35 protein-coding genes and 1 pseudogene are annotated in these 50,639 nt (G+C 63.1%); 22 read left to right on the forward strand and 14 right to left on the reverse strand.

All coding sequences use genetic code 11. The annotated features are described in order from the left end of the window. Nucleotides 1–99: 99 nt before the first annotated feature. A pseudogene (locus tag B1818_RS22680) lies at nt 100–351 on the reverse strand (nuclear transport factor 2 family protein); the annotation flags it as partial. Nucleotides 352–749: 398 nt separating this feature from the next. Between B1818_RS22680 and B1818_RS22685 the strand changes: the two are divergent. From B1818_RS22685 to B1818_RS22700, 4 genes are all read left to right on the forward strand, one after another. Then, nucleotides 750–2,021, forward strand: a complete 1,272-nt coding sequence (locus B1818_RS22685) for a VWA domain-containing protein (protein WP_078114089.1) — start codon at nt 750–752, stop codon at nt 2,019–2,021. A 94-nt stretch (nt 2,022–2,115) separates the two neighbouring features. Then, complete coding sequence (locus tag B1818_RS22690) at nt 2,116–3,591, forward strand: ADP-ribosylglycohydrolase family protein (protein ID WP_078114090.1); 1,476 nt, start codon at nt 2,116–2,118, stop codon at nt 3,589–3,591. 58 nt (nt 3,592–3,649) lie between these two features. After that, nucleotides 3,650–4,378, forward strand: a complete 729-nt coding sequence (locus B1818_RS22695; RefSeq protein WP_078114091.1) for a hypothetical protein — start codon at nt 3,650–3,652, stop codon at nt 4,376–4,378. A 111-nt stretch (nt 4,379–4,489) separates the two neighbouring features. Beyond that, nucleotides 4,490–4,867, forward strand: a complete 378-nt coding sequence (locus B1818_RS22700; RefSeq protein WP_078114092.1) for a hypothetical protein — start codon at nt 4,490–4,492, stop codon at nt 4,865–4,867. A 578-nt stretch (nt 4,868–5,445) separates the two neighbouring features. Here the strand turns inward: B1818_RS22700 and B1818_RS22710 are convergent. Beyond that, nucleotides 5,446–7,896 carry an AAA family ATPase gene (locus B1818_RS22710; protein ID WP_078114112.1) on the reverse strand — a complete coding sequence of 817 codons (2,451 nt, stop codon included), beginning with the start codon at nt 7,894–7,896 and terminating at the stop codon, nt 5,446–5,448. Nucleotides 7,897–7,989: 93 nt separating this feature from the next. Between B1818_RS22710 and B1818_RS22715 the strand changes: the two genes are divergently transcribed. Together B1818_RS22715 and B1818_RS24070 are read left to right on the forward strand one after the other, a co-directional pair. Further along, nucleotides 7,990–11,067 (forward strand): DUF3427 domain-containing protein, encoded by a 3,078-nt coding sequence (locus B1818_RS22715; RefSeq protein WP_176455981.1) that lies wholly within the window; start codon nt 7,990–7,992, stop codon nt 11,065–11,067. Nucleotides 11,068–11,108: 41 nt separating this feature from the next. Next, entirely contained in the window at nt 11,109–11,906 is a 798-nt protein-coding gene (locus B1818_RS24070) for a hypothetical protein (RefSeq protein ID WP_139363084.1), read from the forward strand. Between the two features lie 560 nt (nt 11,907–12,466). Here the strand turns inward: B1818_RS24070 and B1818_RS22730 are convergent. The 8 genes from B1818_RS22730 to B1818_RS22760 form a co-directional block, all read right to left on the reverse strand. Further along, complete coding sequence (locus tag B1818_RS22730) at nt 12,467–14,329, reverse strand: DUF2075 domain-containing protein (protein ID WP_254859857.1); 1,863 nt, start codon at nt 14,327–14,329, stop codon at nt 12,467–12,469. Between the two features lie 1,419 nt (nt 14,330–15,748). Then, a complete protein-coding gene (locus tag B1818_RS24800; protein WP_078114097.1) occupies nt 15,749–17,011 on the reverse strand; it encodes a DEAD/DEAH box helicase family protein in 1,263 nt (420 codons plus the stop codon). A gap of 2 nt (nt 17,012–17,013) precedes the next feature. Beyond that, nucleotides 17,014–19,095 (reverse strand): DNA sulfur modification protein DndB, encoded by a 2,082-nt coding sequence (locus B1818_RS22740; protein ID WP_078114098.1) that lies wholly within the window; start codon nt 19,093–19,095, stop codon nt 17,014–17,016. Between the two features lie 9 nt (nt 19,096–19,104). Beyond that, entirely contained in the window at nt 19,105–19,710 is a 606-nt protein-coding gene (locus B1818_RS24075; RefSeq protein WP_139363085.1) for a hypothetical protein, read from the reverse strand. Between the two features lie 18 nt (nt 19,711–19,728). After that, nucleotides 19,729–20,580: a phosphoadenosine phosphosulfate reductase family protein gene (locus B1818_RS22745; protein WP_078114099.1), complete on the reverse strand. Its 852-nt coding sequence runs from the start codon at nt 20,578–20,580 to the stop codon at nt 19,729–19,731. Next, nucleotides 20,573–23,926 (reverse strand): hypothetical protein, encoded by a 3,354-nt coding sequence (locus tag B1818_RS22750; RefSeq protein WP_254859859.1) that lies wholly within the window; start codon nt 23,924–23,926, stop codon nt 20,573–20,575. Before B1818_RS22750 ends, B1818_RS22745 begins: the two co-directional genes overlap by 8 nt. A gap of 80 nt (nt 23,927–24,006) precedes the next feature. Further along, a complete protein-coding gene (locus tag B1818_RS22755) occupies nt 24,007–25,044 on the reverse strand; it encodes a DUF4007 family protein (protein WP_078114101.1) in 1,038 nt (345 codons plus the stop codon). A 13-nt stretch (nt 25,045–25,057) separates the two neighbouring features. After that, entirely contained in the window at nt 25,058–26,203 is a 1,146-nt protein-coding gene (locus B1818_RS22760) for a cysteine desulfurase family protein (RefSeq protein ID WP_078114102.1), read from the reverse strand. A gap of 258 nt (nt 26,204–26,461) precedes the next feature. Here B1818_RS22760 and B1818_RS22765 point away from each other — a divergent pair, with 258 nt between their 5' ends. Both B1818_RS22765 and B1818_RS22770 read left to right on the forward strand, forming a co-directional pair. After that, complete coding sequence (locus tag B1818_RS22765) at nt 26,462–27,928, forward strand: DNA phosphorothioation-associated putative methyltransferase (RefSeq protein ID WP_303048507.1); 1,467 nt, start codon at nt 26,462–26,464, stop codon at nt 27,926–27,928. 164 nt (nt 27,929–28,092) lie between these two features. Then, nucleotides 28,093–30,180, forward strand: coding sequence for a DUF262 domain-containing protein (locus B1818_RS22770; RefSeq protein WP_176455982.1), 2,088 nt, complete (start codon nt 28,093–28,095; stop codon nt 30,178–30,180). Nucleotides 30,181–30,248: 68 nt separating this feature from the next. On the opposite strand, the gene B1818_RS22775 is transcribed toward B1818_RS22770, so the two are convergent. The 3 genes from B1818_RS22775 to B1818_RS22785 are packed head-to-tail and all read right to left on the reverse strand — an operon-like array spanning nt 30,249 to nt 36,075. Further along, nucleotides 30,249–33,593, reverse strand: coding sequence for an ATP-binding protein (locus B1818_RS22775; RefSeq protein ID WP_078114104.1), 3,345 nt, complete (start codon nt 33,591–33,593; stop codon nt 30,249–30,251). Next, nucleotides 33,590–34,564 carry a DUF4194 domain-containing protein gene (locus B1818_RS22780; RefSeq protein WP_078114105.1) on the reverse strand — a complete coding sequence of 325 codons (975 nt, stop codon included), beginning with the start codon at nt 34,562–34,564 and terminating at the stop codon, nt 33,590–33,592. Before B1818_RS22780 ends, B1818_RS22775 begins: the two co-directional genes overlap by 4 nt. Then, nucleotides 34,561–36,075: a DUF3375 domain-containing protein gene (locus B1818_RS22785; RefSeq protein ID WP_078114106.1), complete on the reverse strand. Its 1,515-nt coding sequence runs from the start codon at nt 36,073–36,075 to the stop codon at nt 34,561–34,563. The genes B1818_RS22780 and B1818_RS22785 overlap by 4 nt, the downstream gene beginning before the upstream one ends. Before the next feature lie 124 nt (nt 36,076–36,199). Between B1818_RS22785 and B1818_RS22790 the strand changes: the two genes are divergently transcribed. Beyond that, nucleotides 36,200–37,315, forward strand: a complete 1,116-nt coding sequence (locus tag B1818_RS22790; RefSeq protein ID WP_078114107.1) for an alpha/beta hydrolase — start codon at nt 36,200–36,202, stop codon at nt 37,313–37,315. 142 nt (nt 37,316–37,457) lie between these two features. On the opposite strand, the gene B1818_RS22795 is transcribed toward B1818_RS22790, so the two are convergent. Continuing rightward, complete coding sequence (locus B1818_RS22795) at nt 37,458–38,144, reverse strand: ZIP family metal transporter (RefSeq protein WP_078114108.1); 687 nt, start codon at nt 38,142–38,144, stop codon at nt 37,458–37,460. Nucleotides 38,145–38,694: 550 nt separating this feature from the next. Between B1818_RS22795 and B1818_RS22800 the strand changes: the two genes are divergently transcribed. The 13 genes from B1818_RS22800 to B1818_RS22860 all read left to right on the forward strand — a co-directional run bounded on the left by B1818_RS22800 (nt 38,695) and on the right by B1818_RS22860 (nt 50,085). Continuing rightward, complete coding sequence (locus B1818_RS22800; protein ID WP_004019804.1) at nt 38,695–39,219, forward strand: MSMEG_0572/Sll0783 family nitrogen starvation response protein; 525 nt, start codon at nt 38,695–38,697, stop codon at nt 39,217–39,219. Nucleotides 39,220–39,257: 38 nt separating this feature from the next. Continuing rightward, nucleotides 39,258–40,169 (forward strand): carbon-nitrogen hydrolase family protein, encoded by a 912-nt coding sequence (locus B1818_RS22805; RefSeq protein WP_078114109.1) that lies wholly within the window; start codon nt 39,258–39,260, stop codon nt 40,167–40,169. 1 nt (nt 40,170) lies between these two features. Then, nucleotides 40,171–40,605, forward strand: a complete 435-nt coding sequence (locus B1818_RS22810; protein WP_254859860.1) for an MSMEG_0570 family nitrogen starvation response protein — start codon at nt 40,171–40,173, stop codon at nt 40,603–40,605. Beyond that, nucleotides 40,602–41,873 (forward strand): MSMEG_0569 family flavin-dependent oxidoreductase, encoded by a 1,272-nt coding sequence (locus B1818_RS22815; protein WP_078114111.1) that lies wholly within the window; start codon nt 40,602–40,604, stop codon nt 41,871–41,873. Before B1818_RS22810 ends, B1818_RS22815 begins: the two co-directional genes overlap by 4 nt. Nucleotides 41,874–42,047: 174 nt before the next feature. Next, nucleotides 42,048–43,103: an MSMEG_0568 family radical SAM protein gene (locus B1818_RS22820; protein WP_058250472.1), complete on the forward strand. Its 1,056-nt coding sequence runs from the start codon at nt 42,048–42,050 to the stop codon at nt 43,101–43,103. A 1-nt stretch (nt 43,104) separates the two neighbouring features. Then, nucleotides 43,105–44,535, forward strand: a complete 1,431-nt coding sequence (locus B1818_RS22825) for an MSMEG_0567/sll0787 family protein (protein WP_175404273.1) — start codon at nt 43,105–43,107, stop codon at nt 44,533–44,535. Nucleotides 44,536–44,584: 49 nt separating this feature from the next. Next, nucleotides 44,585–45,433, forward strand: coding sequence for a carbon-nitrogen hydrolase family protein (locus B1818_RS22830; RefSeq protein ID WP_058250470.1), 849 nt, complete (start codon nt 44,585–44,587; stop codon nt 45,431–45,433). Beyond that, a complete protein-coding gene (locus B1818_RS22835; protein WP_058250469.1) occupies nt 45,430–46,566 on the forward strand; it encodes an MSMEG_0565 family glycosyltransferase in 1,137 nt (378 codons plus the stop codon). The genes B1818_RS22830 and B1818_RS22835 overlap by 4 nt, the downstream gene beginning before the upstream one ends. Beyond that, on the forward strand, nt 46,563–47,564 hold the full coding sequence (locus B1818_RS22840) for a DMT family transporter (protein ID WP_058250468.1): 1,002 nt from the start codon (nt 46,563–46,565) through the stop codon (nt 47,562–47,564). The genes B1818_RS22835 and B1818_RS22840 overlap by 4 nt, the downstream gene beginning before the upstream one ends. Continuing rightward, nucleotides 47,530–47,952, forward strand: a complete 423-nt coding sequence (locus tag B1818_RS22845) for a nuclear transport factor 2 family protein (protein ID WP_058250467.1) — start codon at nt 47,530–47,532, stop codon at nt 47,950–47,952. Before B1818_RS22840 ends, B1818_RS22845 begins: the two co-directional genes overlap by 35 nt. Beyond that, nucleotides 47,949–48,983 (forward strand): LLM class F420-dependent oxidoreductase, encoded by a 1,035-nt coding sequence (locus B1818_RS22850; protein WP_058250466.1) that lies wholly within the window; start codon nt 47,949–47,951, stop codon nt 48,981–48,983. Before B1818_RS22845 ends, B1818_RS22850 begins: the two co-directional genes overlap by 4 nt. Next, the gene (locus tag B1818_RS22855; protein ID WP_058250465.1) at nt 48,983–49,447 is read left to right on the forward strand and encodes an SRPBCC family protein; all 465 of its coding nucleotides are present in this window, start codon (nt 48,983–48,985) and stop codon (nt 49,445–49,447) included. Before B1818_RS22850 ends, B1818_RS22855 begins: the two co-directional genes overlap by 1 nt. A gap of 29 nt (nt 49,448–49,476) precedes the next feature. Continuing rightward, nucleotides 49,477–50,085: an FKBP-type peptidyl-prolyl cis-trans isomerase gene (locus B1818_RS22860; RefSeq protein ID WP_058250464.1), complete on the forward strand. Its 609-nt coding sequence runs from the start codon at nt 49,477–49,479 to the stop codon at nt 50,083–50,085. Nucleotides 50,086–50,639 lie beyond the last annotated feature (554 nt).

Below are 50,639 nucleotides of genomic sequence, written 5' to 3' on the forward strand. Positions count from 1 at the left end.
CACCCACCAGCACCACCCTGTGGGCTGCGAGATCGACTGACCGACAGCTAGAAGAAACTGGCTCTAGAACTGCCTGGACCGGCTATCGGGGACCTGCCACGGATGCATGCCGTGGTGCATGTCGAGGATGGCGAACCGGCCATCAACCTTGTGCAGCGCGACCCTCCGAAAGATGTCCGTCAGGGCGTCGGCATCGTCGAAGGTGCCCATCGATCCGTAGTCGATCCGCGCGCCGTCGCGGGCGAAGCAGCCGCGAAATGCGTCCGCGTCTTTGGCATCTGACGCTCGCCAGTAGCGGTACTTGAGTCGCTCGATCGCAGCGACGTGATCATGCTCCGAATCAGTCGTCATCGTCATCCGTTCTCAGCTGCGCAGGCCCCGCCCGCGGTCCGCTCGGGCGTCAGGGGCAGCCTATGTCCGATCGCACCAACCTCACGCGGATTCGCGGACACCGACCGGGCTGGTCTCCGGAAGGCAGCGCTCGCCCCGAGGATTCGGGACGCTACCGCGAGCTGGGACACGTTGGCCCCGCGGACGCCAGAACAGTGCGGCGTCATCCCGCATCCCCAAGGCCGACCAAAATTGTCAGTGGTCGATGCGATCATCAGTGAGTCATGAGGGGTTCTCGCCCCAGATCTGCGTTCGCTGTCAAATGCCTTACCGCCGTCGCTCTCTCGCACCACGAGCAGCGTCGTCGCCTACGGCTTCGGTGACAACACGATCGAGGCGGGTTGGAGGAAGGAAGACGGATGAAACTCTCTGCTGCGCTCGATGTCGAGGTCGTCGCCCACGAAGCCGCCGACGAGGTGACCGTGCTGCTCGAACTGCAGGCACCGGCCGGTCCCGTCACGGACCGGACACCCACAGCGTTCCAGGTCGTGCTCGACCGGAGCGGGTCGATGTCCGGCGCCCCACTCGCCGGCGCACAGAAAGCGCTCGCGAGCGTGGTCGCCCAACTCGACCCGACCGATGTGTTCGGGCTGGTCACCTTCGACGACGCGGCCGACGTCGTGGTCCCCGCCGGTCCACTCACAGACAAGCAGCGCGCGACCGATGCCATTGCTCGCATCGACGCCGGGGGCCTCACCGACATGTCATCCGGTTACCTACGCGCTCTGCAAGAGCTGCGACGCGGAACTACCACGGCAGGTATTCGAGGCGGGACCGTGCTCATCGTCAGCGATGGTCACGTGAATCAGGGGATCCAGGATGTCGACGCCCTCGCCGGCGTCACCGCGAAAGCCGCCGCGGACGGCATCGTCACCTCGACGCTCGGATACGGCCGCGGGTACGACGAGACGCTGCTGTCCGCGATGGCGAAGGCAGGCAATGGAAATCACATCTTCGCCGACGACCCGGATGCCGCTGGGGCGGCAATCGCTGGTGAGGTGGACGGGTTGCTGGCCAAATCGGTTCAGGCCGTCACCCTGACCGTGCGTTTCGTGCCGCAGGTGCAAAAGCTGGCCCTGTATAACGACCTCCCAGTCCACGAGACCGCTGAGCGCGAGTTGATGATCGAGCTCGGTGACCTGCATGCGCTGGAGCAGCGAAAGCTGCTGCTGCAGATAAAGGTCGACGGGCTCGCCGCGCTCGGGGTCACACAGGTCGCCGACTTAGAGTTGCGCTACGTGGAGACGGCCACGCTGACCGAGCACACGGTCACGCTGCCTATCTCGGTCAACGTGGTGCCGGGCGATGAGCTGGGTCATCGGATACCCGATCCAAAGGTGCAGTCCGAGAAGCTCTACCAGGAAGGCCAGGCCGAGAAGCTCCGGGCGTCGCAAGCCTTCGAGCGTGGTGACATCGAGGGTGGCGAGTCGGCGCTCGGTGTAGCTCGGGCGCGCCTGACGGAGGCCGCCTCATTCTGCCCGCCCGAGGACCGCGAGGCCATCGATGGGGAGGTTGGTGCGCTTGACGTGCTTGCTGCCGATGTCCGTACGACAGGTGCCGGTTACGTGTCCAAGGCGACCCGCGACTCGTATCATCTCGCCAACCGGAAGCGTGGTCGGCGCCGGGACTGAGCTCGTTCTCGACGATCCTGTTCCCAGGTTCTGCCCTCAACGCCGACGACCCACCGCGTCGAGCGCGACCGAACTTTTCACCAGGAGGAACGATATGCACCTCACCACCGCCCAACTCGACCGCGCCGCAGGTGTTCTCCTCGGGACAGCCGCTGGTGATGCGCTCGGCGTTCCGTACGAGTTCGAGTCCCGCGTCCTGCGCAGCGACGAGGCGCCCCAGATGCTCGGCGGAGGTCTGGGCGACTTCGCTCCCGGCGAATGGAGTGACGATACGTCCATGGCGATGGCGATCGCCGACGTGGCGGCGACCGGTGCCGACCTCACCACGGACGAGGCGCTCGACGCCATCGCCGACAACTTCCTGCGCTGGTTCGACGGCGGACCCGCCGACATCGGCATCCAGACCCGGGCTGTTCTCAGCGCGACGAGGCGGCGGCTCAGCCGCGGTGGAGTCGGCGCGGGCGCGATCATGCGCGACGAGGCGAACGCCTACGCCGAGCAGCATCCGCACTCGGCGGGCAACGGTGCGTTGATGAGGACCGCACCCGTCGCGCTCGCGCACCTCGACGATCGGGGCGGCCTCGCCGACGCCGCTCGGCTCGTGGCCGGACTCACCCACGCCGATCCCCTCGCCGGCGATTCGTGTGTCTTGTGGTGCGAGGCGATCCGGGTGGCGGTCTCGGACGGACAGTTCGACGTCCGCGCCGGACTGGATCTGCTACCCGACGAGCGAGTCGACCGGTGGTCGGCATGGCTCGACGCTGCAGAGTCAGAGCCGCCGAAGTCGTTCTCGCCGAATGGGTTCACCGTTACCGCACTTCAAGCGGCGGCCGCGGCCATCACGCAGACCCCGATCCCCGACGCGATGCCGTGCCGTCACCTGCAGAGTGCGCTCGACACCGCAATCCGCGTCGGCAACGACACCGACACGGTGGCCGCGATCGCCGGCGGCCTGCTCGGTGCTCGATGGGGTGCAAGTGCGGTCCCGTGGTTCTGGCGTCATGCCGTGCACGGTTGGCCGGAACGCGACGGACGACCCAGCGATTCGCACGACCTGGTCTCGCGAGCAACCCTTGCGGTGCGCAACGGCGAACCCGACGGCAAGGGCTGGCCGCTGGTCGACGACGTCCAGTACTCCGAGCACGCATTCACAAACGCGGTCCCCCACCCGTTCGACGACGGTGTGCTGCTCGGCACGCATGCCACCATCGACCACAGTGCGGACGCCGTGGTGTCGATGTGCCGGGTCGGACGGCGCCAGGCATGCTTCGGCAAGGCAACCGAGTTTGTCGCGTCCCGGCTCATGGACTCAGGAGATCCTGCCGAGAACCCGAACCTCGAGTTCGTTCTTGCGGACACAGCCGACGCCGTCCGCGGCCTGCGTGCAGAGGGCAAGACGGTGTTGCTCCATTGCGTCGCCGGACATCAGCGGACGCCGAGCGTCGCGGTCGAGTATGGCGTGATGCTCGGACACTCGGTCGAGAAGGTGCGTGCCGCTGTGCTTGAGGCTATGCCTGGTGCACGCGGACGTGGGGTTGTCTGGGCGGCAGCGGGTGAGCCTCGGCCATAAGGACGGATACGTGGGCACCACTGGTGCCTGTGCAGATACACGAGAGGGAAGGTCTGTGATGTCCGGAGGAACATTGTCCGCGGCTGATCTGCGGATCTGGATAAGTGCAGCGCTCGAGCCGGTGGTCGGTCACGAAGCTGTTACTGACGATGACGGTGACTTCCCGATCCGGTTCGAGGCGGGTCTGGTCTTTATCAGCGCAGTGGAGAAGGAGCGGTCGATCCATTTGTTTTCGACCCTGGTGGAGGACGTGGTCAAGACCGACTACGCGGCGTTTGTGGTCCAGACCCTCAACCGAAATAATCTGCAGCTCAAATTTCTTCTGGTTGGAGATACGATTCGTGTCCGAGCAGTCTTGTATGCGGACCCGCCAGTCGAGTCGCATCTTGTGCGATGCCTTGCCGAGTTCGAAGCAGTGATGGCCGACGGCGCCGATATCGCGCACGACGTAGGCGGTCGTTTCGCCTGGGATGCTGATTCGCCGAACTCCGTTGATGACGACGAGTTGCCCACACCCGTCAAGATCTTGATCCAGCTCGACAGTAACGGCAACGAAACCTTGTCACCCGAGGACGTCGCACGGATCTGTCATCACGATACCGACGAGATCCTCGAGTACATCCGGACGGTCGAAGAGCAGATGATCGACTGGCGAAACCGGGCAGACAACGCGGCGTCGGAGGGCGACGGAGAGGAAGCCGAGGCGTGCTTGCACGAAGCGCGCGGCTGGGAGAAGACCGCGTCCGATCTGCGCGGGGCGCTGCGATACGTCGCGCTCGGATCGTGAGATCCATTGCCGCTCCGACCGTTGTGTCGGCCGCTACTCGCCGGCATAGCCGAGTCGCCAGGTCAGGCTAACGCCATTACTTCGATGTCCCAGTAGCGCTAGGCTCGCCGTATGGCGTCGTCCGGGTGGCAATTCTGGGAAGTGACAGACGACGGCGGCGAGTTGCGTTGGCTCGGCGCCACACGACCCACCGGGCGTACGGCAGCTAACCGTGCGACCGTGTGGACACTCATCCCCAGCACCAGGATTTTTATAGCGAACTGGTTCGTCAGCGAAGCGTGGTCAACTGAGGACAGTGGGTTGTCCTTCGAGGACATACATTCCACCTACGCCCAGAGGATTGCGCTTGACGTGCCGCAGCCCACGAAAGAGGACTTAGCGCGGATCACGCACCCGGAACGGTTGCTCACGCTGGCCGATGTCACGACCCACTCCGCGCTCAATGTGTTGGGCAAGCGCGTGGACACCAAATTGCAAGAGCGACGATAAGCGTCTGATTCGATTCCTGGGCTGAGTTGAAGACACATCAGGTCATACCAGTCCGGCACGGCGGGAGCAGTTTTCCACACCTGGGACGACGGACAGTCCCGTCTCCGAGGAAATTGTGGTCAACGTACAGCCATAGCGGTGCCCCTTTGCCGTAAATTCGCTGCGACTGCCAGCAATTGGATTGCAGCGCAGCCGAAATCGGTTGCACCGCATCGCAGTGGCTCGACGCACGCGCTACGACCCAGGCATTACCGCCGCCAGACCCTCACACAGAGAGCGCACTTCACCGACTGTCGGCGACAACTCGTACGCATGCTGGTGACAGCATGCGCTCAGTTGATGCCATAGCGAAGCCAGTCGATCAGCTGTCTCACGATCATCGAGCGCCTTCAGGATCGCCAGCCTAGACCGCATCGACGCCCACTCGCAGGGAGCATTGACCACACCGCAGCGCTCGAGCACGGTCGCTTCGAGTGCTTGGCGCGCCACCACCGCAGCGAGTCGGGACGCGTTACCCGAGGTCGAGTCCCCTAGGCCTCGCAGCAATTGCTGGGCATAGGCGAGGAGTTCGGCCGGCGTCACCGCTGGTCCAAGATGTCGTCGATAGTCTTACGCAAATCTCTGACGTCGTCTTTGCCGATGGTTGCGCCCTTGTGTACGCCCTTCGTTGCGATGGACATCGCCGCAGAACGATGCTGCCGCCGAGACTTCCACCCTGAGAGGTCTGAATCGGTTGCGCCGTGCAGGGCAAGTGCCACACAGGCAGTCGCACTCTTAGTCTCGGCCCATCGCGCTTCCGTGTCGTGCTGCGGCTGACCGTCGACGTTGCTGCGTGTGAAGTAGACCTGGCGAGCTGCTGCTTCGATGGCAAACCGGAACAGACCGGGACACGCTCGCCGCTTGATGTCATCGGGTACGTTCTCGTCGGCGACGACCGCGAAGGCGTCGTCGACGTAGCGACGCGCAGGTTCGTCGGCGCTTTTCACCACGAGCTGCGAGCCCGACTCCCGGGTGACCTCGATGAGGTGTGCATCGATCGAGTGCTGGCGAATCGCGGTCGCGAGACGATCGTCATGAGAAAACACGATGACCTGCCGGCTGGCGGCGAGGTCGGTCAACACGTTCAGAAAGCCGTCGATTTTGGCCGGGTCCATCGCTTGGATTGGATCGTCGAGCACGATGAACCGGAACGGGCTCGCCATGGCCGTCGCTCGCGGTAGAAACAGTGCGAGCGCGAGGGCGTGTAGTTCGCCCTGACTCATCACCGACAGGGCGCCCACTGGCTTGCCGTCGACGTGTCCCTTCAAGACCGCTTTGCGTTGTGTGCGTCTACCTTCGAGCGCAATCTCCGAGATTTCGACGTCGCTCTCCTGTCGCAGCTGCGACCAGATTGCTCGCGCACCTTCGGAGATCGGTGCGAGCCGCTGCGCCCTGAAGCTTTGCGAATTCTCCAGAACCCATTTGCGAGCTTCTTCAATCACTTTCACCGTGTCGTCGGTCTCGCGGGCAAGCCGTTCCAACGCAAGCCATTCCAGCGCGTCTTTTGCGATGGGCACCCATGCGTCTTGGAGTTCCGCCGCCGCACTTGCAGCTTCTGTCCGGAGTGCTGCGAGCGCTTCAGAGAGAGGGGGAAGCTGGGCCTCGATGTGACTTGGCAGGTCATCGACGCCAGCGGGTACCGCCGAGGCTGTAGCGAACGCCTCGCGGTAAGTCGCCAGGCTAGGCAACTCAACATCGGCAACCGGCGATACATCTCGAAGTGACTCGAACAGTTGGCGCGCTGACCGCTCCAGCTGGTCCACGTTCCGCCGCGCTTCCCGATACATCGCCAGCTGTGTGTCGTCGGCGGCGATGGCCTCTCGGGCGTGAGTTTCCCAGTCGACGGTCAGCGCACCCTCGCCGCACACCGGGCAGGCCGGAGCGTCGGTGTCGTGCGCGTTCCGGTACTCCAGGGCTCGCCGGAGCAGATTAGACCGCTGCTCGGCGGTCCGCATCGCACTGTCGGCCAGGGTTCGTGAGTTGCTCAGAGCATCGCGAAGTTCGGTAGCGATCATCGCAGCGAAATCGAGGTCTGGTAGGTCGATTCCTGCGATCGAGTCGAGGGCAGCGGCTGTCGTATGTTCGCGCGAGTCAGTGCCGGCTACCAGGCTGGCGATCGCATCCAGGTCGGGAGTCCGTGAGCGCACGAGTTTTGCCAGCGCGGCGGCGCGTTCGTCGTCGGCATCGGCGAGCAGCTTCTTGAGCGCAACTAGTGAGTCTCGTGCGGTCTTGCGCGGGCGCCGACGTTCCGCGTGCTCCGCGTTCAACCGATTCTCTGCGTCCTGCACCTCGTCGAGGGCGAGCAACTTGTCCAGCGCGTCGTAGAGCTTCGACGGCTCTTGCTCGAGCAGGCCGCCGATCTCGTCGTAGCTCAGAATCGGGCGGTAGATCTCGATCGCCGTGGACCAGCCAAGCGCGTCGACGCCGTGTTGACGCTTCTCACCCTCGCGCTGGGACCAGTGCTGGGCGTCGTTCAGCGCGGCTCCGTCGGGCCACTGCGCGCCGATAGAGGTCTTGGGTCCGTTCTCTGTGGTGAAGTCGACGCGCACTTCACATGGGTCGCCCTGGTGCAGATTGCGCCAGGTGTCGACCCACAGTTTGGCCTTGTTCTTCCAGCGGTAGCTCTGACCGGTGAGTGCGTACTCGAGACCTTCGGCGAAACTTGATTTACCCGAGCCGTTGCGACCGCTGATCACAGTGATGCCCGGATAGGGCGTGACCGCCAGACTCGCCTGGGGACCAATCCCGCGAAATCCAGCGACTCGGATCTCTCGGAGGAACGCACCTGCGGGTTCCTGCACCATCTGTGTGGCGTCGGGTCGTTGATGTGTGACGGTCCCACCGCCGAGCTGCTCCGACAATGCCTTCTCGCTGTCTAGCGCGGCGAGCACCACGTACTTTGCCTCGTCACTCAGCTCGTGATCGGCATCGAGCAACTGCCAGACAGTTTCGAGTAGAGACTTCTCACCAATCGAGCTTGACTCGGTCACCACACTCCCCTTCGACGGCGCTACCGCAGACCTTCCCACACTGCAGCGACAGACTTGCGGTTGTTGTCGTCACGTTGTGATCTACTCCGACTCGTGCATGATCCCCTCGTCTCCGGAATCTATGAATCGGTTGTCACACAGCGCCTGCAGGACCATCTCAGCGGGAGCGAGCTGTCCGCGGAATTTCTGAAGGTGCCTACAGACGAACAAGCTCACGTGTACGCACGCCATATCGCCGGCCTAGTTGAACGCCACCTCTCGCAAGTTGACGCGGCGGATCGACTGACCGCGGCAAACGCGATCATCGAACGACTCGCTGACGGTGACCTCGATATCGTTGCCCAACAGGACCTCTTGGCATCTCTGCGCCCCGCCCACCACCGGGTTCCGGTTCGTCCGACTACCCCGCTGTCGGAGGTAGCGCTGCTCACCAACACGCGCGACGAGCCAAACATGGCGAGTGAGGTCTCTCGCGAACTCCAGAGCGCCGACTGTGTCGATCTGCTATGTGCGTTCATTAGGTTCGCAGGCATCGCAGTTATCGGCCGCGAGCTACAAGCCCTCCGAGACCGCGGCGTTCCGCTGCGGGTGATCACAACGACATACCGCGGGGCCACCGAACGGCGCGCTATCGACGAACTGGTGACCAACCACGGCGCTGATGTGCGGATCCGTTACGAGACGGCGTCGACGCGCCTGCACGCCAAAGCGTGGCTGTTCCGTCGGAACTCCGGCTTCGATACGGGTTACGTAGGGAGTTCGAATCTGTCCCGGTCGGCGATGGTCGACGGGCTAGAGTGGAACGTCCGAATCTCGAACGTCACCACACCGGCGTTAGTGCGCAAGTTCGAGGCAACCTTCGACACGTACTGGAATGACCCCGCATTTAAGCCCTATGACCCGCGCACCGACGCCGATCGATTGGACACCGCACTTGCTGAGGCAGGCGGGTCCGGCTCAGGCCGCGAAACCATCACCGTTTCCGGTCTGGATGTTCAGCCGTATCCTCACCAGGAGCGGATGCTTGAAGCGCTGTCGGTAGCGCGCGAGGTACATGGTCAGCACCGCAACCTGCTCGTCGCAGCGACCGGCACCGGCAAAACGGTCGTCGCTGCACTCGACTACCGCCGTCTGTGTGCGGACACCGGCAAGCAGCTCAGTCTGCTGTTCGTGGCGCACCGGAAGGAAATCCTGGAGCAGTCGCTCCGCAAGTACCGGGAAGTCGTCGGGAATGGCAGTTTTGGCGAACTTTACGTCGACAATCACCGCCCCACGGAGTGGAAGCACGTGTTCGCCAGCATCCAGTCACTGACGAGTCGCAGCATCGACGGCATCGACCCGACATCTTTCGACGTCGTCGTCATCGACGAGTTCCACCACGCGGCCGCGTCGACGTATACATCACTGCTATCGCGGATCGACCCGACAGAACTGCTCGGCCTGACCGCAACCCCCGATCGCTCCGACTCGCTCGACATTCTGCACTGGTTCGGCGGGCGCTCCACCTACGAGCTCCGCCTGTGGGATGCACTCGAGCAGGACCTGTTGTGCCCGTTTCATTACTACGGCATCGCCGACAACACCGACCTACGCAACATCAGTTGGTCGCGCGGCGACTACAACCGCTCCGACCTCGAGAATGTGTATACCGGCAACGATGCGCGTACTCGCTTAGTCCTGAACGCGGTACGTGACTACGTGACAGACCCGACGATGATGCGCGCTCTCGGATTCTGTGTGTCGATCGCGCACGCCGAATACATGGCCCGTGAGTTTTCGCGTCAAGGTGTTGCCGCTCAGGCAATTTCCGCGGGAACCGCAGGTGCCGATCGCGCACAAGCGTTCGCTGACCTGCGCAATGGAACGACCAAGTGCCTGTTTGCCGTGGATATCTTCAACGAGGGTCTCGACATCCCCGACGTCGACACCCTGCTGATGCTGCGGCCTACACAGAGCTCCACGGTCTTCCTTCAGCAGCTGGGTCGCGGATTGCGGCGCAGCACGGGTAAGGCCGTGCTGACCGTGCTGGACTTCATCGGGCACCAGCGGGCAGAGTTCGACTTTTCCCCGCGGTTCACCGCGCTGACCGGTGCACGCGGCCGCAACTTGGTCGATGAGATCGACGATGGTTTTCCGTTCCTGCCTGGAGCGAGTCGGCTTGTGCTGGACCGCCAATCACAACAGATCGTCCTCGACTCGGTGCAGCGCGCACTTCCGTCCAATCGGCGCTCGGCACTCGTGGCCTCCGTCCGAGAAATCAACACCAGCGATCTCGGCCAGTATCTGCAGACGACCGGCGGAGACCTCACAGATATCTACGCGGGTAGCGGAACGCGGGCGTGGACGCCACTTTTGCGTGCTGCTGCTCTGCCCGCACCTGAACCGGGTCCCGACGAGTATGCGCTGCTCCGACGAGTACGAGCTCTCGCGCATGTTGACGACTACGAACGGGCATCGATGTATCGCCAGCTGGTATCTGTTCATGGTCCCCGGTACGACTCCTTGAGCCCTCGTGAACAGGCGTTGGCCCGGATGCTGATCTTCACGCTCTGGTCAGACCTGGGCGGATTCACCAGCTACGACGAAGGTTTCGACGTCCTCCGCACTCATCCCGCGGTATGCAAGGAGATCGAGCAGCTACTCACTGTCGCCACCGCTGGCATACACCATGTCCCTCGTACGGTCCCTGACGCTGCCGACGACATACCGCTCCTCACGCATGCGGAGTACCGCCGGGAAGAAGTCCTGGCGGCCATCGGGTTCGCCAACCTTCAGCGCAAGGCGCGCGGCCAAGCCGGCGGCGTCACCTGGAACGGCGACACCGGCGCACTGTTCGTGAACTTGCACAAAGACGCGCGCGAATTCAGTCCCACGACGATGTACCGCGACTATCCCATCTCGCGTACCGAATTCCATTGGGAGTCACCAAACAGCACCGCGATCGATTCCGATATGGGCCGACGCTTCGTAGAGCAGCGCACGAACGGCTGCGACATCCTGCTCTTCGTCCGAGATCGGCCCGATGGTGACTTCGGGGCGGCCCCGTTCATCTACCTCGGCCCTGTGGACTACGTTGCGCATCACGGTGAGCGTCCAATCTCGATCACGTGGCGACTCCGAAGGGCAATGCCGGTGGACGTGTTCGAGAGTGGGTCGGTGGTGGCGAGCTAGTTCGATCCAGGATCGTCGCACCGGCCGTCTACTCTGCACTCATGTATGGCTGGTGGCAATCCTTCGAACATTTCTGTTTTCCCCACTCCTCTCCGGTCGGTACGTCCGTGGATCTTGCACGCGTCGAGCGACATGCCCGGGAGAACTGGCAGGTCACCGCCAAGAAGCCGGTCATCGGAAGCTTCGAGGACGGCACGTGGTCACTTGAGTACCGAATCGATGCATCGAAGCTGCACCGGCAGTCCGATAGTCAGCGACGGAAGTACGACAGAGCCCGCGAAGACGGCTCTCGTGGCAACTTGGGCCCGGTTCCGCCGGCGTCCGAGCTCTCGATCCGCTCTGTCGATCTTGATTTGGAAGGCAGTAGCCGCCCCGAAACTGAGCGTCCTCGACAAGAAACCGCAGCCCCGGCTCAGAAGGCATCCCACACCCTTCGGCCGGTCGAGAGCAACGTTACAGAATTCTTCGAGGTCACCACGGACAGATCGACGGCCGAACGAGTGCGTCGCGAAGCCGACCTGCAGGAGCGCTACCGGCAGTACCTCCTCGCCCGCGGCCACGAAGTCATGAGGTACGAAATATGCTCTCCCTCAGGAGCTGTACTTGCAACCGATCTACACGACCTCTCCGACGACGATTTGATCGAAGTAAAATCTGCCGTAGATCGCGAGACTCTCCGACTCGCTCTCGGGCAGATTCTCGACTACCAGCGCTTCGTTAATCCGAAACGTTGCACCCTACTGGTGCCGGAGATGCCCCCACACGAGATGATCGACCTATTCACCAAGCTCGCCATTCGAGTCGTTTGGCCCACAGGAGGAACGTTCTCGACCCGCTGAAGGGAGCAGCGCGCGCTGCGTGCGCATATCCGCCCCGGCTGCATGCTCCTAGGACCGCGGAAGTCACGTGGTCTGCCGTCCGCGCCTTCGTATCTCCGCCACAAGCTCGGACCACTCGGAGTCACTCAGCGAAACCACCGACTCCGCCCTCGGATTCGACGCCCGACGAATCCCATCCGAGATCGTCGTCGGCATCGGGTTCTCGTACGCAGTCGGCACCTGCGTGGCTTGCGCGACCAATTCGGTGTCGAACCGATAGGGGTACTTCACCACCGCCTCGGCCGTCTCATCCGGCCAGAAACAGCTCGACTCCGACCTCAGCGGAGATAACACACGAAAGAGGTACACGTCGACCGCACTCGTCACCCACTCTTCAGGCTGGCATCGAGGACCGCGCCGCAGACCACTGGCGCGAGCCCCGATAACGTGCCAATCGAAACTCGCTGCTTTCGTCCAGTCCTGTGGCTCCCGACGAAGTCCCCAGCGGCCATGCCGAATTCCGAATCGAAGGTTCTCTTGGACCACCGGCGCCACACCCGAATAGGTGGTGAGAACGCGCGTCAACTCCGCGGCCCTTCGACCAGCGACCGGAGCATGTCCTGTGTCTCGGCGTCCGCGGAATAGAGTCGCATACCGCGCATCCCGCGCGTCAGAAGCACTTTGTAGGTGTTGCGGATGGCTCGGTCGAACGCTGCCCGGTCTGCCGTTTTGACTTGCCTGTCATAACTCTGGTCGGGCTGCGCAACCCATCGATCTGTGCGCCAGACCAAATCTGGTCCGAAGATGACTCCACCGTAGTCGTACTCGAACCCCTGAGCGGTATACACACAACCGATCTGCCCGAAACCAGCGGGATCGGTGGCCCAGAGCTCCCTGCCAGGTGCACCCTCGTGTCTCGTGGTCTTCGGGTTATTCCAGGGCCGACGCCAATTTCCAATCGTAATGTCGTCCGCGAGCGGTTCCCCCTTCTCGGGCGTGCTCCACTTCCAGCAGTAGCCGGCGACCATTCGAGCGGAGTAAGCCTCGTCAAGCATCTGTCGAAGGAAACTCTCGACCGCGGAAGGCGTCTCGTCGACAGACACGTCGAAGGCTTCGTCTCCCTCCCATCGAATCGGTCCGCCCGGTTCAAGTTCAAGCAGCCTCCGAACCCAGTAGTCGTACGCTTGGCTACCACCGCATCGGAACTGACCATCCAATCGAATGACCTTGATGGCGCATCCCATTCGCTCGGCCGCTCGTTGGATCTCGTCGACGCTGCCGCGCTCCGACGGCTTGACGATCTGATCCTCGTCAAGCAGGAACACAGGTACGCGCGCCGCGTCGATCAGCTCTTCGACTTGCGGGCGACCGGTGCGATTGATGGCGCGAGTGAACCGGTTCGTCGAGGTCTCGCGAATTCGGTGCGCCTCGTCGCAGATGATGACTTCCAAATCGTTCGGCTCCGAGCTAATGAAGTTGTTGTAGTAGGTGAAGAGCTTTTGTACTCGCGGCGCTCGAGCACCGGCGACTTTGCGGAGCGTCTTGGTGAACGCGGATGACCCCGTCGCGTGCACTGCGGTCCTCCCCTGACGTGCGAGTTCACCGAGCAAGCTCAACGCGATGACCGACTTTCCCGATCCGGGACCGCCGACCACGATGATCACCTCTTTCGTGTTCTGTCGGCCCGCCGCCTGCACGGCGCGCATCACGAGCGAATAGGCGATCTTCTGTTCGTCGAGAAGCACAAACTGCTCACGACGTTGCACCTCGTCGGCGGCCAGAGCCATCAGCTGCTTACTCGGTCGAACCGCAGACGACATCAGCTGGTCGGCAGCATCGGCGCCGGGTTTGTCAGCGATCCGCGAGCGGAGAAAGTCGATCAGCTCGTTGCGCCGTTGACCGGTAAACATGCGGCCGGTCTGAGATTCTGGGTAGCCCCACAGCGATCGGACGCCGTCGTCGGTCGCATTGTGCAGGTACGCGACACCAGCGAGTTGCTCGGAGCTTCCGGCCAAAGCGGCGATGAAGTCCGCGATGTGAGAACAGTAACGGCTCACTTGTTCGATTGGGTGTAGACGTTCGCGGTCGCCGTCGTAGAGGACGACGTCGTCCGTACCTTCGAGGACGGTCGCAGTGTTCCATTGTTTCAACTCGACCACGACATAGGAGGCCTCGCCCGTTTTCGGGTGTACGCCGCACACGACGACGTCGGCGCGTTTGCTGGTGAGCGGCAGCCTGTATTCGAGAAGTAGCTCAGCTTGCTCCAGCCCGGCGTCCTCAAGGTCGCTCACCAGTACTGCGACGCTGCGCTCCCACGAGCGCACTTCGGCCTTCGACGCCCGGTAGCCGTACTCAAAGAAATGTTGCTCGGTCAACTTAGGGATCAGGGTGTTAGCGGTGATCTGGGCGCGAACGCCCGACACCGAAGCTCGAAACAGAGACATGCGGCTCCAGGAAGACACGACGAACTTCCCGCTCGGGTTGGAGCCTTGTCACGATGACGCGTCTGTCGGGCCGAGGCGGATTACGGTGCTAACCATAGTGCTCATGCGGACACAATTGGTACAAGCACCCGGCCGTTCGAAGATTTTTCCGGCCCGATGCGCAAATGGTCGCGATTGTCGTAACGATCGGTTAGCTTCCAGTCGACGTAAGTTCTGCCAACGGGCGACGGACTGCTTCGAAGACGAGGGACTCAAACAGATCACGTTGCAAGTTGTCGGCGGAGGGTCGAGTGCCGTCGCGTCCTGGTCTCCGGTCACGCGCACGCCAACCCGGCCACAACCGCGTAGGTGCTCGTCGCTGCGAACGAGGATGCCGTCAACGAAGCGTCCTTCACGCTGATCGGCAGGCGACGGCCTGCAGGAGCTGAGCATCCGCGCGTCGTCGATTCGAAGCGAACTCGCTCAGATTCTTTCGCGCCTCACCCATCACGAGCACGAGGCCTTCAGGTCATCGGCCGACGGTGAGACCGCGAGGTCCGGCTCCGCATCTACAGCTCATAGTCCTCTAACCCAGCCAATGGAACCGCCCGATCTCACAACCCGTCGGCCGATCACTGACGATGAGGGCATAGCTGACGGCGCGGACTCGTAGACTTGTTCGTCGAATTCATCAATATGCTGCGGGTGCATCATCAACTCATCGCACGGGTTAGTGGGGCGGCGCTCCGGGAGCGGAGCCCTATCACTGTGATAAGAACCGGACCTGTTGCAGGGGATTAGTGAATAGGACGCACAGCGGTAGTCTAGGCTTACAAGTAGTAGTAGTAGTCAACGGCGTCGTCTTGCTAATCGTCTCCCCGCTAGCGACATTTCGGCGCGGTATTTACCGATGAGGCCACTGTCCTGACGATGCCCGGCAGTATAAACAGTGGGCCACGTCGGGGACGCTCCACGCTCGCCGTACTAGTCGCGCTCGACAGAGTCAGTATGTCTCGGGCTCACTCGTTAAGCCAATTTGTGTCGTACAGTATGCTCCGCGCACGAGCCGGGCGATCCGACAGGTGCGCGTCAGTCGCACTTCCTTGATCGGGTCTCGCGCGTCAAATTTCGGTAGTAAGAAACCGAAGCGACCTCTGTCGCGGCGTGTGGGTGCGGCACGGCAAGTGCGCCACACGCCTCGCATAGGGCAGCGGCATGTTTGCACGTATATAGCGGAGTAGTTCTGAGGTTCTGGACGTTCGGCTTTGGCTGCAGGAATGCGCGGCAGGTCATCCATCTCGAGGGAGTGGACTTGCCAGACGGTCATGCCTTCAGGTAGCCGGGACCCCGTGCGCCATTGCGCTGGACTGAATGCGAGCGGCCATTGGGGACGACATGCTTAGTGTGCTCAAATTTCAGTCGAGGCAGTCGCGTGGTTTCCTACGCCCAATCGAAATCTCTGTATCGATAGTATGAAGTCGGGAGTCCATGTATCTGTAAATGTTCATCGAACTCCCAGACGGTCCCGAACCTCGACCCCCCAGTTAGTGGTCCACGGGCAACACGACCAACAATCTGTTCGAACTGAATTGCGCTGCCGACTTCATTGAGCAATAAAACATCCGTGACTGCCGGACAATCGTATCCAGTCGCTAGGAGACGGTAGTTAACCAGGACGTCGACAGTCCCTAGTGCGAACGAGCTGATCGCACGATCTCGGGCGATTTCCGACATTTCGGAGTAGACGGCTGTCGCGGAGATCCCCAGCGTCGTAAGGACTTCCGCTAGGCAGATGGCAGCGGCTACCGACGACGAAAAAACCAGGGGTTTCCGTCCGCGATTCACAAGAGATCGAACTGCCTCTACCGCAATACGGAGGCGCGTCACCTCTGCGTTCTTGCCGATTGATTGTTTCGTCAGCTTACGGAACCTAAGATTAGCTAATACGCCCCGACGCTGGAGGGTAAGCACTGGATTCGGACCCAGTCGTTGACTCACCAACAGCCGATTATCGAAGAACTCTGAAAGCGAATACGACTCCAAGTCGACCGATCTGCCAGGTGTAGCCGATAGTCCTAAAAGCGCAGCCTTGCCGATGCCAGCGCGCGGCCTCATGCGAAGCGCCTCGACGCTCGTGCGGAAGGTACTCGCTACGGCCTGGTGGGCCTCGTCAAAGACAACCAGATCCCAGACTCCCAGATCGCGACCCTCCCTGATCGCACGATGAACCGCCTGGGGAGTTGTTATAATCAGTGTCGGTTCGGGCAGATCCCTAAAATCGCGGCTCACAGCAATATCCGGTGCAGACCCATATTGCTGCCACAGGTCCAAGGCTGCCCCGAAGGCCTGATGCACGAGTTCCCGAGTCGGTGCCAACCATATCACTCTCCGCGATTCGTACTCGTCAAAACAAGCAAGACAAACCGAGATCCCAGTGCGAGTCTTACCTGCACCAGTTGGCAACGAAATTAGAGCGGCATTTCCCCCTGTGATGTGCCCATCGAGCGCTTCGTTTACGAGATCTTTCTGGTAGTCAAATAGCGCGGGCCGCTGCTCGCGCCTCTTAAGCTGGATTAGTGACGCACCGGAAGGCTCATCATTGGGTTCTTCTTCTGCTAAGTCGGCCTCCGATGGCGCACCGAACTCGAAGTACTCCGCGAGCTGGGTCTTGAGAGCGTCAACCTCACGCGCGAGCCGGGACATCCCTACAGCTCGCACGTCTCCCAGACGGCACGAAGCCGACTTCGAAGCATTTCCCTTCCGCGAGTAACGGACGGCTCGTCTCCGTAGGTATTGCAGATTCGACTAGCCCAGCTTTTATTGTCGTCTTTCGTCAAACGTTTGACCGCCCGGGAGATCTCGACACTGAATCGTCCGACCTGAGAATCCACATTCGAATCCCAGAAAGCGTCGAAGTCTGAACGCAATTCAGGCTCCGTGCGCTCGTCGTACACAACCAATGCCGCCAGAAGGAAGAGAATATCTTTCGCGCGGGTCGACGCTCCCTGTGTGAAGTCGATGCCGCCCTCAGGCTTCCGCAAGGAGCCGAGCCAGAACCACTCGGTCTCGTCCTCACTGTTGACCTCGGTTTCGAATGAGATTCGCAAGATTTCCGGGCAGCTCATGATGACTCGGTTGAGTGCACCCACATACTCGCGGGCCCGGGCTAGCTCATTGGGCACCTTAGTCGGCATCTTCGCCGTACTGTCCGACAAGATCTCGCCTGCGGACTCAGACTCCTCCGAGAAAGGCCCGAAGACTACATCACCAAAGTCATCGGCGAAATCGTCGTCTTCGTTGTCTAAATCGAGTTCGTCGAGGTCCTCGTCACGGATCTTTGCATAAGTTAAGAACCCCTCAACTAAGGCTCGTTGAAATACGACATTAAATGCAAGATTATCGGACTTGTATGACTGAAGCTGGTCCAGCTTGGCACGGAACTGACTCTCACCACGAGGATTCTCTTCGTCCATCGCAATGCGGGTCATAAACTTGTCGTAGTGCCTATGCGACTCGCCTACAGAGTTTCGCTCCCGAGACATCGCAAGCCACAAACGATACCACTCTTGGAACTCGAGCCCGTAACTACCGTTCTTGCTACGAAGCTCAATCAGTTCGGAGTACGGCGACAGCTCAGTGATGATGTGAAGCAGCGCGGGTTGCCAGTTTCTTTCGAAGGCATCTGCTATTTCGTTGATGTCGTCGTCGCTATAGGAGAACGGCCGCATACTGACACCCTCGAGATCAGTCAAGCGTTCAACGGCGTTACGGAGTCCGATCCCCATACTGTTCCGCAAGACCTTGATCTGATTGCCAATCGCAGCATAGTCCATCCAATCAGAAACAGGCGGCGTTTTCAGTGTCTTGGTCACAGTCCAGTCTAGTCCGAGCACTGTGGTCAGGTACGGCCCATCGTCAAATTTCGCTTGCTCACTATGCCAGTCAACCAGCGACAATGGAAGGACCGGGTTTTCGCCCGAAAGCGATTGAATATCGCCTTCTAGATGCTCGGCTATCAGCCTGCGTGTGCAATGGGCATGAGGGTCACGGTCGTCGAGGAGAATTTGACGCCCACGCTTCACTGTCTGCGCATGCTTATTGAGGTCGGTAAAGAGCGCGCGCATGACCTCGACGGTCTGAGCTTCTTTCGGGGCACGATAGCCACAAAACTCATCGAAGAGTAGGTAGATGACGGGTACCCGAGAGTCGTTCAGACTTGGACTCGCGCTGTCTCCGACAATCTTTTTGATCGCAGCCAAACGGTGCTGGCCGTCAATCGCCACCCCAAAGATCTGGTTCTTGTTCCAACGCATCCGACCGGTCCGAAAACCCTGGTCGGTAGGGCGCTTCCAGTCATCCCAGTAGCCAAAAGAAATCGGACCAAGTTTTTCAGTTCTCGCAAACGCCTGTGCACCGGAAAGTTCGGGGGCCTCCCAGTAGTCCGGACGATCGCCGAAGCGATCCAAAATCTGACCATTCTCACCGTCAAATGGCAGTAGCGCAATGGTGATCGAGTTGAAAAACTGGGCGTGATCCTCGCTGCGGAGGTACGGGACTATCTGCCGCTCAACCCGCATCCAGTCGATGTCGCGCTGGAATAGCTCCGACAGTTTCCAGGGAATCTTCTCGACGCCGGGTATGTCGCTGGCGAGGCGAAGGTCGTCCGCCGCTTCGCGAAAGGTCACACTCGACACGAAGTAGGGAACTGTCCACTTCGAGAGCTGGAATGCGCCATAGATGAAGTTGAAGTCCTGCGTGGCTGCTACATCTGGGATCAAACGAGACATTGGTTGTTCCTATCCTATGCGCTGCGAAAAGCCGGCGACTGTCACAGTCGATGTCAGATACTCAAGAGTTTGACGGGCTACCTTGGATGCTAATTCGTCAGTAGCACGAACGATGCAGTAGTGGAGCGTGAGGTCCCGCCAATCGAGCTGAGTCGATGTGTTTATAATCTGGCCGAAACTGCTCTGCCCCTCGATGTGTTCTGCAACTCTGGTGACAAGATTGCCGGTCTCCCCCACATAGAGAGATGGCAAGTGATTATCCAGGCCCGCCAGAAACTCGGTCATCCAGCGTCTCGCCCGCTCATCAGACAGGAAGGTCCGAAGATATCCGCGCTTGTCCTTTGAGAGACCCCTACCGGATAGTTCGATACTCTGAACGGCTAAGAAATGATTCAGTTGCGTATCGATAATTTGGCCATATGGCGAGGAACAGAGCTTGTCGATCCACTCAATGAACGCTGACGGATCAGATCGAGCCACGATATCGGGCCGCAGCGTTCTCTTCCACATATAGACAGCCGGCGTACGGGGTATCAGGTCATCTATACCCTCATCGACCCGCAGCGCGTCATACAACGCTTCACCTGGCTGCGATGCCCAGAGTTGAATCACCACCTGCTCGCGGTCCTTGTCTCACAACGCGCACACGCTGCACTGGTCGGCATCGTCGTCGTCATCGAGAGCGTCTGCTAGCACATCCCAAAGCGGCAAGTTCTTTCGCCGCTTAGCTGCATGCTCCTTCGCCTGCTCGTGCCGATCCATGATTTCTTCGCGCCGTGCAATCAGCTCTGGCAGCGATTCGCCACCGGACCACGTATACTGCCGGCCTTTCATCGCAAACTCGCCGAACGACGCGTCACCATCCGCGCCAGCCTCCTTGCGCACCTTCGCCTCAACCGCGATAGCGCGTTCTAGCAGATCAGGATGGTGATCAGCAAGACCAACCCATTCTGCCTTCCGCTGGTAGAAGCAGAAGTAGCAACCCGAACGAGTACGCCATTCGTAGTACTTCGGCAGACCTATGCCCGCGTCGTCGAGAATCCTGATGACGCCTGCGTGGTCAATGTCGTCTTCAACGAACGGCAGGACCGTCTTGATGTTGGGCTTAGTACTCACATATCCTTTGCGGCCGGACTCGTCCGCGCGGATAGCGACGTATGACACTGCCTGCGAGTCGCCGATCCACTCCTCCAGCGGCTCGATCTTCATCTTCTTGGTGCACCAGCGCATCTGCGGCGAGGGAAGAGCGCCACGATAGACGTCGAACCAGTGATCGAAGCCCTTCCGAGGGTTCAGTCGAGCAATGGGTTTGCCAAGTGCCGTTTCGAGGCGATCCAAGTATTCGTAGGTTTCAGGGAGCTCGGCGCCTGTGTCGCAGAAGAAGTACTCCATCTCGGGCACGCGGTCACGCATGTAAACCGCGAGCGCGCTCGAGTCCTTACCTCCACTGATCCCACAAATATGGCGTACCTGCGCGTCACCCATGTTTGACACCTTTCGCTCGTGCTGTCGGCTCGGCCTGTGTCGGAGCACCCAGCTCGTCTATCGCCAACCTTGCCATGAGCAACCGACAAGCAGCGGCTCGCGAGCCCAGCTTGCCGGCCAACCGCTCCACAACGTCTTCAAAGTCTGCGTCGATCAGCTCTCTATCTTCATCTGTGATCGCAACTAGTTCGTTCCACTCCTGCCCATCAGGCTGGGTAAGCGTTACCCTCGCCGCCTGGAAGCCGACTCTGTCGGCGGAGCGAGCTCGGTTGTCGTAAAGGAGTGCCTCGGTTCGACGCATAGCACCGCCGACCTCAGCGACGCTGAGAGGGAAACGTTCCGCAATGTCGTCCGTCCAGACTCGTGGGGCATGCCCTTCAGCGACCACCATCGCCACGTTCTCGAGCCACGGTTGGGGCGGCAGGTCCCGAGCCAATGCTCCAACGAAGCCCTTCAAACGCTGCTCCAGAACACGGCCGTGGAGTTCTGTTGCTCGGGGAACTAGCCGTTGATGCAAGTCAGTTTGATCACCTGGCACGGCGAGTGCTGAACCGAGCTCGTCGGCAATTTTGGTGAGAAGGTTTCCGTACGCAGACCGTAGCTCGAGAACAACTTCCGCGAGCTCCTCAGCGAATTGTGCCGCTCGACTGCCGTTGGCCCGACTCTTAGCTTGGAACGGCGCCATTCCCAGGACCTTCGGAAGTGTCTCGAAGATCAAGACATCTGGCTCAACGGCCGTGTGGAATGAGTTTCGGACGTCGAGCGCTCGTCGGGACAACGCAGTCTTGGACTTCTGCGTATACGGCGGGAGAAGGCGTAGTTCGCGGTACAGCGCCGTCGTAACGTTTAAGAACGTCGCATCTGTGCCGCCGGGTCCCTTGATCTTCAGTCGCTCGGCGAGCGCATTGATGACTGTGGAACGTGAACTTCCGCGTGTTGCGCTGTTACGAATCGCGAAGTGGAACGGGTTCTTCGCTAACCGTTCTGCGACAGCATCGTCGATCTCTAGTACGAGGCTGCCGTGCTCGTAGAGCGCAACCTCATCCCGTCTCGCCAAAAGTAAAGCCACCGCAAGTAAAGGCAGAACACCATCTTTCAGGCCGTACGGCGGTCGCTTCGCAGTGTCGAAGACCTGAGAGAGTGGCATCCGCTCGTCATTGGCTGAATCGATCACCTCGCAAAGCGCACTCCATAGTGCTTTCCATGACTTTTCAGACGGCTGACCGAGCGACCAACCGGACGACTCTCTTATGCGATGAATCCCCGTCCATCGCAACAAAGACTCGTACATCGCACGCTCGGGTCCGTACCCCTCAATCCCGAAGGCCTCAACGTCGGCCGACTCGATCATCGCGTCAATCAGAACCCGCCTAGCCTTTGCGCCCTGGCTGGTGAGCTCACGGCGAGCGATCATCTCGTTTCGTAGTGGGGGCGTTGCTGAGTACCTCAGGTCGCAAACCGCCGACAGCACACTCGATAGACCGGCAGCAGGTTCGATCTCGTATTCGGTCCCGGCCAAATGCCACCCGGATTCCGCGTTCCAAGTACGCGCGACCGACGACAGTAGCTCTTGATGGGCTGCAGCAGCTCGTTCAGACAGCTCACGCACCGCAACCCAGTCTGCGCCCTCTTCGAGTGCGGCTCGAAGCGCAAGTTTCAGCGCCGCTGCTTCTACCGCCGCAGTTCGCACCTCGGTGAGCTCGTCTGTTTCGACGATGATGAGTGGACGAGAGTCCTCGATCCCTTCCTCGGGTAGTTCGACGCCATCAGCCACGCCTTGCGGACTCGTCGAGTAAAGAACCACACCGTCCCAGTCGTGTTCCATCGGGAAGTCGCTGTCCGGATCGCCAAAGGTCTGGCCAAAGACGCGCAATACTCCCGACGCTTGACTGTGGCGACCAGCGACAACAGGCTGTAAGTCTGCTGATTCATTCAACAACTCGGCGAGCGGCGCTGGACCGACCTGGCGTCGCGCACTGTCGATTGCACGGCGAAGGTCGTAGTCCGACCCTTGCCAGATTCGATACTCGTCGGAAAATGTCCGATGAGCTATGAGTCCGCGCTTCTCGAGCTTTCTGAGGACCTTCGCGGTCTCGGCGCTCGTCTCTGTCCCGTCTTCTCCTGTAGCCAAGGCAAAGTCAAGAATCTCCCGAGATGCCCTTATCTTACCGCCAGTCGATACCAAGTTCAGAAGGCCGATAACCTTAACGGCACGGAGTTCTGGGGCCGTTAGACCAGCTGTATCCCGGATTCGTGTTTCGATCTCGAGCCAGCGACTCGCACCTGTCGATACACCGACCGCACTTCCGCTCGACTCGACAAAATAGTCGTAGACCCGGTCTAGTCCGATGAGACGCAACGACTCCGTCGGAGACCAGTCTAGCTTCTCTAGTTGGCTCGGGACCGCCCGTGGTTCACTCCCAGCGAGGAACGAGAATAGCGTACGTTCATTCTGTCCATATCGAGAACAAAGGTCAGGCAAGACCGCGAGAGTCAACGGGTGCAATGGGATTGACGCCTGCGCGTCGTCGTGCAAGTCTCTGAGATTGAGGGTTGTGAGCTTCTTCGCCGTGCGGTGAATGTAATCGGTGGCCGCCGCTCGGATGGGTGAGGACTGCTCCAATGACTCGACGATCAAGCGCCGCGACTGCTCGGCGGTGTCGACATACGGGATGTCCTGAAACCGACCCTGCACTTTCGCCCACTCGCGGCGGCGCGCAGCTGAAGTCTCTTGTACGTACTCGTCAAAAGCAAGGTGCTGCATCGTGAACACGATGAGTGGCAGCGCGCCCTGCCCCTGCGTTACTTCGGCGATCTCCTGCAGGAGGTAGGGGTCTCCCTCATTCTTGGCTTGAGCGTACGCCTCGAGGTTCTTACCAAACTCATCAATAACAAGCAGAACTGGACGTTCAGCGCACAATGCGCGCAACGATTCCAGGACGACTGTCTCCGACTGTGCATCCATCAGCGCTAGCGGGTGCCCTTCACCCATCGAGCGCAGTACGCCGGCCTGGATCGCTCGGGCCGCAGTCCGAGCGACTGATTCAGGACGGGCCGCCGCCGCGGCGGTGACGAACCCCGAGGTATTTGCCCCAACGTGCTTGCGCGCCCTGGTCATCAACCGGGCGGTCTCGGGATCGGCAGCCCGCAACAACTTGGTCGCAGCTTTGTACTCCGGGCTCGCGTCGGCCGCTAGTAGCGCTGATAAGAACAACGCAAGAGACGACTTGCCGCCGCCATGGGGACCCGTGAGCGAGAACGTGCGTCCTGCGCGTGGATCAAGCATTCCCTCTGCCACCCGCTTGACGACGTCGACAGCACGTCCCGTAGGCAGGTAACCCTCCACGGCCTCTGGACCGTGGTCGCGTTCAACGTTCGCGGACCGTCCAAACCTCGGCTTGGTTGTGACAAATTCTGCGAGGGTAGTCACTTAGCTGGCCTTTCTTCGGTCGCACCGGACAGCGTGAGCTGACCGTCGGCCGGTTCCGACGCAGCCCCTATCCCTAGCCGCAAACGATCAAGATCGGCGGCACCACGACCACGCCTTCGATGGTGAGCTGTCACGAGACCGAGGAGCGCCAACTCTGCGTCACCCGAGATCACCAGCTGGCTGGTCCCAGCTGGCCTCGCCAACGATATGCCCCCCACGCGGGAGGTGACGGACTCTACTGCCGCTACGATGTCGTCCTCGCTCAGCTTGAAAATACGGCCGGGGGACCCAGGATCAACTGCAAGCCGCGTCACAGTACTCGAACGCTGGCAATCGCGAATTATGAAGTCCAAACACGCGTAGACGATCGCTGTGTCGGTTAGGCCTGGCTTCGGCCCTCGGATGAAGCGGTAGCTGCTTCGTCCTCCCGGAGAGGGAAGGACGAGGCCTAGCTCCCGAAACGGCGAGTCGAGCAGGTCGTCAAGCGTCTGCCTGGCACGTGCCTCACGCCGCGTATACATGCGGAGTAGGCAGTCCACGTCCTTGCTGATTGTTGCCGGCTTCGGCTGCTTCCACGTCGTCGCTGACACTTCATCGACACAAAACTCGAACAGCGTCTGCTCGGTGAACTCTGTCGGAGTGAAGTCGTTGAACGTGGAGCGCCATATTGGAAGAAGCGACGGAGCGCTCACCGCGTGCCAGTGCAACATCCAGAGCGTCGTCGGGTCCTCGAGAAAGGGATCTAGCCCGAAATCGTCACTAAAGAGCGAAGCACCTAGTGCAGTCGGAACATGAATCGATTGGCGCGATCGATCAGGATGCGGAAGCCTCATTACTACGCGCGTCGCGACGGCCCAAAATCGAATCGCTTCGACCATGTTCTTGCCGACACCAAGCTCGACCGGCGCGTCTGGCTCGCTGAACGCCGTAGGGTTGCGGACCGCAGCGTCGAACCCCTTCTTGATCCAACCAAATCGTGGATGAAATGTTTGGTGGCCGGCGAAGAGCGGCTGCGCGGCTTGCTCGAGTGTCATCTACAAATGTCTCCTAAGCCGACAGCTCGCGTACCCGCGTAACGGCATCGACGATTCGTTCCGTTGCGCAGTTAACCTCAGACTCCGTGGTTGGCCGACCTAGCGAGATACGCAGGCTCTCCGACGCCTCAATTTCGGAGCATCCCATCGCAAGCAGCACATGCGACTGGGTCGGCACCGCTGACTGGCACGCACTTCCAGACGAAACTGCGACGTCGGGCATCGATGCCATCACTGCATCCGCATCTGCACCCATGAAACGAAGATTCAGCGTGTTTGGCAGCCTGTTCTCCTTAGATCCGTTGAGCTCGACAACCCCAGGGATAGAACTATCTAGGACCTCGTACAGGGTGGAGGCAAGCGACTTGAGTCGTGCCTCATCGGCGGTGACTTCCTTCGCAGCGAGTTCAGCGGCGAGTCCAAAGCCGGCGATCGCACTCGTATTCTGTGTTCCACCGCGAAGTCCGCGCTCTTGACCGCCCCCCGCGAAGAGCGGAACCAAACGTGCTTGTACGTGTCGGTCTGCAATGAGGGCCCCGGCGCCCTTCGGCCCATACATCTTGTGGCTACTGCAAACCATCAGATCTGCAGCCGCGGAAGCCTCGTCAAGGGGCCCTTTGCCCGCGAGCTGCGTTACATCGACAAAGAACGCGGCACCGGATCGAGCAGCAACCTCACCGGCCGCCCGCAACGGATGGATCACACCCGTCTCATTGTTCGCTGACATCGCCGCCACCAGCGACACGGTTTGGTCTACAACTGATTCTAAGTGGTTGAGATCGAGCTCCCCTGACTGCAAGACCCGCACCAGGCGAACCTGTCCCCCGGTCAGCCGAGCACCCAAATCAGCGGCCGCAAGGATGGCTTTGTGTTCCGTCGCCCCGACGACAACGTTCGGTCGGTCAGGAGCACCCAGCATGGCTCCGACGATCCCAATTGTTGCAGCCTCGCTCGCGCCGCTCGTGAAAATCACGTCGCGTGGACGCGACAATGCGAAGGACGCGACACGATGTCGGGCCTCCTCGATCAGCTCGGCGGCTTCCCGTCCAGGCGTGTGCTGAGTACTTGACGGATTCGCGTAGCTCGCCGAGATCACCTCAACCTGCTCCGCAACCCTCGGGTCGACGGGTGTCGATCCGTTGTAGTCGAGGTAAATCATGGTGCACCAATCCTAGCTTGTGCTCGGTTGCCGACATCGCTCTGCGACGCCGCCAATTCGGGCCGGCTACCTGCCTGGATGCGCCTGCCAGGCGTCGCAATTCAACATAGGCTAACGCTCTGACACTCCGTCGCTGTGGAGGCTCGCGGTCTGTCCACGTGGCACCTATGGGCTGATCCCCTACACAGCCCGGTGTCCGGCTACCATCAAAACGCCGTTTGACCACTGTGTCGACCGTCAACAGCAGGGAGGCCGACAGTGACGGAGGGCACGCTCGAGTGGGGCTCAGCGCGCGACCGAACCGCGATACGGCGCAGCGGCCTCTCGATGCCGCTGCGCACGGCCCTGAGGGATCGTCTACTCACCTCGGACCGATCAGTCCTCGATTACGGGTGTGGGCGGGGCGAAGACGTCGGCAGACTCTGTCATATGCAGTTCGATGCATATGGGTGGGACCCCTACTATGCGCCCGACGGCCGACGCGATCCCGCTGATGTCGTCATGCTGACCTACGTCCTTAACGTGATCGAAGACGTCACCGAGCGAATGGAGACGCTTCGCCAGGCATGGTCGCTCGCGCGCAAGGCCCTTGTCGTCAGCTGCCGACTGGTTTGGGAGCGATCGCAAGTTTCGGGTAGAGATCGTAGCGACGGCGTCCTGACGTCCAGGGACACATTCCAACACCTCTTCACAACGAACGAACTGCGACGCCTAGTTGAAGACGTGACTGGTCAACGCTGTCTCTCCCCCAGACCTGGCGTCGTATATGTCTTCAAGACTGACGAGGAACGTCTGGCCTACTTGGCACGCGAGACCATAGGTCGACACGAGTGGGCAGTCAGCTCCGATCATGCTTCAGCAATCGCCGAGGTGATCTCCTTCGCCGAGACGAAGGGTAGGCCCCCGCTCCTGGAGGAAATCCCACCTGAAACAGCGCCTCTTATCGCTGAACTCACCCGCTCACAACTCCTTCGCTTGGTCCAACGGTCTGCAAACCCTGTGCTGGTCACAGAGGGTGTTAAGCGATCGACCCTGGACGCGCTCCTTTACCTCGGCATTTCAATCTTCAACGGTCGTCCTCGACTTCCAGACCTGCCACTCTCAGTGCAGGCTGACATCCGAAGATGCTTCAGCAGCTATAAGGAAGCGTGCGTACGCGCAGACAGGCTTCTCCTGAAGATCCGGGATGACACCTACATTCGCGGCGCAATGAGCAACTCTGTCGGAAAGCTGACTGCCACAGCTCTGTATACCCACAGAAGGGCAGTTTCGGGTATGCCGGTAGTTCTGAGACTGTACGAGCATTGCGGGTCTGTAGCGGCTGGACGTCCCGACGGCTGGAACATGCTGAAGCTGGACCATCGTGGCCGAAGGGTCTCATGGTCGTGTTACCCAGACTTCGACAAAGATCCCCATCCAAAGCTCGCGTGGACGTTCGGCGTCGATATGGCGAGTCTTGAGAGCAAGCACCAGTCCTTTGAAAGTCGTGACAACCGTCCGCTTCTGCATCGGAAAGAAGAGTTCGTCGCGGTTGACGACGAGTACGCCCCCAAGTACCGGCGTCTTACTGACGCTGAAGTGAAGGCCGGACTCTACGCAAATCCGACTGTAATCGGGCTTGAGCGAGGGTGGGAGGCCGAACTGACACGCTGCGGTGTCGAGCTACGAGGACATCGCCTCGTCAAGCGCCGCAGCTCTGACTTAGACCCGGGCGAACACCGCTGAGCGAGAACGGGGCAAGCCTCATCGAAGTTACATGCGACTCACCAGCTGGTCCGAACCCCGGTTACGGCCCCGATCTCGCTTCTGCCACCCGTCCATACAGATGATCCGTGCCAAGGCACCGACATAAGCGGTGCGGAGCGACCACTGCGAGCTAGTGTCTGGGTGTGACAGTCGAACACTCAAGCAAGAGTCTGACCCAAGTCGTCAACGAAGCATCATCGGGCGACATTCTGCTCCCAAACTTCCAGCGTCAGTTCGTTTGGACAGCTGATGCGCATCGACAGATCGCCGCATCAGTACTGATAAACATTCCCTGCGGCTCCCTGCTTCTCGTAAAGGGGAAGTCGACCGACTTCTCTTCGCGAAGAGTTGGCCACAGTCAGTCAGAAGCAGACAACCAGTCTGGAACTTCATGCGAATTCCTTCTCGACGGACAGCAACGTGTGAGCACTTTGCGCGCATTGTTTTCCGACCCATTCAAAGGAGACTGGGTCGAAGCTTACAACCAGACATTCTCCCGCCTCCGATCGAGGTGGGCAGTTCGCGTCAGGCCGGCAAAGCCTGAAGACCCCGATCTGTTTGGTTGGAAAACGCTCGATTTCAAAGAGCTGCCTCCTGAACCCGATTTGGTAAGCGATGCAATCGTCCAGCACCTAGTTACCAAGACGAAGAACTTTGAGAAATGGGCCCACCCTGCTTTCGAGACCGACGCAAAGCTATCGGCCCGGCACCTAAGAACTGGTGCTGCCGCAGCGAGCGATGGACAAGTTCCGTTGTGGGAGGTCTGCAACAACAACGAGCTCACGATCGCCAAGATTGCACTTGACGAGATAGCTGAAGATCGACGTAAAGAGATACTGGCCTCCATTCGCGACAATCAACTCAATCTGGAGGAACTCGACGACTTCCTTAAACCCGACGAACAACCCGAAGATGTCTCTGACGACGAGATCGACAATCGACTTCGCGATAGAAAGTATGCTTGGATTCAATCGATTTTGAATCTTCTTCGCACTGTCAGAGAGTTCAAGCTCTCGACTATTACATTGACAGCGGATGAACTTTCAAAGGCAATCGCTATCTTTGAAGCAATCAATCGTGGCGGCACCCCACTAAGCGCATTCGACCTAGTTACAGCGCGCTACGCTCGCGGCCAGTCGGGACATTCCCTGCCAGAACTTGTTCAGGACTTCATTACCCAGTACCCATCTGCGCTCCCGCCTGCGGTTAGCACGAAGCCGGCATATACCGAGTGGGCAGCAGAGGATAACGTAGGCCTGGTCGAAGGAGCGCTCACCACCAACTTCAAGACTCAGTTCCTACAGGCCATGTCTATGAACCGGACGCTGTCGATGTACGGTCCTGGGCACAATCTCGCGGTTGACGAGATCAAACCACAGAATACCTTGCAATTCTCATCAGCGGAAGTTGATAAGTTATGGCAACCAAGTTGTGACGCGATCTTACAGGCCTGGAGATTTCTCCAGGTCAGGTGTGGCGTCAAAGACGAGGGTGCGTTACGAAACAAGTTACTGGTTATTCCGATTGCGGCCACTCTTCCATCCATCAGTGGATCGGACATCAAGAAATACAATATGGTCGAATACTGGTACTGGTGCTCCGTTCTGACTAGCACCTACACAAATCGTCAGAACGAGAACGCAGCAGCTGATGGGAACCGACTTCGTGAATGGCTCGCGAATCCAGGAGGCGTAAATCCTTTCGCATCACGGGAACTGCGTGTGTTCAATGACGACGGTTATTCGTCCAGGGAATCACTCTTGCGCACTTCCGAAGAGTCACGCGTCGGAACCGACGTCGGACAGTATCTTCTTCAATTCGTTTGTGCGACAGGTGGGCGAGATCTGTTAACCGATCAGTTAATTAATGTCCAGCGGGATAGCCTCCAAGATCACCACTTGATTCCCCTAGCCACTGCGACCACTATCGGTCAGTCGTCGTCAGAAATTAGGAAGGGAAAGACTGAGATAGCCGAACTGTTGAATAGTCCTCTGAACAGAGCCTACGTCCTAAAATCTACGAATCTCTCGATAGGTTCCAAGAGTCTCCAGCAGTACATCTCGAGCATCAAAGACTCCGCTAAGAGCAGTCTTCACCTAACGCTTGATTCGAGTTACAGTCAAAAAGACTCGAGTTTCCTCGAATACGCGCGAGACACAATGGGCGCCCGTTTTGATCAAATAAAGTCAGCTACCGTTAAGCACCTGTCGAACCTCAAACCCGCGCCGTAGTGTGGTTCGGCGGAGCGCGGAAGTACACCGACCAGGGCCTCCGCTTCCTGCGCCGATCGCGCCCTCCCCTACACCGGTAACTGACTCCCCGACCGCCGCAACTCCGAGAACGCCTTGATCCCCGTCGACGTAGCGGTAGCAACCGGCCGCAAATCCGGCCCGGCCTCCGTCTTCGACACCATGACAACATTGTCCACGTACGGCTGAATCGTGCTGGTGTTCTGCACCGTCGCGACGATGATCAGTTGGAACCCGAACTTCCGGAACGCTGACAGCGCCTGCTGCGCGAACTGCGGGTCGGACTTGGAGAAGGCCTCGTCGAGCATCAGCTGGGCGAAGATCGGCCGGTTGTCGTTGCCGCGGGGGCTGGCCAGGTTGAAGCTCAGTGCACCGGCGAGGCAGAACGCCATCAGCTTCTCCTGCTCGCCGCCGGAGTTGTCGCCGGCGTTGGAGTAGGTGCGGATGGTCTCCCCCGACTCGGCGTCGTGCTCCTCGCAGTAGAAGTCGAAGCGGTTGCGCACGTCGAGAGCATCTCGCGTCCACTGGCGGTCCTCCGGGGTGTTGCCGGCGAGGCGTTCGCGCAGCAGCAAGATGTCGGAGTACTGCTCGAGAATGGCCTGCTCGTCGCCGAAGCTGACCGCCGTCGCGCGGTTCGAGATCTGGCGGGCCTTCTCGGTCAGCTCCTCGACCGCGGCGAGCTTTTTGCGACCGGGACGCAGCCGGAGGCGTGTACCGCGGTTAAAGGCAACCGCACCCAGGCCGGTGTTGACGCGCTCGATCTGCTCGACGATGCGGCGTTCCTCAGCGTCGGCGGCCATATGCAGGCCCAGGATCGCGCCCGGCGCCTGCTCGGTGATCAGGCGGCGCATCCGCTCGTAGGCGGCGGGCAGCTCGCGCTCGTCGATGCGGCGGCAGACGGCGACGTAGTCGTGGAGACGTTCGTCAAAGTCGTCGCTGTCATTCGGGATGGCGTCCGGGAACTCCTCGTCGTAAGTGTCGAGGATGCGAGCCAGCTCGTCGCGGGAGCGTCGGGCATCGGACCGCATGCGATCGCGCTCGCGGCTGGCTGCCTTGACGATCTCCTGGCGGTACGGCTCCGGGTTGAGCACGTCGAGGGTCGCGCTAAGGTCCTCGCGGAAACCGTCGAGGGTCTTCTCCGCCTGGGCGGGAACGTCTTCGGGCTTCAACCGGTCGATGAGGTCCAGGAGCTGCGTGCGCCGTGAATCCTGGCGGGCGATCTTGTCCTTGACCAGCGCAGCCTGCGAAATCGCGTTGCGCACCTGCTCCCACAGGTCTTCGGCCTTGCGCTGCAGCGCTTCGACGTCGGGGTTTTCCTCGATCAGCAGATCGTACTGGTCGGTGAGCTGATCGACCCGATCGTCGACTGAGTCGACGTCGATCTCGTTCCACTGCGTGAACTGCTCACACACACGGCGATACGCGTCGCGGCGTCGTTCCTTGGCGCTGCGCTCACGATCGAGCTCGGCGCAATCCTGGCGGGCATCCTCGAACGCCCGCTCCTCGTACTCGAGTTCATCGCGCAGGGCGGCGATCTTCGACGCGACGTCGCCGACGAAGATGTACTGCGACCGACGGAGCTGCTGGCGATCGTCCTTGACCGCGAGCTTCGCCGAATCCTTGCGCAGACCCTGGTCGGTGACGGCCTTGGCGTGCTGGGAGAACTCGCCGGGACTGTCGACGCACATGTGGTTGCCCAGCTTCGACAGCACCGTCATCGCCTCGGCGGCACACTGGTGCGAGGCGTCGACGGGACGCAGCTTCGACGCCAGGGTCCCCGGCTCCAGAACGGGCATCGGGCGAGAGTCGGCCTGGTGCAGCTGGATTCGGCCGCGCATGTCGTGCGAGTTCACGAAGCGCAGGGCGGCGCGGAAGTGCTTGTCGGGCACAAGCAATCGCAGGCCGACGTTGCGTAGCACCTTCTCGATGGCCAGACGCCAGCGCTCTTCGTCGGGGTCGAGTTCGACGAGTTCGGCGACGTACTTCAGCTCGGACTCGTCGATCTGCAGTCCGTGGGCGATGGCGCGGCGCATCTCGTGCTCGGTGCGCGGGAGCGCGGAGCCGGCGTTCTCGACGCGACCGAGCTCCTCCATCGCGGCGTCGCGGCGGGTCCTTGCGGCGACCTCGCTGGCCAACGCCTCGGCGTAGTGGGCGCGACCGGCGTCGAGCTGGCCGTCAATCTTGGCGGCCTCCTCGGTGAGTTCCTCGCGGAGCAGCCAGAATCCCTCGGCCCGGGTGGGCGGGGTGAAGCCGAGCGCGGAGACCTTGTCCTCGTACGCGTTGCGTCGGGCGGTGACCTCGGTGCTGAGTTTCTGTGCGCCGCCGAGCTGCTCGCGCAGCGGGGCGAGGTCGCCGGTGGACGTGGCGATCCGGGACAGCAGCAGGCTGTGGTCCTGGCGGAGCTGGTCGTGCTGGGTGGTCAGTGCGGCGAGATCACCGTCGAGGCGGGTGATCTGGTCGTCGAGGTCGGCGACCTCGGGCTGCGCGTTGTGGATCCGCAGGTTGTTGACGTAGCTGCGAATGGTGGTGTTGTCGATGGTGTCGAGAACGGAGAAGGTGGCCGCCTCCCCCGCGTACCGCTCGTGCACCTCCTCGATGTTGCCGAGGATGGTGCGCTTGCGGCGCGCGACGTCGAGCAGTTCGCGGGCTTCGACGAGCGGGTCGATCTGGTCGAGGGCGTCGGCGATCCCGACGATGCTGGTCGGGGCGTCGAGCATGAACTCCCGCACGAACTGCGCGAGCCCGCCGACGCTCTTGAGCGACTTGGCCTTTCCGAGGAGCTGCTGCGCGGCGTCGGAGCCGCGGATCCCGATGAGCGAGTACAGCGTCGAGAGGTACTTGCCCTCGCCGGGGCCGCCGCGCCAGCCGCGGTCGCGGAACTTGGCCGAGTTGTAGTTGTTGGCGGCCCACTCGTTGCAGGCCTCGACGATGTCGGCGTCACCGTCGTAGATGAAGTACGAGCTGTGCGCGTCGGTCATCTTGCCCGCGGCAAGCCATTTCAGCACCAGGCCGGTGATGGCCTCGCCCGAGCTGGAGGTGTAGGTGACCGAGATGGCCGCCCACGCCGGGCCGGTGCCGCGCAGGTACATGATCTCGCGGTGGGCGTTGGTGCCGTCGCGCCGCTCACCCCACGCGCCGCGCACGTACTTGCCGACCGTGCGCTTGCCGCTGGAGGATCCGGCCGCCGTCGCATCGCCCGAGGCGTTGAAGTTGCGCCGGTGATCCGGCAGGAACGCCAGCGAGATGGCGTCGAGCAACGACGACTTACCGCTGCCCGACGAACCGGTGATCAGAGAACCGTTGGGACTGAACGGGATCGAGTGATATCCGTCGAACACGCCCCAGTTGATCAGCTGCAACCGGGACAGGTGGTACTGGTCGACCTGCCCGCTCACCAGTCGTCTCCTTCGTCGTTCTCGCCGTACGCGTTGTCGCCGTCGAGGTCGGTTGTGTCGTCGTCGCGGTCGGCAGGTTCGTCGGCGAGGTCCTCGGGTGGCACTTCACCGGTGTCACCGGATCCGATGAACTGCTCGAATTGCCTTTGCAAGTCGGTGATCACCGACGCCGTCATCACCGCCGAGATGACCGGGCTGACGACGAAGGTGTCGGCGTCGTCGCGCTGCTTGCGCAGGAACTCGAGCTCCTCCATCTTGTCGAGGGCACGTTCGATGCGCTTGTCGAAGAGCGCGAGGTCGCGGTCGATGGTGTTGGTGACGCCGGCGAACAGCTCGTGGATCTCCTCGCGGGTGATCAGGACGGGCTCGTCGCGGGCGGCGCGCACGTACTTGGCCAGGTGCAGCGCCAGGATGGCGTCGTAGGTGTGAATCGTTTCGCGCTTGAGGATCTTTCGGCCCCAACGAGAGTCGTAACCGGCCTGCTCGACGAAGGCGACCTGTAGTTCGTCGACGATGCGCAGCCGGAGGTCGAGTTCGGACAGACGGCCACGCAGCACGTCCTGGTACTCGGCGACCCACGACCACAGCTGCGGCTGCCGGTCACCGCTGATGTAGCGACGGGTCAACAGGTTCTGCAGCGCCCAGCACGCGCGGTCGGGCAGCTCACTGACGTCGCCGTCGAAGCGTGGCGCGTTCGGCGTGTGGGTCGCCGCGCGGTTCGCGACGGTGGGCAGGTCGTCGAAGCCGGCGAATTCGTCGGGGGTCGTGGGGGCAGCGTCGGACTCGGGGGCGGTTTCGGGACCCTTCGTGGCTCGCTGCGCTCGCACCTCAGGGAGCGGGGGGTCGTCCGCTCGCACCTCAGGGGGCATGGGGTTGGCGTCGTCCGCGCGCACCTCAGGGTCGCCCTTCGTGGCTCGCTGCGCTCGCACCTCAGGGAGCAGTTGGTCAGCCTCAGGGGGCAAAGATGTCATTCGGCGTCGACCTCCGCAGTCGGAATCGGTTCGGTGAAGGTCAGGTCAGGCACTTCGATGGCGTGGTCGTCGCCAATCAGGGACCGGAAGCGGACGGTGGTCATCGGTACCTTCTCCCCTGCCGCTTGCTGTTTCGAGGCCCACGACCACAGGACGATGACGTGCGCGAGGTACGGCTCCTCGAGTCCGCCGATGACGTCGGCGAGGGCGACGGGTCCGGTGGCGACCGCGGCGTTGACGGTGTCGGTGAGTTCGGTGGTGTCGACCTGGCCCGACAGCGAAGCGAACGAGGTGAGGTCGGCGTCGAGAGTTGCCGGGAGTGCCGGCGCGGGCGGCACGTGTTCGCGGATCTCGAATGCGAGTCGGCCGATCGAGTTCACCGTCGGCGCGGCCAGCGGTAGCTCGTAGCCGATCCGACGGTCGGCCAGCGAGGTCTTGAGCAACTCGTTGGCGGTGGCCAGGGCGTCGTTGAGCTGACGGGCGAGGCCGCGGCTCTGCTCGAGCGTCCCGGACGCGACGAAGCGTCGGATACGGCGTGCACACCGCTGCCGGGTGCGGCCGACCTCGGCCATCTGTTGGGTCACGAGGCCGAAGAAGTTGTCCATCACCGACCGCAGGCCCGGGTCCATGCTCGGGAAGCTGGCGATGATCGTCTCGATGTCGGACTTCAGGCGGGCGCGACGCTCCGGATCCTGGATCAGGTGCGAGAACGCCTGGTACGACGCGGACTGCGGCGAGTCGAGGAGCGCCTCGTAGTCGTCGAACAGCTGTCGCTGGCGGTCGCGGTAGGCGAGGTCGGAGTCGCCCGGGTCGTCGAGCAGCGCGGTGGTGATGCGGTCGAGCATCGTGCCGTACTGGCCGATGTCGGAGATGATCTGCTCCATCTGGTAGCCGATGGTGCGGGCGGCGTCCTCGGCGACGCGCAGGTCGACCGGAGGTCGTCGGCCGGCGTCGAGGTCGGCGAGTTCGGCGTCGAGGTCGGACATCTGCGCCTCGATCTCCGAGCGGATCTGGTCGGGATCGCCCGTGACCTGACCCGCGACGCGTCGGAGCTCGGCGGCGATACCGGTGATGGACCCGCCGGTGGCGATCGAATCCTCACGACGCTGACGCCGCATGAAGTCCAGGACCGAGCGCGCCTCGCTGGTGAGATGGCACAGGTTGGGGGCGTGCGGGTCGGAGGTGTCGGTGACGCGGTGCAGCCAGCCCTGCCGGGCCCAGAGTTTGACCAGCTCGAGGCCGGTGGCCTGATCGGTGAGGTCGAGGTCGGCGAGGTCGCGGTCCAGGCGCACCGTCAGCTCGGTCTCCGACAATTTGGTGCCGTAGTCGAGGTGACGTTCCATCAACGTGACATAGAGGGCCGAGTTGGTGGCCGCGAAGAGTCGTCCCACCGCCGACTTCTGGATCGCGCGGTTCGATTCCCACGCGTCGGCCAGCGTGAGCTGCACGGACTCGGGACCGCTCGACGAGCCGGGGGCCTCGACCGGAGCCGGGAAGGCTGAGAACTCCATCGCCGCCTCACGGGGATCTCGGGGACTAGAGGACCCGGGTAGTCTGCCACGCCTGGCGGCCGCCGCCCCACCCGGTGGGTCGCGCGTCGAGCCGCGTGCGAGATGCGTCGCTACCCTGAGCGGCATGGTGATGGCTGATCGTCCGGAGGTCCAGACCGCGTCGGCGCCGGTGACCGCGTTGACCGTCGTCGGACTCGCGCAGAGCATGATCAACGGCCTCGCGCGGGTGCCGTTCCGCAAGCCGTGGTCGGGTCCGTCCGGGCTGCTCGACAACCTCGGCCAGTCCGTCACCCGCCAGACCATCCGCGCGTTCATGGGCTACTCGATGGGACTGCCGATCGAGGAGTTCCGGTCGATGGAGAAGATCCTCGACGACGTGTGCCGCGTCGTCATGCCGCCCTTCGTCGAGTTGACCGACGGCGTCGAACTCACCGACGACATCGTCGGCGGAGTGCCCGGGTTGTGGTGTCGCGCCAAGGCCAGCTCCGACGCCTACGTCGACGACGATTGCGAGAAGGAGGAGATCGGCGCGACGATCCTCTACCTGCACGGCGGTGGATACATCGGGACCTCGCCGATGATGTACTCGGCGTTCGCGTCCTCGCTCGTGCGGATCTCCGGGCACGAGGTGTTCATCGCCGACTATCGGATGGCACCCGAATTCCCGTTCCCCGCAGGCGTTCACGACGCCGCGGATGTTTACCGCGGGCTGCTGGGGCGCGGCGTCGACCCCGACCACATCATCGTCGCCGGCGACTCCGGCGGTGGTGGGCTCGCGGCGTCGCTGGTGGCCTACCTTCGGGACCTCGACCTGCCGCGGCCGGGTGCACTCGCGCTGTTCTCCCCGGAGATCGACCTGGACCTCGACCACCCGTCGATCACCGAGAACGCCCCCTACGACATCCTCCCGTGGAGCATTCCGGTCACGCCGTACCTGCACGGCGTCCAGCCGAACGACGCCCGGGTGTCGCCGGTCAACGCCGAACCCGATCCGACATGGTTCCCGCCGACCTTTGTGTGCTGGGGCGGGTGCGAGATGTTCCGTGATGGGATTCGCGACTTCGCGGCGAGGCTCGAGGCGTCGGACGTGACCACCCACGCCATCGAAGAACCCGGCATGTTCCACGTCTTCCCCATTCTCATGCCGTGGGCCGAGGCGTCGAAGCGGGTGTTCCGGGCGTTGTCGGAGTTGGCTGAAGGGCATGTCGAAGGAGACCCGGAGGCTGTGCAGACGCACTGATTGGTTCGACCGTGTGTGGGCGGGACCCTTCGTGACGGCCCTCCGCAGGCTCCGGGCCTCCTCAGGGAGCAGTGGTGGGTTGCCCTCCGCAAGCTCCGGGCCTCCTCAGGGACCGATGGGGTGGGCCGCCCGCAGGGAGCGCTTAGCCGAGGACGAACGCCAGCAGGAAGCCCGCTGCGGTCGCGAGACCGATCCACCAGCCTCCCTCGCGGTAGGCCTCGGGCATCAGTGAGTTGGCGAGCACGCCGAGCGTTGCGCCGCCGGCGAAGGCCTGGACGAGGCTGATCGCGGTCGGCGAGATGGTGTCCGCCACCGCATAGCCGCCGACGGTGACCGCCACCAGGACGACGGCGGTGAACATCCACATCGCCAGCGCCGAGCCGATCGACGCGTCGTGCTCGCGGCGCATCAACGACGCACCGCTCACCGCTTCCGGAACATTGCCGACCGCAATGGCCACCACCAGCACGAGCGAACCGCCCGCGGTCAGCGAGACGCCCAGCGCGGTGTTCTCCGGCACGCCGTCGAGGAAGACGCCGATCATCAACGCGGGACCGATCGCCGACGACCCGAGCTTGGTCTCGACGAGACGGTCGGCGACGACGTAGACCGCTGTCCCGGCGAACAGCGCGAGCGCAGCCACCCCCGTGCCGGCCTGGTTGAAGGCGGGCTCGAAGAGTTCGGTCGAGACTGCCGCGATCATCGTGCCCGCGCCGAACGCCATCAACGTCGCCAGGATCGGATTCGGCAGGTTCCAGCGCAGACCTATCGCCGCACCGACCGCGATGGGGATGGCAGTCGCGAGCCCGTACAGAACTGCAGTGAGCATGAGGACAAGGTTGCTCCGTCGCGCGGGTGATCGCGAGTGTCGCGCGCAGGGGGTTCGGTGGGTGGTTGCGGGGACCCTTCGTGACGGCCCTCGGCAGGCTCCGGGCCTCCTCAGGGAGCAGTTGGTGGTTGCTCTCACAGGAGGGAGCAAGAGCAGATCAAGGATCTGCAATCCAACAGGTCACAGAATTGCGGATACCTCGATGGACCCGGTCTCGACGGCAGGGATACACTGGGTCTCGTCCGACGAACCGGTCAGACCCCCGACCCGACCGGTTCGTCGGATATTTTTGTGCCCACATCGTCGGGCGCGTGTCGGTCGACCGACCAGGGTCGTGTTACACGGATCGGCAGTTTCTTTATTCCGCCGGAAACCATTCGGTAATCGACGACGAGTGAACTGTGTGTCGTAGCAAGTAGTCGCTACTCTATGAGACCGGATCTTCGGTCGAACCACTTCAGGGCAATGATGCCCGACCCACCCTCGCACGTCGAACCGCCCCCGCGGCTCGACCACCTGCAGACACCGTCTCGCCATCCCAGGAGCTCTTGTGCCTTCTTTCGACGAAACCATCACCGAGAACATCGCCGCATCGCTGGCGGAGATCCCGCACCCCTCACTTCCCAAGGGCTCCAACATCTATGGCGGCACCAAGATCTTCCCCGACTATCAGGCGGAGAACGGTGAGTCGTACTTCACGCTCGTGCACGGCATCGCGCACGAGTCGTCGGTGTCGTTCGTCGCCGTCCTGCAGGCCACCCGCGCCCTCCGCAAGGGCTTCGAGTCGGCCATGTACTTCTACGGACCTGGCGCCATCAATTGCCTTGCCACCCGGGGCTTCCCGACGACGGGCGACTCCGGCTTTCCCGGTGAGCAGAACATCAACAACTCCCTCGAGACCTTCATCTCCGAAGGCGGCACCGTGTTCTGCTGCCGCTTCGGCCTCGCCCTGCACGGCGGACGTGAAGAGGACCTCATCGAAGGCGTCATTCCCGCGCACCCGCTCGACGTCCAAGACGCACTCATCCACTACGCACGCAAGGGCGCGATCATCAACTCGACCTACATGGTCTGACCCACAGCAGCTTCCGACAACCACCTCTTGGGAATCACATGACCACCATCGGAACCGTCGCGGCCAACTTCACCCGCGATCTCGAGCAGAACTACGCGACGATCGAACAGTATGTCGCCGAAGCACGAACGCGGGGCGTCGACTTCCTGGTGTTCCCGGAGGCGGCGATCGGCGGATACCTGTCGTCCCTGGGCAACCACGGCGACACCCAGAAGAACAGCGCCCGGTCGTTGCCGCCGGCGATCTCCCTCGACGGTCCCGAGATCGCTCGGGTGCAGTCCATCGTGGGAGATCTCGTGGTGGCGATCGGGTTCTGTGAACTCGGCGAGGACGGCGAGACCCGCTACAACGCGGCGGCCGTCCTCGACGGCAACACCATCTACGGCAGCTACCGCAAGGTCCATCAACCGCTCGGCGAGAACATGTCGTACTCGTCGGGCACCGGGTACGACGTCTTCGACACGCCCGTCGGCCGGATCGGCCTCCAGATCTGTTATGACAAGGCGTTTCCCGAGGCTGCCCGGATCATGGCGCTCAAGGGAGCCGAGATCATCGCCAGCCTGTCCGCCTGGCCGGCGGCCCGCACCGCGACGGCGGAGAACCTGCAAGAAGACCGCTGGACCTACCGGTTCAATCTCTTCGACACCGCTCGCGCGCTGGAGAACCAGGTGTTCTGGGTGGCGGCCAACCAGAGCGGCACCTTCGGGTCGCTGCGCTACGTCGGCAACGCCAAGATCGTCGATCCCGGTGGAAATATCCTCGACACAACCCTTCTCGGGAGCGGCCTGGCCGTCGCCGAGGTGGACATCGCGGAGAGCTTCACCGCCATGCGGGCCGGGATGTTCCATCTGAGGGACCGTCGACCTGAGGTGTACGGGATGCTCGTCGAGGCTGATACCGACCCCGACGCGTCGGCGGCCTTCGCATGGCGGGACCTCGCGCATGCCTGAGATGACCGTCCAAGTGCGTTGGCCCGACGGGCAGTTCAGCCAGTACTACTCCCCCAGCCTCGTGCTGCACGACCACCTCGAGCCGGGTACGTACCGGGTCGACGACTTTCGGTCACGGTCCACCACCGCACTCGACGAAGCCAGCGCGCGGGTCCGCGCCAAGTACGGCTTCGCCTGCACGTCTGCAGCGGCGTCGGCGGAGGAGATCGCTCTCGATGCGGCTCGGCATGCGGATTTCGCTGAGGTCGAGGTGGTGTCGATGTACCCGCCGTTGCCGGGTGCGGAAGTGGCTTCGACTCGGGGCGTCGCTTCGCTCCGGCCCGGCTCAACCAGCAGTGGGGGCGCGGAAGTGGCTTCGACTCGGGGCGTCGCTTCGCTCCGGCCCGGCTCAACCAGCGGTGGTAGCGCTTCAACCAGCAGCGAGGAGCAGTCGTGAACACACACGTGCCGGTCGTCGTCATCGGCGGCGGACAAGCCGGCCTGTCGGTCAGCTGGTACCTGGGACAGGCGGGCGTCGAACATCTCGTCGTCGAAGCCGGCACCGCGGTACATGCGTGGGCCGACAAGCGGTGGGACAACTTCACGCTGGTGACTCCGAACTGGCATTGCAAGCTCCCCGGATACACCTACGACGGCCCGGACCCGGACGGGTTCATGACCCGCGACGAGGTCGTGGAGTGGTTGCACGGTTGGCTCCAAACCTTCGAACCACCTCTCGTCGAACACACGAAAGTCACTCGTCTGCAACGACTGTCCGGTGATCGGTTCGAGCTGACCCTCGACGGCCCCGACGGAATGCGGTCGCTCACCTGCGACCAGGCCGTCATCGCGACCGGCGGATATCCCCTGCCGGTGGTGCCACCGTTCGCATCGTCGTTGGATCCGGCCGTGCACCAGGTGCACTCCGAGGAGTACTTCAACCCGGAACAACTTCCCGACGGCGCTGTGCTGGTCGTCGGGTCCGGGCAGTCGGGCACGCAGATCGCAGAGGATTTGCACCTCGCCGGTAGGCAGGTGCATCTCGCGATCGGTAACGCACCGCGGGTCGCCCGGTTCTATCGCGGCCGCGACTGCATGACGTGGCTGTCCGACATGGGTCTCTACGACACGCCGACCCAGGAGTACCCCGGCGGCCGTGCCGCGCAGGAGAAGACGAATCACTACGTCACCGGCCGCGACGGCGGTCGCGACATCGACCTCAGACGATTCGCGACCGAGGGAATGAAGCTGTACGGCGTGCTCAGTGACGGTAAGGACTCGACGCTGCGGTTCGCGCCGACGCTCACGGCCGCGCTCGACCGGGCCGACGCTGTGTACAACTCGATCTGCGGTGACATCGACCGACACATCGAGAAACTGGGCATCGACGCGCCAGAGGCATCGCGGTACGAGCCGGTGTGGGCGCCCGAGGTCGATCCGACCGAACTCGATCTCGCGGCCGAAGGCGTCACCTCGATCATCTGGGCCATCGGCTACCGACCCGACTACCGGTGGATCGAGGCCAGCGCCTTCGACGGCGGTGGCCGGCCGATGCAGACCCGCGGGATCACCCAAGTCCCCGGGCTCAGCTTCGTCGGGTTGCCGTGGATGCACACCTGGGGGTCGGGGCGGTTCCTTGGTATCGATCGCGATGCGAGGTATGTGGCTGAGCATGTTGTTGGATCGGTTCGTGGTGGACGCGCGCAGTTGGTTGTTGCGCAGTAGGTTTGGGGTTCTGTGGGCACCGGGGTTGCGTTGTGGAGGACGGTCACCAGGTGGCTTCGACACGACGCCTCGCTTCGCTCGGAGTCGGCTCAACCAGCGGAGGAACATACGAGCCCTTCGAGGCTCGTCGCTATCGCTCCTCGCACCTCAGGGAGCAAAGGATAAGGAGTACCCATGACGGTATCCACACGAGTTGACCTGGCGTTGCTCGGTATTCGCGGGGAGCCGCCGGTGCAGCGCACCGGCGGGGCGGGGCCCAGCGACGACGGCCACCTCATGGTCGACGGGTTGCATGCCGCGATCCCGCGGAACCCGCAGAGTGCGTTCGTCTTCGACGGTGATCGCGTGCTGTACGACGGCGCCGACATCGGTGTCGAGGTCAGCGCGATCGGACGTCCCCGGTTCTACGACCTGCAGACCGCGGACGGGGTAAGCTACGAGAAGATCGCTCGCCTGCACGGTCGGAATGTTCTGGCGACAACAGTTCTGCAGACCTGTATCCGCTACGCCGAGGACCAGCGGTGCCGGTTCTGTTCGATCGAGGAGTCGCTGAAGTCCGGCTCGACGATTGCGGTGAAGAAGCCCGAGCAACTCGCCGAAGTCGCCCGTGCGGCTGTCGATCTCGACGGCGTGACCAACATGGTCATGACCACTGGCACCAGCGGTGGACGCGACCGCGGGGCGTGTCATCTCGCCCGGTGCGTCCGAGCGATCAAGGCGGCCGTGCCGGAACTACCGATCCAGGTCCAGTGCGAACCACCCGCCGATCTGACCGTCCTGACCGAACTCCGCGAGGCCGGTGCGGACGCCATCGGTATCCACGTCGAATCCCTCGACGACGACGTGCGGCGTCGCTGGATGCCCGGCAAGTCGACGGTACCGATGTCGGAGTACCGGGCGGCGTGGGCCGAGGCGGTCCGGGTGTTCGGGCGCAACCAGGTGTCGACCTACCTGCTCGTCGGTCTCGGCGAGGACACCGACGAGATGATCGCCGGCGCCAAGGAACTCGCCGACATGGGCGTGTACCCCTTCATCGTGCCGTTCCGGCGTCACGCCGGGACCCTCGCCGTCGACGTCGACAACGCCCCGGCACCCGACCCCGCGATCGTCGAGAAGATCACCCGTGAGGTGGCCGGACATCTGAGTTTCATCGGGATGTCCGGGTCGGACCAGCGAGCGGGATGCGCGGCCTGCGGTGCCTGTAGTGTCCTGCCGACGGTCGGAGGCTGACGTGCTGTCACGGGGCGAGCTGTCGATCCTGTCCGGGCTGCCGCGCACGACGCCGCGGTCGGAGTTCCTGATCACCGTCGCTAACAGCCCGCGAGAACATGCGGCGTATCGCGTGCTGCGGCACCGCGAATTCGTCGATCGGCAGGCGCTTTTCGACCGCACCGACGTCGATGACATCGACGACGACCCGCGCACCACCGTCCTGATCGCGACACTGCCCGACGGGACTATCGCGGGTGGCGTGCGAATCGCCCCCACGCCGTGGGCGGGGTCCGAGCACACCGACATCGGATGGTGGTTTGGGTCGCGGCTCGTCGTCGCCGACCCTGGCCTGGCAGCCGGGATCGGGCCGGCACTCGTGCGGGCGGCGTGCGCGCACGTCGAACAACTGGGCGCCCTGCGGTTCGACGCCACCGTCCAGGATCGGTACGTACCGATGTTCTCGAGGCTCGGCTGGCAGGACCGCGGGCCAGGCCCGGTGATCAATGAGCGGTCGCATCGGGAGATGGGCTACCCACTCAACCGAATTCAACGCACAGTCGACGGGACGAAAGCGGTTCTCGCCGAGGCACTCGCGCCGTTCGCAGACCAACCGGGCGGTCTCGGTGCTACCGGATTCCGCGGAGACGACGGCGTACCGCTGCCCGGCACCGACGTGATCGCGGCCTGTGACGCGATCATCCCGTCGATGATCGAACGCGATCCGGAGTGGGCCGGTTGGTGTTCGGTGCTCGTCAACCTCAACGACCTCAGCGCGATGGGGGCTCGGCCGCTCGGTCTCCTCGACGCCGTCGGCGCGCCCACGACATCGCATCTGACCCGCATCATCCGCGGGATAGGCTCGGCCGCGGAGGCATGGCGCACACCCGTGCTCGGCGGTCACACGCAGGTCGGGGTCCCGTCTGCGCTGTCGGTGACCGCGCTGGGCACGACGCCCAGTCCCCTGCCCGCGGGCGGTGGCCGGGTCGGCGACACCGTCACCCTGCACGCGGATCTCGGCGGCTCCTGGCGACCCGGATATCACGACCGGCAGTGGGACTCGACGAGTTCGCGCAGCAGCGACGAACTGTGCGCCATGACATCCCATCTCGCAACGGTGCGTCCCGCGTCGGCCAAGGACGTCAGCATGGCCGGGATCGCCGGCACGCTCGGCATGCTCGCCGAAGCGTCGGGAACCGGTGCAGAGGTGGACGTGACGGCAGTGCCGCGACCCGGCGACGCGTCGATGGGTGCGTGGCTCACCTGCTTCCCGGGCTACGCGATGCTGAGCACCGACCGCGCCGGCACCCGACGCACTGTGCCCACTCCCGCTCCGGTGACGACCGCCGATTGCGGCCGGCTGACCGCCTCACCGGGCGTGCGGCTGCGGTGGCCCGACGGCGAGACGACTGTCGCCGTCGCGTCGACGGTCACCGGACTAGGCGTCGCATGATTCCCCAGCGACCCGGCCGGCCGACGGATCCGACCGGTACCCTTCGCCCATGAGGACGGTCACCCTCGGCGCCCTCGCCGCGCACTTCGGACGCGACGTGGAACGCGGTGTCGCCAAAGCGGTCGGCATCGTCGAATCCGCGGCGCGCGACGGCGTCGACCTTCTCGTCTTCCCCGACGCCTCACTGGGCGGATACCTCGGCGATCTTCGACGACCCGACCCGGCCGAACTGCCCCCGGCGCTGTACCCGGACGGTCCGGAACTCGCGGCGATCGCGGCCGCCGCCGGTGACATGACCGTGTGTATCGGGTACACCGAAGCGGTCGATGATCAGCGGTTCAACACCGCCGTCTGTGTTACCGGAGACGGTGTCCTGGGCACACACCGCAAGGTCCATCAACCCGCCGGCGAGGCCCTCGCCTACGCGGCGGGCGATCAGTTCGGCTCGTTCGACACCCCGGTCGGCCGTCTGGGCATGCTGATCGACTACGACAAGACGTTCCCGGAGTCGGCGCGCACGCTCGCCCTCGACGGCGCGCGAATCATCGCGGCACTGTCCGCGTGGCCCGCCAGCGTCACCGACCGCGCCGCTCGCCTGCCCGCCGACCGCCAGTCCCGCCTGTTCGACCTCTACGACTGCGCCCGCGCCGCGGAGAACCAGGTGTTCGTCGTGTCGTCGAACCAGACCGGGGTCATGGGATCGCTGCGTTTCCTCGGTCAGGCCAAGGTCGTCGGACCCGGCGGTGACATTCTGGCGACCACTCGATCGAAAGGCGGAATGGCCACGGTGACAGTCGATGTCGACGCCGAGGTCGACCGGGCCCGTCGCGTCCTGAGTCATCTCGCCGAACTCCGGCCGGACACCTACCGGTCGACGATGTCGGCGGACCAGCGATGAGCGGCACGCCGAGTCTACGCATCGCTCTCCTGACCTATTCGACGAAACCCCGTGGCGGCGTCGTCCATACGTTGAACCTGGCCGAGGCGATGGCTCGTCTCGGCGCCGAGGTGACGGTGTGGTCGCTCGCCCGCGGTGGCGACGAGGGCTTCTTCCGCGCGGTGGATCCGGCTGTGCGGGTGCGGCTCGTCCCGTTCCCCGACCGGGAGAACGAGACGATCACCGAACGCATCGTGCGGTCCATCGACACCCTGCGGGCCGCCTTCGAGCCGGCCGACTTCGACATCGTGCACGCCCAGGACTGCATCAGCGCCAACGCCGTCGGGACGTGCATCCGCACGATCCACCATCTCGACCAGTTCACGACACCGATCCTCGTCGACTGCCACGAGAAGGCCGTCGTCAACCCCTACGCCCGCATCTGTGTGTCGCGTGCGGTGGCCGACGAAGTCGAACAGGGCTGGGACTTGCATCCGACGGTGATCCCGAATGGCGTTGCCTACGAACGCTTCGCGAGCGCGGCGTCGGACTCCCCGGAGTCTCTCGAGGCACGACGACACTGGTCGGATCAGCTGGGCGACTACGTGCTCGCCGTCGGGGGGATCGAACCGCGCAAGGGCAGCATCGACCTTCTGGAGGCGTATGCCGTACTGCGCGAACGTCACCCGGGCCTGAAGCTCGTCTTCGCGGGCGGCGAGACCCTGTTCGACTACCGCGACTACCGTGCCGACTTCGACCGTCGGCGAGCTGAACTCGACGTCGAACCGATCGTGCTCGGGAATGTGCCCGACGACGACCTGCCGGCACTGGTCGCCGCCTGCCGGGTGTTCGCGTTCCCATCGGTGAAGGAGGGCTTCGGCCTGGCCGCGATGGAAGCCCTCGCCGCGGGGCGTCCCGTCGTCGCGCGCGACCTCCCCATCCTGCGCGAGGTCTTCGGTACGACCGTCTCCTACGCCTCGACCGTCGCCGAACTGGCCGACGCCCTCGACGCCTCTCTCGTGCCCGACCCCGACCGCATCGTGTCGGGCCGAAGCCTGGCCGCATCTCTCACGTGGGACGACGCGGCACGTCGGCACCTCGAGTTCTATGCGCGGCACCCCCATCCGGCGTCGCCGGTCGGCACCCACGGATGAGCCAGGCCCGTCGGACCGAACGCATCGGGATGCTGGCAGTCGCCCTGACCGCCATCCTGTGGGGCACGTCGGGTACCGCCGCCGCGATGGCGCCCGAACTCAGTGCCGTGACTGTCGGCGCCGTGGCCATGTGTGGCGGCGGCTTGTTGCAGGCGGCGGTCAACGCCCGCGGGATTCAGGCCGCGTGGTCGTCGGTGACGGCACAGTGGCGGGTCGCTCTTCTCGGTGGGATCTGCGTGCTGATCTACCCCCTCTGCTTCTTCGGGTCCATGCGGGTCGGCGGCGTCGCGCTCGGAACCGTCGTGTCGTTGGCGTCGGCTCCGCTGGTGTCGGCGGTCATCGAGCGCGTGGCCGACGGGCGGAGGCTGACCCTGCGGTGGACCATCGCATGCGCGCTCGGCATCGTCGGCAGTGCGGCGTTGGCCGTGTCGCGGAGCGAGTCGTCGCATGCGGACGGACTCAGCGAGAGCTCGTCGTCGGCGCTCGGCGTCGGCCTCGGCCTGCTCGCGGGCATCACCTACGCCGGGTTGTCGTGGGCGATGCGTCGGCTCATGAACAGGTCGGTGCCGCGCGGCGCCGCGGCCGGGACGGTCATGGGCTTGGGCGGGGTGTTCCTGCTGCCGGTCGTCGCGGTCGGGGTACCGGCCGTGGTCGCACACCCCGAAACCCTCGGCGTTCTCGCCTACCTCGTCCTGGTTCCGCAGTTCCTCGGGTACGTGCTGTTCAGTCGTGGACTCGGTCGGATCGACAGTTCGACCGCCACCACCATCACCCTGATCGAGCCTGCTGTCGCGACCGCACTGGCCGTCGGAGTGCTCTCCGAATCCATCACCGCGATCGGGTGGGTGGGTATCGCGATGCTGGCGGCGGCGCTGGTCGTCCTGCTGGCTCCTCGCCTTCCGTCCGCAACCGGCCCGGCATCCACTAGCGTCGACGCAGGATCATCGACAGGGAGGTCGACGCATGAAGCAGTTCCGAGAGGCCGTCGAGGCGCGTGACGAGCAGGCGATGAGGGCGCTGCTCGCTGACGATGTGGTCTTCACCAGTCCGGTCGCGTTCAAGCCGTATCCGGGCAAGGCCATCACGTCGGCCATCCTGCGGGGCGTGCTGCGGGTCTTCTTCCGCTACATCCGAGAGATCAACGACGCCGGCGGACACGACTCGGCGCTCGTCTTCGAGGCCGTGGTCGGCGGCAAGAAGATCACCGGTTGCGACTTCATCCACGTCAACGACGACGGCAAGATCGACGACCTCATGGTCATGGTCCGCCCGCTGTCGGGCGCACAGGCCGTCGCCGCGGCCATGGGGGCGCAGTTCGATCAGATCGCCGCCGAGGCCGCCGCGGAGTCAGAGAACACAGCGGAGTCCGAGGGGGTCAGCCAGTGAAACTCGGTCTGCAACTGGGCTACTGGGGTGCGCAACCGCCGACCCATCACGCCGAGATCGTCGCCGCGGCCGAGGCCTCCGGCTTCGACAGCATCTTCACCGCCGAGGCCTGGGGATCCGACGCCTACACCCCGCTGGCCTGGCTCGGGTCGTCGACCGAACGTGTCCGGCTCGGGACGTCGGTGCTGCAGCTCTCGGCCCGCACACCGACCGCGTGCGCGATGGCCGCGCTGACCCTCGACCACCTGTCCGGCGGTCGGCACATCGTCGGGCTGGGTGTGTCGGGTCCGCAGGTCGTCGAAGGCTGGTACGGGCAGAAGTTCGCCAAGCCACTGGCCCGGACGCGCGAGTACATCGACATCATGCGTCAGGTGTGGGCGCGCGAGGCGCCGGTCAGCAGCGCCGGACCGCACTATCCCCTGCCGTTCGCCGGGGAGGGCGCATCGGGACTGGGCAAGACGCTCAAGCCGATAACGCACCCGCTGCGCAGCGACATCCCCGTCATGCTCGGCGCCGAGGGGCCGAAGAACGTAGCGCTCGCCGCGGAGATCGCCGACGGCTGGTTGCCGTTGTTCTACACGCCGCGTATGGCCGACACGTACAACGAGTGGCTCGACGAGGGTTTCGCCCGCCCGGGTGCACGACGCAGTCGCGAAGACTTCGAGGTGTGCGCAACCGCCCAGATCGTCGTCACCGATGACCGCGAGGGCACCTACGCCGCGATCAAACCGTTCCTGGCGCTGTACATGGGCGGGATGGGCAGTGAGGACACCAACTTCCATGCCGAGGTGTACCGCCGGATGGGGTACGCCGACGTCGTCGACGAGGTGACCGCACTCTTCCGCAGCAACCGCAAAGACGAAGCTGCGCAGATCATCCCCGACGCCGTGGTGGACGACTCGGCGATCGTCGGCGACCTGGACCACGTGCGTGAACAGATCAAGGTCTGGGAGTCGTGCGGGGTGACGATGATGCTCGTGTCGCCGGGCAGCGTCGCCGAGGTCGAACAACTCGCGGAGCTCATCCGCTGATGCTCTCCCCCGCCCGCATCACCGTCATCGACACGGTGGTCTCGTTCGACGCCCCGATCGAGGTCACCTTCGACTACCTCGCTGACCCGACGAACCGACCGGAATGGCAGTCGAGTCTGCGTCGCATCGACGACCTCCGGCCGGTCGGTGACCGGGCGGGTGACGTCGGCACCAGCTGGACCGACGTCACCGTCGTACCCGGGGTGTCGCCGCGGATGGAGGTGACCGCCTGCGAGTCTCGTCGACGGTGGCAGGAGATCGGACGGTGGCGGTCCGTTGATGCGGTGCTGACGTTGACGTTCGCCGAACGCGAGGCCCGCACCGACGTGCATGCCGAGGCGGTGCTGACGGTGCCCGCGATCGGCGGGCTGGTGCTGACCGCGACGCGGTGGCCGGCGGCGCAAGCGGTGCGGGCCGATCTCGAACGGGCTGCTCGACTGTTGGCCGGTCGAGGCTCTCGGTGAGGGGCCGCGCCTCGGGTAGCGTTCCGAGGGTGAACATCAAGAACGTGACCCTCGCCCTCGGCACCGCTCTCGTCCTGGCTGTCGCCGGTTGCAGCTCCGACTCCGATTCCGGTTCGGGCACAACCGAACCCACCGCAACCGCGGCGACCGGCGGCGCCGAGACCCCGGCGGCGGGAGCGGAGAGCTGCCCGACCGCACCCGCGAATGCGGACGCCACCCCGCAGTGGAGCGAGAAGGGTACCACCGGTGGATTGCAGATGGTCGCGTCCACCGCGACCGAAGCCCCCAACATCACCGTCGAGAACCCGTTCAGCGTCGACGAGACCCAGGTCAAGACGCTCGTCGAGGGTGACGGTGCCGTCGTGCCGGACACCGCGTCGGTGTCGGTCTGCTACGTCGGTGTGAACGGCCGCACCGGCGAGACCTTCGACAGCGCCTACGCAAACGGCTCCCCCGTGACGTTCCCGCTCGACGGCGTGATCCCCGGGTTCAGCAAGGCCATCGCGGGACGGAAGGTCGGGTCGAAGGTGGGCGTCGCCATGACGTCGGCCGACGGTTACGCCTCCGGCAACCCACAGGCCGGTATCGAGGTCGGCGACACGCTCGTCTTCGAGATCAGCATTCTCGGGGCGTCGTAGAGGGTTGTAGCGCGCTAATCACTCTGGCGATTTCGGGTCACCAGGTGGCTTCGACACGGCGCCTCGCTTCGCTCGGTGCCGGCTCAACCAGCGGGGGTGGGCGCCTCGCTTCGCTCGGTGCCGGCTCAACCAGCGGGGAGGGGCTCTGCTGAGGTCGTCGCCGTCGCTCTTCACCCGTTGGGGTCTGAGGTTGCGCACAGTTGGACCACTGGCGTGCCAAAACCCGTCCCTCTCAGCGTGATCGAAGGGCATATTTCCCTTCGATCGTGCTCAGGGGGACGAGATTTTCACACCCTGTCTACCCCTGGCCTCCAGTTGCGAAAGCAGCGAACCACGAAGGGCACGAACCGTGAGATCGGTTCGTGCCCTTCGTGGCTCGTCGCTATCGCTACTCGCACCTCAGGGAGCGGTGGGTTGGTGCTTGCGCTACTCGCACCTCAGGGAGCAGTGGGTTGATGCTTGCGCTACTCGCACCTCAGCCTGAATCTTTCACGGGTGGGTAGGGTTTCGCCGATCGGTTGTCGGTGTCGCCTTTTGATGGTTGGTGCTGGTGT

This window comes from Gordonia sp. IITR100 (genome assembly GCF_002009645.1).
In the GTDB taxonomy this organism is placed as follows: domain Bacteria; phylum Actinomycetota; class Actinomycetes; order Mycobacteriales; family Mycobacteriaceae; genus Gordonia; species Gordonia hongkongensis.

Bases quoted from the DNA above. Each gene is read 5' to 3' on its own strand.
- B1818_RS22785 (WP_078114106.1), bottom strand. From the start codon at position 36,075: ATGGAGTTCTCAGCCTTCCCGGCTCCGGTCGAGGCCCCCGGCTCGTCG.
- B1818_RS22695 (WP_078114091.1), top strand. From the start codon at position 3,650: ATGTCCGGAGGAACATTGTCCGCGGCTGATCTGCGGATCTGGATAAGT.
- B1818_RS22840 (WP_058250468.1), top strand. From the start codon at position 46,563: ATGAGCCAGGCCCGTCGGACCGAACGCATCGGGATGCTGGCAGTCGCC.
- B1818_RS22745 (WP_078114099.1), bottom strand. From the start codon at position 20,580: ATGGGTGACGCGCAGGTACGCCATATTTGTGGGATCAGTGGAGGTAAG.
- B1818_RS22730 (WP_254859857.1), bottom strand. From the start codon at position 14,329: ATGTCTCTGTTTCGAGCTTCGGTGTCGGGCGTTCGCGCCCAGATCACC.
- B1818_RS24070 (WP_139363084.1), top strand. From the start codon at position 11,109: ATGTATGGCTGGTGGCAATCCTTCGAACATTTCTGTTTTCCCCACTCC.
- B1818_RS22830 (WP_058250470.1), top strand. From the start codon at position 44,585: ATGAGGACGGTCACCCTCGGCGCCCTCGCCGCGCACTTCGGACGCGAC.
- B1818_RS22795 (WP_078114108.1), bottom strand. From the start codon at position 38,144: ATGCTCACTGCAGTTCTGTACGGGCTCGCGACTGCCATCCCCATCGCG.
- B1818_RS22760 (WP_078114102.1), bottom strand. From the start codon at position 26,203: ATGATTTACCTCGACTACAACGGATCGACACCCGTCGACCCGAGGGTT.
- B1818_RS22855 (WP_058250465.1), top strand. From the start codon at position 48,983: ATGCTCTCCCCCGCCCGCATCACCGTCATCGACACGGTGGTCTCGTTC.
- B1818_RS22740 (WP_078114098.1), bottom strand. From the start codon at position 19,095: ATGTCTCGTTTGATCCCAGATGTAGCAGCCACGCAGGACTTCAACTTC.
- B1818_RS22805 (WP_078114109.1), top strand. From the start codon at position 39,258: ATGACCACCATCGGAACCGTCGCGGCCAACTTCACCCGCGATCTCGAG.
- B1818_RS22835 (WP_058250469.1), top strand. From the start codon at position 45,430: ATGAGCGGCACGCCGAGTCTACGCATCGCTCTCCTGACCTATTCGACG.
- B1818_RS22780 (WP_078114105.1), bottom strand. From the start codon at position 34,564: ATGACATCTTTGCCCCCTGAGGCTGACCAACTGCTCCCTGAGGTGCGA.
- B1818_RS24800 (WP_078114097.1), bottom strand. From the start codon at position 17,011: ATGTCCCGGCTCGCGCGTGAGGTTGACGCTCTCAAGACCCAGCTCGCG.
- B1818_RS22845 (WP_058250467.1), top strand. From the start codon at position 47,530: ATGAAGCAGTTCCGAGAGGCCGTCGAGGCGCGTGACGAGCAGGCGATG.
- B1818_RS22690 (WP_078114090.1), top strand. From the start codon at position 2,116: ATGCACCTCACCACCGCCCAACTCGACCGCGCCGCAGGTGTTCTCCTC.
- B1818_RS22790 (WP_078114107.1), top strand. From the start codon at position 36,200: ATGGTGATGGCTGATCGTCCGGAGGTCCAGACCGCGTCGGCGCCGGTG.
- B1818_RS22700 (WP_078114092.1), top strand. From the start codon at position 4,490: ATGGCGTCGTCCGGGTGGCAATTCTGGGAAGTGACAGACGACGGCGGC.
- B1818_RS22685 (WP_078114089.1), top strand. From the start codon at position 750: ATGAAACTCTCTGCTGCGCTCGATGTCGAGGTCGTCGCCCACGAAGCC.
- B1818_RS22755 (WP_078114101.1), bottom strand. From the start codon at position 25,044: ATGACACTCGAGCAAGCCGCGCAGCCGCTCTTCGCCGGCCACCAAACA.
- B1818_RS22810 (WP_254859860.1), top strand. From the start codon at position 40,171: ATGACCGTCCAAGTGCGTTGGCCCGACGGGCAGTTCAGCCAGTACTAC.
- B1818_RS22820 (WP_058250472.1), top strand. From the start codon at position 42,048: ATGACGGTATCCACACGAGTTGACCTGGCGTTGCTCGGTATTCGCGGG.